The organism is Streptococcus jiangjianxini, assembly GCF_040225085.1.
Lineage (GTDB): Bacteria > Bacillota > Bacilli > Lactobacillales > Streptococcaceae > Streptococcus > Streptococcus jiangjianxini.
The window spans coordinates 1-45,281 of the sequence record NZ_JBEHGL010000020.1 but is presented as its reverse complement, the minus strand read 5'-3'; the positions used below and the strand labels follow the sequence as shown (position 1 = coordinate 45,281).

38 protein-coding genes and 1 pseudogene are annotated in these 45,281 nt (G+C 37.7%); 12 read left to right on the top strand and 27 right to left on the bottom strand.

Translation table 11 applies throughout. The annotated features are described in order from the left end of the window. Positions 1–583 precede the first annotated feature (583 nt). The 5 genes and pseudogenes from dprA to ABP870_RS08715 all read left to right on the top strand — a co-directional run bounded on the left by dprA (position 584) and on the right by ABP870_RS08715 (position 7,342). Complete coding sequence (gene dprA, locus ABP870_RS08735) at positions 584–1,426, top strand: DNA-processing protein DprA (protein ID WP_350015056.1); 843 nt, start codon at positions 584–586, stop codon at positions 1,424–1,426. A gap of 123 nt (positions 1,427–1,549) precedes the next feature. Beyond that, positions 1,550–3,685 (top strand): type I DNA topoisomerase, encoded by a 2,136-nt coding sequence (gene topA / locus ABP870_RS08730; RefSeq protein ID WP_350015055.1) that lies wholly within the window; start codon positions 1,550–1,552, stop codon positions 3,683–3,685. Between the two features lie 426 nt (positions 3,686–4,111). Then, positions 4,112–4,249, top strand: a pseudogene (locus ABP870_RS08725) (IS630 family transposase); the annotation flags it as partial. A 742-nt stretch (positions 4,250–4,991) separates the two neighbouring features. Further along, complete coding sequence (gene trmFO, locus ABP870_RS08720) at positions 4,992–6,335, top strand: methylenetetrahydrofolate--tRNA-(uracil(54)-C(5))-methyltransferase (FADH(2)-oxidizing) TrmFO (RefSeq protein ID WP_350015054.1); 1,344 nt, start codon at positions 4,992–4,994, stop codon at positions 6,333–6,335. Between the two features lie 155 nt (positions 6,336–6,490). Continuing rightward, entirely contained in the window at positions 6,491–7,342 is an 852-nt protein-coding gene (locus tag ABP870_RS08715; protein ID WP_405054649.1) for a MetQ/NlpA family ABC transporter substrate-binding protein, read from the top strand. A gap of 49 nt (positions 7,343–7,391) precedes the next feature. Here ABP870_RS08715 and ABP870_RS08710 read toward each other — a convergent pair whose 3' ends face one another. After that, positions 7,392–7,883: a PASTA domain-containing protein gene (locus tag ABP870_RS08710; protein ID WP_350015053.1), complete on the bottom strand. Its 492-nt coding sequence runs from the start codon at positions 7,881–7,883 to the stop codon at positions 7,392–7,394. 439 nt (positions 7,884–8,322) lie between these two features. On the opposite strand from ABP870_RS08710, the gene ABP870_RS08705 reads away from it, so the two are divergent. The 5 genes from ABP870_RS08705 to ABP870_RS08685 are packed head-to-tail and all read left to right on the top strand — an operon-like array spanning position 8,323 to position 13,237. Beyond that, positions 8,323–8,838: a S41 family peptidase gene (locus tag ABP870_RS08705; protein WP_350015059.1), complete on the top strand. Its 516-nt coding sequence runs from the start codon at positions 8,323–8,325 to the stop codon at positions 8,836–8,838. Between the two features lie 27 nt (positions 8,839–8,865). Further along, positions 8,866–9,633, top strand: coding sequence for an ABC transporter ATP-binding protein (locus ABP870_RS08700; protein ID WP_350015052.1), 768 nt, complete (start codon positions 8,866–8,868; stop codon positions 9,631–9,633). Then, the gene (locus ABP870_RS08695) at positions 9,620–11,584 is read left to right on the top strand and encodes an FtsX-like permease family protein (protein ID WP_350015051.1); all 1,965 of its coding nucleotides are present in this window, start codon (positions 9,620–9,622) and stop codon (positions 11,582–11,584) included. The genes ABP870_RS08700 and ABP870_RS08695 overlap by 14 nt, the downstream gene beginning before the upstream one ends. 43 nt (positions 11,585–11,627) lie before the next feature. Then, complete coding sequence (locus ABP870_RS08690; protein WP_350015050.1) at positions 11,628–12,296, top strand: response regulator transcription factor; 669 nt, start codon at positions 11,628–11,630, stop codon at positions 12,294–12,296. Further along, positions 12,293–13,237: a sensor histidine kinase gene (locus tag ABP870_RS08685; RefSeq protein WP_350015049.1), complete on the top strand. Its 945-nt coding sequence runs from the start codon at positions 12,293–12,295 to the stop codon at positions 13,235–13,237. Before ABP870_RS08690 ends, ABP870_RS08685 begins: the two co-directional genes overlap by 4 nt. A gap of 442 nt (positions 13,238–13,679) precedes the next feature. Here ABP870_RS08685 and xerS read toward each other — a convergent pair whose 3' ends face one another. From xerS to ABP870_RS08650, 7 genes are all read right to left on the bottom strand, one after another. Continuing rightward, positions 13,680–14,750, bottom strand: a complete 1,071-nt coding sequence (gene xerS, locus ABP870_RS08680) for a tyrosine recombinase XerS (protein ID WP_350015048.1) — start codon at positions 14,748–14,750, stop codon at positions 13,680–13,682. A 197-nt stretch (positions 14,751–14,947) separates the two neighbouring features. Next, on the bottom strand, positions 14,948–16,801 hold the full coding sequence (locus ABP870_RS08675; protein ID WP_350015047.1) for a hypothetical protein: 1,854 nt from the start codon (positions 16,799–16,801) through the stop codon (positions 14,948–14,950). Beyond that, a complete protein-coding gene (locus ABP870_RS08670; RefSeq protein ID WP_350015046.1) occupies positions 16,794–17,729 on the bottom strand; it encodes a glycosyltransferase family 2 protein in 936 nt (311 codons plus the stop codon). The genes ABP870_RS08675 and ABP870_RS08670 overlap by 8 nt, the downstream gene beginning before the upstream one ends. Positions 17,730–17,958: 229 nt before the next feature. Beyond that, complete coding sequence (locus tag ABP870_RS08665; RefSeq protein WP_350015045.1) at positions 17,959–18,888, bottom strand: 2-keto-3-deoxygluconate permease; 930 nt, start codon at positions 18,886–18,888, stop codon at positions 17,959–17,961. A 28-nt stretch (positions 18,889–18,916) separates the two neighbouring features. After that, entirely contained in the window at positions 18,917–19,360 is a 444-nt protein-coding gene (locus ABP870_RS08660) for a threonine/serine exporter family protein (protein WP_405054530.1), read from the bottom strand. Next, positions 19,357–20,133, bottom strand: a complete 777-nt coding sequence (locus ABP870_RS08655) for a threonine/serine exporter family protein (protein WP_350015044.1) — start codon at positions 20,131–20,133, stop codon at positions 19,357–19,359. The genes ABP870_RS08660 and ABP870_RS08655 overlap by 4 nt, the downstream gene beginning before the upstream one ends. 5 nt (positions 20,134–20,138) lie before the next feature. After that, positions 20,139–21,329, bottom strand: coding sequence for an amidohydrolase (locus tag ABP870_RS08650; protein ID WP_350015043.1), 1,191 nt, complete (start codon positions 21,327–21,329; stop codon positions 20,139–20,141). Between the two features lie 156 nt (positions 21,330–21,485). Here ABP870_RS08650 and ABP870_RS08645 point away from each other — a divergent pair, with 156 nt between their 5' ends. Beyond that, positions 21,486–21,938: a NusG domain II-containing protein gene (locus ABP870_RS08645; protein WP_350015042.1), complete on the top strand. Its 453-nt coding sequence runs from the start codon at positions 21,486–21,488 to the stop codon at positions 21,936–21,938. Between the two features lie 44 nt (positions 21,939–21,982). On the opposite strand, the gene ABP870_RS08640 is transcribed toward ABP870_RS08645, so the two are convergent. From ABP870_RS08640 to gyrA, 10 genes are all read right to left on the bottom strand, one after another. Then, positions 21,983–22,945 (bottom strand): 1,4-dihydroxy-2-naphthoate polyprenyltransferase, encoded by a 963-nt coding sequence (locus tag ABP870_RS08640; protein ID WP_350015041.1) that lies wholly within the window; start codon positions 22,943–22,945, stop codon positions 21,983–21,985. Next, positions 22,929–23,990, bottom strand: coding sequence for an FAD:protein FMN transferase (locus tag ABP870_RS08635; RefSeq protein WP_350015040.1), 1,062 nt, complete (start codon positions 23,988–23,990; stop codon positions 22,929–22,931). Before ABP870_RS08635 ends, ABP870_RS08640 begins: the two co-directional genes overlap by 17 nt. Before the next feature lie 114 nt (positions 23,991–24,104). Next, entirely contained in the window at positions 24,105–24,647 is a 543-nt protein-coding gene (locus tag ABP870_RS08630; RefSeq protein ID WP_350015039.1) for an FMN-binding protein, read from the bottom strand. 333 nt (positions 24,648–24,980) lie between these two features. Further along, positions 24,981–25,658 (bottom strand): ABC transporter ATP-binding protein, encoded by a 678-nt coding sequence (locus ABP870_RS08625; protein ID WP_350015038.1) that lies wholly within the window; start codon positions 25,656–25,658, stop codon positions 24,981–24,983. 11 nt (positions 25,659–25,669) lie between these two features. Continuing rightward, a complete protein-coding gene (locus ABP870_RS08620; RefSeq protein ID WP_350015037.1) occupies positions 25,670–26,737 on the bottom strand; it encodes an ABC transporter permease in 1,068 nt (355 codons plus the stop codon). Between the two features lie 145 nt (positions 26,738–26,882). After that, positions 26,883–27,674, bottom strand: a complete 792-nt coding sequence (locus ABP870_RS08615; protein WP_350015036.1) for a 2-keto-4-pentenoate hydratase — start codon at positions 27,672–27,674, stop codon at positions 26,883–26,885. A 30-nt stretch (positions 27,675–27,704) separates the two neighbouring features. Then, positions 27,705–28,952, bottom strand: a complete 1,248-nt coding sequence (locus tag ABP870_RS08610; protein ID WP_350015035.1) for an NRAMP family divalent metal transporter — start codon at positions 28,950–28,952, stop codon at positions 27,705–27,707. A 143-nt stretch (positions 28,953–29,095) separates the two neighbouring features. Then, complete coding sequence (locus tag ABP870_RS08605; RefSeq protein WP_350015034.1) at positions 29,096–30,049, bottom strand: DUF1002 domain-containing protein; 954 nt, start codon at positions 30,047–30,049, stop codon at positions 29,096–29,098. Positions 30,050–30,209: 160 nt separating this feature from the next. Beyond that, positions 30,210–30,950 carry a class A sortase gene (locus ABP870_RS08600; protein ID WP_350015033.1) on the bottom strand — a complete coding sequence of 247 codons (741 nt, stop codon included), beginning with the start codon at positions 30,948–30,950 and terminating at the stop codon, positions 30,210–30,212. Between the two features lies 1 nt (position 30,951). Further along, positions 30,952–33,414, bottom strand: coding sequence for a DNA gyrase subunit A (gyrA, locus tag ABP870_RS08595; protein ID WP_350015032.1), 2,463 nt, complete (start codon positions 33,412–33,414; stop codon positions 30,952–30,954). A 255-nt stretch (positions 33,415–33,669) separates the two neighbouring features. Here gyrA and ABP870_RS08590 point away from each other — a divergent pair, with 255 nt between their 5' ends. Then, the gene (locus tag ABP870_RS08590; RefSeq protein WP_018379334.1) at positions 33,670–34,659 is read left to right on the top strand and encodes an L-lactate dehydrogenase; all 990 of its coding nucleotides are present in this window, start codon (positions 33,670–33,672) and stop codon (positions 34,657–34,659) included. A 625-nt stretch (positions 34,660–35,284) separates the two neighbouring features. On the opposite strand, the gene dapA is transcribed toward ABP870_RS08590, so the two are convergent. From dapA to ABP870_RS08545, 9 genes are all read right to left on the bottom strand, one after another. Continuing rightward, positions 35,285–36,214, bottom strand: a complete 930-nt coding sequence (gene dapA / locus ABP870_RS08585) for a 4-hydroxy-tetrahydrodipicolinate synthase (RefSeq protein ID WP_350015031.1) — start codon at positions 36,212–36,214, stop codon at positions 35,285–35,287. Positions 36,215–36,336: 122 nt separating this feature from the next. Then, positions 36,337–37,413 carry an aspartate-semialdehyde dehydrogenase gene (locus ABP870_RS08580; RefSeq protein WP_350015030.1) on the bottom strand — a complete coding sequence of 359 codons (1,077 nt, stop codon included), beginning with the start codon at positions 37,411–37,413 and terminating at the stop codon, positions 36,337–36,339. Between the two features lie 275 nt (positions 37,414–37,688). Further along, positions 37,689–39,275: a cardiolipin synthase gene (gene cls / locus ABP870_RS08575; RefSeq protein ID WP_350015029.1), complete on the bottom strand. Its 1,587-nt coding sequence runs from the start codon at positions 39,273–39,275 to the stop codon at positions 37,689–37,691. Between the two features lie 199 nt (positions 39,276–39,474). Then, positions 39,475–41,043: a cardiolipin synthase gene (gene cls / locus ABP870_RS08570; RefSeq protein ID WP_350015057.1), complete on the bottom strand. Its 1,569-nt coding sequence runs from the start codon at positions 41,041–41,043 to the stop codon at positions 39,475–39,477. 135 nt (positions 41,044–41,178) lie between these two features. Beyond that, the gene (locus ABP870_RS08565; RefSeq protein WP_350015028.1) at positions 41,179–41,463 is read right to left on the bottom strand and encodes a DUF1905 domain-containing protein; all 285 of its coding nucleotides are present in this window, start codon (positions 41,461–41,463) and stop codon (positions 41,179–41,181) included. Between the two features lie 2 nt (positions 41,464–41,465). After that, positions 41,466–41,957: a GNAT family N-acetyltransferase gene (locus tag ABP870_RS08560; RefSeq protein ID WP_350015027.1), complete on the bottom strand. Its 492-nt coding sequence runs from the start codon at positions 41,955–41,957 to the stop codon at positions 41,466–41,468. Next, on the bottom strand, positions 41,947–42,504 hold the full coding sequence (locus ABP870_RS08555) for a GNAT family N-acetyltransferase (protein WP_350015026.1): 558 nt from the start codon (positions 42,502–42,504) through the stop codon (positions 41,947–41,949). The genes ABP870_RS08560 and ABP870_RS08555 overlap by 11 nt, the downstream gene beginning before the upstream one ends. A 423-nt stretch (positions 42,505–42,927) precedes the next feature. Continuing rightward, a complete protein-coding gene (locus ABP870_RS08550; RefSeq protein ID WP_350015025.1) occupies positions 42,928–44,598 on the bottom strand; it encodes a formate--tetrahydrofolate ligase in 1,671 nt (556 codons plus the stop codon). Between the two features lie 134 nt (positions 44,599–44,732). Continuing rightward, the gene (locus ABP870_RS08545) at positions 44,733–45,071 is read right to left on the bottom strand and encodes a glycine cleavage system protein H (RefSeq protein ID WP_350015024.1); all 339 of its coding nucleotides are present in this window, start codon (positions 45,069–45,071) and stop codon (positions 44,733–44,735) included. Positions 45,072–45,281 lie beyond the last annotated feature (210 nt).

Here is a 45,281-nt window from a genome sequence, read left to right as displayed (position 1 = left end):
TGTGAAGGTCAACGATTTGTTGCTTAAAGTCATCCGTAAAATGACGGCGTATTTTTCTAGACATATTGTTTCTCCTGTTTTCTTTAGTGTAGAACACTTTATAAATTCTGTCTAGTTTAGTGTAACCGATTCATTTAGCTATCTTGCTGTGTTATAATTTTATACTCAGTTAATTTCAAAACATAACTTATTTGATTTTTTCTTAAGTAGTGCGGACGCAAGCAACCTCCTTCGGAGTTTCATTCCTAATTTTTGAGCCTAGGTCCCAAATATTCTGTTATTAGAGACAGCATAATACCACTACAGTGAAAGCAACCTTTCAAGCTCACTACGTTCGCTCTAAACTGCGGAATCTTATTTTGCTATTCGATATATCATGTTATTTTTTTGATTTTGGATGAGTATTACTTGATGAGATTTTGAATAAATCGTATTGATTTTGGAGCAAGTAGCCTTTTGAGTAGTTCTTTTCTGAAAAAAGGTGTTCTAATAAAATCCTGAGAGGATGATTTAAATTAAGAAAAATTTGGTTTAGATAGAATTTTTTTCATGTTTTTTTCGAATTAGTAAGTGGAGGCTTAACATGAATAATTTCGAATTGTACAAACTAAAAAAAGCGGGCTTAAATAACCAGCACATTTTAAATATCTTAGACTATGAAGCCAAATACCAAAAATCCTTGTCTCTGAGAGATCGAGCAGTGGTTTCTAAATGTCAGAATCCTGTTGTTTTTATGGAGCATTACAAGGCATTAGATAGTAAAACACTACGACAAGAATTTTTAAAATTTCCTAGTATTTCTATATTAGATAACAACTACCCATTAGAACTCAAGGAAATCTATAATCCTCCAGTTCTTCTATTCTATAAAGGAAATATTGAATTACTGGAAAAAGCTAAGCTAGCAGTGGTAGGTGCTCGAAAATGTAGTGACATTGGAACAAAGTCTATTCATAAAATTATTACGGAGTTAGATAATCGTTTTGTGATTGTTAGTGGACTAGCGCGTGGCATTGATACAGCAGCTCATTTATCCGCTTTGAAAACGGGTGGTGCTAGCATCGCTGTGATAGGAACAGGTCTCGATGTTTATTATCCTAAAGAAAATCAACGCTTACAGGATTTTATGATGCAAAATCATTTAGTTCTTTCAGAGTATGGACCAGGTGAGCAGCCGCTGAAATATCACTTCCCAGAAAGAAATCGTATTATCGCAGGACTTTGTCAGGGCATTGTTGTAGCCGAGGCCAAATTGCGATCGGGAAGTCTGATTACTTGTGAGCGTGCATTAGAAGAAGGAAGAGATATTTTTGCCCTTCCTGGTAATATTTTAGATGGGAAATCATCCGGTTGCTTACACTTGATACAAGAGGGTGCCAAGTGCATTATATCAGGATTTGACATCATTAATGACTATCAAATTTAGAGGCCGTTTTCCTATAGGAAAAAGTTTTTTATTGACACATGGATAAAAGAGGGTTATCATGTTATAAGTTTCAAAGGGTTAGAAAATGTAACCTTTGATAATTCTTGTATAGGAAGTGTGTTTATGGCAACTGCTACAGCAACAAAAACAAAAAAGAAAACTGGTACTAAAAAAACTAGCAAAAAGAAGACAAGCCCAAAGAAAAATTTGGTTATTGTAGAATCGCCTGCTAAGGCGAAGACTATTGAGAAATACCTAGGTCGCAATTACAAGGTTGTGGCTTCTGTTGGTCATATTCGTGATCTTAAAAAGTCAAGTATGTCCATTGATTTTGATAATAATTATGAACCTGAGTATATCAACATCCGAGGTAAAGGACCTCTGATTAATTCACTAAAAAAAGAAGCTAAAAATGCGAAAGAAGTTTTCTTGGCAAGTGACCCGGACCGAGAAGGCGAAGCTATTTCTTGGCACTTGGCTCATATTCTTAATTTGGATCCAAAAGCTAAAAATCGTGTTGTCTTTAATGAAATTACCAAAGATGCTGTTAAAAATGCTTTTGTGGAGCCAAGAGAAATTGATATGGACTTGGTTGATTCCCAACAGGCCCGCCGTGTTCTCGACCGGATTGTGGGGTATTCAATTAGCCCTATTTTATGGAAAAAAGTCAAAAAAGGTTTGTCAGCAGGGCGTGTTCAGTCTGTCGCATTGAAGCTCATCATTGATCGTGAAAATGAAATTAAAGCCTTTAAACCAGAAGAATATTGGACCATTGATGGTGCTTTTAAAAAGGGAACCAAAAAATTTCAAGCTGCGTTTTATGGATTAGATGGCAAAAAGCTAAAATTATCAACCCAAGATGATGTTCAAGCTGTTCTAACTCGTATCAATGGGGATGATTTTAATGTTGATAAGGTGGAAAAAAAGAATCGTCGTCGTAATGCTCCTCTTCCTTATACAACCTCATCTATGCAACAAGATGCAGCCAACAAAATCAACTTTCGTACTCGTAAGACTATGATGGTTGCCCAACAGCTTTATGAGGGGATTAGCTTAGGTAAAGCAGGGCATCAGGGGCTGATTACCTACATGCGTACTGACTCCACGCGTATTAGTCCTGTAGCACAAAATGAGGCGGCTGGTTTTATCACGGAACGTTTTGGCAGTCAATACGCTAAGCACGGTGCCAAAGTGAAGAATGCTGCTGGTGCTCAAGACGCTCACGAAGCTATTCGGCCATCGTCTGTTCATCACACACCTGAAGCTATTGCCCAATACCTTGATAAGGATCAGCTTAAACTTTATACTTTGATTTGGAATCGTTTTGTAGCCTCGCAGATGACAGCAGCTGTCTTTGATACTGTGAAAGTTAATTTATCTCAAAATGGTGTCATGTTCACAGCCAATGGTAGCCAAGTGAAATTTGATGGTTACATGGCTGTCTATAATGACTCTGACAAGAACAAAATGTTGCCAGAAATGGAAGTGGGAGATACTGTTAAGAAAGTTCTGACGACCCCCGAACAACATTTCACACAGCCACCAGCGCGTTATTCAGAAGCGACCTTAATCAAAACACTAGAAGAAAATGGCGTTGGTCGTCCGTCAACCTATGCTCCAACACTTGAAACTATTCAAAAACGATATTATGTCAAACTAGCCGCCAAGCGTTTCGAGCCGACTGAGTTAGGTGAAATTGTCAATTCTTTGATTGTAGAATTCTTCCCAGATATTGTTGACGTTGCTTTTACAGCAGAAATGGAAGGCCGTCTGGATGAAGTTGAAATTGGTAAAGAACAATGGCAAAAAGTCATTGACCAATTCTACAAACCTTTTGAGAAAGAATTAACTAAAGCTGAAGACGAAATGGAGAAAATCCAAATTAAGGATGAACCTGCTGGATTTGACTGCGACGTCTGTGGCTCACCAATGGTGATTAAGTTAGGGCGTTATGGTAAATTCTACGCTTGTAGCAATTTCCCAGAATGTCGTAATACTAAGGCTATTACAAAAGAGATCGGTGTGACCTGTCCTGTTTGTGAAAAAGGCCAAGTGATTGAGCGTAAAACCAAACGCAACCGTATTTTCTATGGCTGTGATCGGTATCCAGAATGTGAGTTTACCTCTTGGGATATGCCAGTAGGACGTGATTGCCCTAAATCGGGTGATTTCTTAGTTGAGAAAAAAGTCCGTGGTGGAGGCAAACAGGTGATTTGTAGCAGTGATGACTGTGATTATCAAGAAGCAGTGGTTAAATAATAACCAAAAGCATTCATTTCAGCTAATGTCTCAGAAAGTATACCCCTCTTCTCAAGTATGAAAACATCGAGGAGTTGACCGTTACATCTTTAAAAAATAATAGCCCTCTTAGAAGTATTGATATGACAGTATTTCTAAGAGGGTATTTGTTTTCCGTAAAGAAAAAAGATTGAGGAGAATTGTTTAATATAGTCAAATGAATTAGTTTTCAGACAAGGAACGGAAGACGCAGTAAGTACTCGCCTACGGCAAGTCGAGAATGACGATGTATCAAAGTTAATTCAAAAGACTATACTTATCCAAAATCAAAAACTAACGTTCTGTAACCATTGTTTGTTGACGATGGTTTTTAAAATGGACTAATTTAAATCTTGAATCACTACTTGCAGCTTGTTCACCACGTTATCAAGTGCTTCAAACGTGGGTGGCTTTAAGAATAGGACATTTAGAACATTAAATGAGGTCAATAACAACCTTCAAGAAGTGATTCAAACTTTGTCACCCTGTCAACTAAAGTCGATTGTACATAGAGATTGGATATCCGCAATTTTTGATTTCGAATGAGTATAAGTTATTTTTTGATTTTAGTTGAGTATAAACTCAATTTTTTATTCCATCTGAAGTATTGATTTCCGTCAATGTTTTTGTGTTCCCACTTGCTGGCGATATATAACTATTAAAACGATAGAAGTACCGTTTATAACAAGTGACTTACGCTAGCCATTTAGAAGCCATTACACTTGTAAAAGGGATATTCTTACAAGGATTGACATCAAAAGTAAAAAACATGTTTTAACGTTAGCTTCAGAAGTCTTCTCAACGATTGAAATGGATGATTATGAATCTATGTGAGCAAAGAGACAGAAGCAACTTTCTAGACTACTACTAGCATCCTGTAACAATTAAGTTGTCAAAAATCTTATCGGAGAAGAATGTAACTAAAAAATTGTTACGGAATATGGATAATTAGTAGGGATATTAAATATTTTACATAATTAATATTACGTAAAATATTTAAATCTAGCCTTTAAGTAGTTTCGATCTTGGTCTATTCATCAAATTTGGTTTAATGGCAAACTCTTATAAAAGCATGGGTGCTGACACTGTCAGTGAAATGTTAGACTTTACTATCGTTATGCTACTTTCACTAGCCTAAAAAGTATCCAATAAGGTTTTTGATAATCCTAGTAGTTGTATTGACAAAAGAGTTTAGACAATGGGAAACTTATGTTATAATTATGTTTCATCATATATAGAAAGATTTGTGAGAATGATGTTTTGATTGTTCTCAAAGAGGTATTAGTTCTTGTCTCAATCTAAAGCAAATTACATCAATGTTATCGGGGCTGGCTTGGCTGGTTCGGAAGCAGCATATCAAATCGCCAAACGTGGCATTCCCGTGAAACTCTATGAAATGCGTGGTGTTAAGCCAACACCTCAACATAAAACGGACGGTTTTGCGGAATTAGTATGCTCTAATTCCTTTCGGGGGGATTCTTTAACCAATGCGGTAGGGCTTCTCAAGGAAGAAATGCGCCGCTTGGATTCTATCATCATGCGTAAGGGTGAAGCTAGCCGTGTACCAGCTGGAGGAGCTATGGCGGTTGACCGTGATGGCTTCTCCCAAGCAGTCACTGCTGAATTAGAGGCGCATCCTCTTATCGAAGTCATTCGAGGTGAAATCACTGATATTCCTGACGATGCTATTACTGTTATCGCAACAGGTCCTTTGACATCAGATATGCTAGCTGAGAAAATCCATAAACTCAATGGCGGTGATGGTTTTTACTTCTACGATGCTGCAGCACCCATCGTTGATAAATCAACTATTGACATGAGTAAGGTTTATCTAAAATCACGCTATGATAAAGGTGAAGCAGCTTATCTGAATTGTCCCATGACCAAGGAAGAATTTTTAGCCTTCCACGAAGCTTTGACAACAGCAGAAGAGGCACCACTTAATGCCTTTGAAAAAGAAAAATATTTTGAAGCTTGTATGCCCATTGAAGTTATGGCTAAACGTGGCATCAAAACGATGCTTTATGGACCGATGAAGCCTGTTGGTTTGGAATACCCTGATGACTACGAGGGACCACGAGATGGTGACTTTAAGACACCTTATGCTGTGGTTCAGTTGCGTCAAGATAATGCTGCAGGTAGCCTTTATAATATGGTTGGTTTTCAAACACACCTTAAATGGGGGGAGCAAAAGCGTGTTTTCCAAATGATTCCAGGCCTTGAAAATGCCAGCTTTGTGCGTTATGGGGTTATGCATCGCAATTCCTATATGGATTCTCCAAATTTGCTCAATCAAACCTTCCAATCTCGTAACAATCCAGACCTTTTCTTCGCTGGTCAGATGACAGGTGTTGAGGGTTATGTGGAATCAGCCGCTGCTGGTTTAGTAGCTGGCATCAATGCGGTGAAACGCTTTAAGGAAGAGGAAGAAGTCATTTTTCCACGCACAACAGCTATCGGTAGCTTACCATACTACATTACGCATACAGAGAGTAAGCATTTCCAACCAATGAATGTTAACTTTGGTATCATTAAAGAATTAGACGGGCCACGCATCCGCGATAAAAAAGCACGCTATGAAGCCATTGCTGAACGTGCGTTAACGGATATTGAAGCATTCTTGTCTATTTAAGATTCTTTGTAAAAACCATGGAGCGTTTTTGGGTTTTAATAGATGAAGAGGTTTTTGATATAGTTTTTAACTATATATTTGCTTAAATATTAAGAATTTTTCAGAAATCACTTCTCGTGTTAGACTAGATATATCTTAAATTTAGAGGAGATGAGATGATGAAATTGAAAAAATGGTTAAGCATTGGAACAATGGCACTAGCTTCAGTAGTCCTACTGGTAGGCTGCGGTTCAAAAGCCGCTGATGATACTGTTGTGGTTAAAGTAGGAACAATGGCAAAAAGTGATTCTGAAGAGGCTCGTTGGAACAAGGTTGAAGAATTACTTAAAGATAAGCATGTAACGATCAAATATACTGAATTTACGGATTACTCTCAACCTAATAAAGCGCTTGAAAATGGTGAAATTGACATTAATGCCTTCCAACATTATAATTTCTTAAATGAATGGAATAAGAAGCATAAGACAGATCTTGAAGGTATTGCTGAAACCTATATCACCGCTTTTCGTCTTTATTCTGGAACGCAAGGTGGTAAGAATAAATACACTGATGTCAAAGATATTCCCAATGAAGGGACAATTGTTATTCCTAACGACACTGTCAATGAAAGCCGCGCTCTTTACCTCTTACAATCAGCTGGCTTAATTACATTAGGAGTTTCAGGTGACACTTTTGCGACACTAGACGATGTGACTAAAAATGACAAGCATTTAGATATTGTAGAGGTTGATGCAGCGCAGACAGCACGTCAATTACAGTCTGCAGATGCAGCCGTAATCAACAATGACTTCGTTGTAGAAGCTGGTATTGACCCAAGTAAGGCTATTTTCATTGAACCTAAGGGTGATAATGCTAAACAGTGGTATAATCTAATTGCAGCTAAGAAAGACTGGAAAAAGGCGCAAAATGCTGATGCTATCCAAGCAGTTTTAGATGCTTATCAGACTGATGAAGTAAAGAAAGTTATCAAAGAAAGTTCAGAAGGTCTTGATGAACCAGTTTGGTAAGACAAAAAAGGTGATGAACCAAATGGATTCATCACCTTTTTCTTATCTGCTAATCTTTTGTACGATTAAAAGGTATCACATTTTTGACATTTTCAAATGTATCAGAGATTGCTTGATTTCGCTCAACAGTTCGCCGTGTTTCCTCATCAATCAATTCCTGACTAGCATTGATAATATCTAAATCAACGTAGTAGAGTTTAACCAAGTAACCCTTGGGCTGCTTGCCAGACTTTGGCGACATTTGCACAACTTCGTATTCACGCGCTCTGGCATATTTTTTAGCAGGTTTAGCTGGAATACTAGAAACCACAAATCCTTGATTTTTCAAGTGTTGACTTGCTTCATCAAGAGTTAAATTAACCACGTTATCAATCTTTACTAAAGACATTTGGCGTTGGTGACGCTGATCCATATGTTTTTCGATAATTGGGCGCCCATTTTCGATGGTTTTGTTGATGATTGCCGTTGTGTCAGGAATAATGGAAAATAAACGACCAACTGAACCTAACTTTCTGGGTATTTTTAGTTTTCTTTTTGACATATACATACTCCTAGAGGTCTAATATATCTTTATTATACCAAAAACTGGTAAGAACCTATCATTCCAGACTTACAAAATTGTAAGGTAGTAGGTTAAAAATGTAAGTGAGTCTATTAAGTAGGAGTGGTAAAATTGATATCAGAAAGTGAGGACAAACGATGAAAAAGATAATGAAATGACAGGAGCAGTGACCGTTATTCTATTATTAATTGGACAAAGAAGGGCAGTTCTTATGAGCAAGCAAGAGATGTACTGACTCCTATTTTAAAGTTAGCAGGAGGTAAACATTCTCAATTTATTCAAGAAGAGACTTCTAGTCGTGCAGCAAAACAGTCTATGCCTAACATTAAACGTATAGATAATGACATTATCTATATTAAACTACCACCGTTTACTTCGGTTGATAAAAAGCAATCGAAAAAATACGCTGATACCTTGAATCATTTCTTATCACAAAAAAGAATATCAAGGTGTCATTCTAGATTTATCAGATAATACAGGAGGAAATATGATACCGATGCTTATCGGTCTATCCTCAATCTTACCAAATGGTAGATTATTTTCGTCAGTTAATAAATATAATCAACGAACCTCCTTTGATTTGAGTAATAATAGAATTGATAATCAAGAAACCATTGCGCTAGCGGATCCGATTCATAAAAAGAAAGGCCCTGTTGCTGTCATTATGGGCAAACGAACGGCTTCTTCTGGTGAAGTCGTCGGACTCTCTTTCAAAGGATTGAATGATATTCGCCATTTTGGACAAGATTCAGCAGGTTATACGACAGGAAATGTAGTTTTTTGGCTTTATGACGGTGCACAAATTAACCTAACAACGTCAACCTTAATAGACCGACAAGGAAAACATTATGAAAATGATCCCTTACAGCCAGATACCTATTCTGAAAATCCACTTAGAGAATCAAAAAAATGGCTAAAATCGAAAATTAATTAAGCTATAATAGCAAAAGGAGTATAACAAATGTTACTAGAAATTAATCATCTAAAAAAAGTTTTTCGCACACGTTTTTCCAAAACAGAAACACGCGCTCTACAAGATATTGACTTCAAGGTCAATGAGGGTGAATTTATCGCTATTATGGGAGAATCTGGCTCAGGGAAAACGACGCTTTTGAATATCTTAGCCACTTTGGAAAAACCAAGTTCTGGCTCTGTCCACTTGAAAGGACAAGATATTACCAAAATCAAAGAAAATCAATTAGCTGATTTTCGACTCAAGCACTTAGGCTTTGTCTTTCAAGAATTTAATCTTTTAGATACCTTAACGATTAAAGATAATATCTTTCTGCCTCTAGTTCTAGACCGCAAACCCTATTCGCAAATGGAGAAAGCTCTTCTTCCGCTAGCGGAACAGCTACACATCAAAGACTTGTTAGACAAACGCCCTATGGAAATTTCTGGTGGGCAAAAGCAAAGAGTAGCAGTAGCTAGAAGTTTGATTAATAAGCCTGATATTCTCTTGGCTGATGAACCGACTGCTGCGCTTGATTTTCGAAATTCAGAAGACTTACTCTCTCTCTTCGAAGAAATCAACGCTTTTGGTCAGACAATCTTAATGGTAACCCATTCAGCTATGGCTGCTAGTCATGCCAAACGAGTTCTTTTCATTAAAGATGGCCGGATTTTCCACCAACTTTACAGAGGAAATAAGAATCCTCAAACATTTAGTAAAGATATTTCATTAGCTATGAATGCTCTTTTAGGAGGTGATAACCATGTTTTATCTTAAAATGGCTTGGAATAATTTGCTAAAAACCAAAAACATCTACGGCCCATTTCTACTTACCAGCACCGTTCTCTATGTCACCTTATGTTCAACCTTGTTGATACTCTTTAGCCCAATTTCTGATAACATGTCGTATGGGAAAACGATTTTAGGATTTGGAGTGGGTGTCTTAACGTTACTATCAACCATTTTGATTATTTATAGTTATCGTTTTGTTTTAAAACAACGTAGTAAAGAGTTTGGTCTTTATAATGTACTAGGGATGAGTAAGAAAAAAGTATCTTTAATATCGAGTATCGAAATACTAATGATATTCTTAGGTTTAATTTTTCTTGGGAGCAGTCTTTCAATCATCTTCTCCAACCTGCTTTATCTCATTTTTGTCAATCTCATCCATTATGATAAATTGCTATTAACCTTTACACCAATATCATTTCTCTTAGCTGGTGTTATCTTTTCTGGTATTTTTATACTATTGTTGATAATTAACTTACTTGCTATCAGTAAATCATCACCACTAGATTTATTTAAAACATCAGCCAAGGCAGAACAAGAACCTAAGGGAAATGTTGTTATGGCTATCCTGTCTGTGGTTTTACTGGGAATTGGTTACGCTTTATCTTTTACATCGACTAAGATAGCAGCCTTGGCCTTGATTTATCGTTTTTTGATTGCAGTAGTTTTGGTTATTCTAGGAACTTATTTATTCTATGTATCCTTTACAACTTGGTACTTGAAACGAAGACGTCAAAATAAGGCATATTACTATCAAACGGAGCATTTCATTACCGTTTCTCAAATGCTGTTTCGAATGAAGCAAAATGCTGTGGGATTAGCTAATATCACCATTTTGGCGGTCATGAGTTTCGTTACGATTGCGACGACGTCATCAATCTTTGGAAATACCGAAACTATGGTTAATCAACTCTTTCCAAAAAATACTGAGTTACAGGTTCATCAAGTTGAAGGGAAAACGAGTTATGAAGAATTCGCTAAGAAAACCATTATTCCAGAATTACATAAAGACGATAAAGCCCTTATTGCTTATCAGACGGGTATGATTTCTATGCCATTGACGCGTGATAAAGAAATCACCGTTAATCAAAAGACAATTAATCACCCCAAAATAAGTCAATTAGGATTTGTTTATGTCATCGAACAGGATGAGTTTAGAAAGCTTGGTAACGACTTACCCAAGTTAAAAGCCAATCAGACTGCTTTTTTCAAGCAAAAAGGCGATAGCCAGTTGAAGAAACTCACTATTTTTGGTAAAGACTATGACAATATTAAAAACTTTAAGTCTGTTAAGATGCCTGATGCCGTTAATACCTATAATCCTGGTGTTTTAGTTGTCAGCAGTCTAAATGAGATGACAGCTATCAAAAAACAGTTTGAAAACATTGATGGATTTGGCTTCATTGAAACTTATAAGATATTTGCAGATTTAACAGCCAAAGACTATCAAAGGTTAGCTAATAAAAAAGGTATCTGGACTAATGATAAGGGTGAAGAAGCAGTTGTTGAGTTAACACGAGAAGTTCATTTTAAAAATGAAGCCTATGCCCTTACCGGCGGTTTTCTCTTCACCGGTCTATTGTTAGGAACAGCTTTTCTTTTAGCGGCAGCTTTAATTATTTACTACAAACGCTATTCAGAAGGTGTCGAAGATCAAAAATCTTATCATATCTTACAAGAAGTGGGGATGTCCAAGACTCAGGTCAAAAAAATCATTGGCTCTCAAACACTTATGGTCTTCTTTATGCCTCTGATCATGGCAATCTGTCATTTTCTTGTAGCTATGATCATGCTCAAGCAAATGCTCTTACTCTTTGGAGTTGTCAATGATCTCCTTATCTATCAAATTTCTGGGGGAGTTATTCTGACAATTATCATCATTTACTATCTCATTTATCGATTGACAGGACGAACTTATTATCACTTAATTGAAAGGTAGGCAAAGTGGCGATTTTTCGCCGCTTTTTTGCTAAAATAATCCTATGAACAAGCAAGATAAACTTTATATTATTGAGGATGATATGACCATTGTTACACTCCTCAAACAGCATTTTTCAAATGATTATCAAGTCTATGCAGTCACTAATTTTCGAGACATCAAGCAGGAAGTTGAGAGCATACAGCCGGATGTGATTCTTATGGACATCACTTTGCCATTTTTTAATGGATTTTACTGGACAAGTGAAATCCGTAAAAGCATGACGGTACCTATTATTTTTATTTCTTCCAGTAATGATGATATGGACGCTGTTATGGCGCTTAATATGGGAGGTGATGATTTTATTTCAAAACCCTTCTCATTAAATATCTTAGAGGCAAAAATCTCAGCTTTTTTACGAAGAAGCAAACAATTTAACCAAGAAGAACTCTCTTTTGCTGGCTATGAGCTATTAGCAGATGGCACTGTTTTGTCAGAACAACATGAAAGCATTGATCTTTCTCCCACAGAAGCTAAAATTTTACGAATCCTGATGACCCATAATCAGCAAGTGATTGCTAAGGAAGATTTTCTAGAAAGACTCTGGCAAGATGACAGTTTTATTGATCACAATACCTTAAATGTTAATATGACTCGCCTTCGTAAAAAGCTAAAGAGTATTGGTTTTGATCATATTCATACGGCTAGAGGTGTGGGGTATTTTCTTAAATGATGTTCAGCTATTTTAAAGAGTATAGACCGTGGTACGCCTTGTATTTACTAACAACTTTGACTTACCACCTCATGTTTTACCTTTATCATCTACCCCAAACTTACTTCCTTGTTAGTTTAGCCATTAATTTAGTGTTTCTAGTGTCTTGGATAATTCTGAGCTACCAGTCTTTCAAGCGCAAATTATTGACTTTAGAAAACTTAAAAGCTGTTGGGGATTTACCAAAAGCCCACTTACCATCAGAAGCAGCTTATCAAGTTCTGATAAACCGATTAGTAGCAGCAGAAGCGCAGCAAGTCCTGGACATTAAAAGAGAACAAGATGATTTAGAAGGCTTGATTAAGATGTGGTCTCATCAAATGAAAATCCCTATATCAGCAATGTCTTTGATGTTTCAAACCAATCAAATGAACAGGCAAGAACTTCAAGGGCAAGTTTTTCGTTTAGAAAATGATCTCAATAATCTCTTATCATATCTCAAATATAAGCGAGACAATGATGATTATCGTTTTACCAAAGTATCATTAAAATCCTGTGTTAGTTCTGTTATTAAGACATTTAGTAGTCAATGTATTGCCAAAAAAATACAGGTTAGTCTGATTGGTGATTCAGAAGTTATCACTGATAGCAAGTGGTTAAGCTTCTGCTTATCTCAAGTGATCGATAATGCCATAAAGTATAGCACACCTGAATCTGAAATAAGAATCACTATAAACGATAAAAGTATTTCAATCCAAGATTTTGGTATAGGGATACTACAAGAAGATGTGCCGCGTTTATTCGAACAGGGGTTTACAGGCTTTAATGGTCATGAACATGAGAAAGCTACTGGGCTAGGTCTGTACATGACCAAGCAGATTTTAGACAAATTAAGTTTTGATATTGATATAAGCAGTCAGATTGACCAAGGCACCACAGTTTTGCTAACAAAGAAAAAATAGTTTACATAAATATAATTATGTAAAACACCAAGTATGTTAGACTTAGTTCCTATCATGGTCTATGTGACTTCTTAAATTTTTGGAACAAATATAAATATACCTCAACAAACTATCGCAACAGCGCAATACTTTTCTGAGGTATTTTACGACAATCTAGTGAATGAGGAATAGGTTTTAACCTTGCCCCAAACTGCTCTGATTATCAATAGGGACTAATATTATTAACACGGCTATTTGATGATGGACAGGAGCAGGAGCAGTTGGTGAAAAATTGACTTGCTGTGGTGTTTGGCAGGTGATCTTGCCTTAATGTGTGTTTCACAGCGCAGCGTTGATGGCTAGATATTATTTTACATAAATAAAATTACGTAAAATAATATCTATTTAAAAAAAACAAACTGACATGATGGTAAAAATAGAATGTCAGTTTGTTTTTTTGTCACTATAATTTATCTAAAGCATTTTTTTGCTCATCATTAACGATATGTGTATAAAGATCGGTGACTTGGGTTGAGGCATGACCTAACTGATGACTAACCAGAACTTGTGATTTAGTAGTCTCGTATAGTCGTGTAGCGAGGGTATGACGCAGTTTATGAGGTGTCACCCTTATTTTAAAGTCTTGGGAATATTTGGCAACCATTTTTTCAATGCTTGAAGCATCGATTCGGTTAGGAATGCCTCGATATTCCGTCAGAAATAGGGCGACATCTTGTTTTTCAGCTTTATAGCGGTGTTTTCGAACGTTAAGATAAGCATCAAGATATGGCTTAGCAAATCCAGCGACATTGACTGAATCGCGTTTCCCCCCTTTTCGAGTCACTTCGATAACCATCATATTGAGGTTCAAATCCTTTAAATCAAGGTTAACAGCCTCAGATAGCCGGACGCCAGAAGCTAGAAGTAGTGCTATAATGGCTAAATCTCGTTCTTTATTTTTTCGGAAAGATGATTTGGCGCGGTTAGAAAGTTTGTTCTCGTATTCACAATCCACATATTCTAAAAATGCCATGGTTTCATCACCAAGAAAAAGTTTTTGCTTAATATTTTCAGCTCTGGAGGCCAAAGTTTCTTTTTTCTTCTTAGTGCTAACCTTTTTCATCACATTTCGATAAAAATATGGTTCCCCTTGATCGTTTTCAACTTCCTCAGTCAAGTATTTAAAAAGGCTGGATAAGGCTGACAAAGTACGGTTTATAGTGGTTTGTGAGACGCCTTGTTTTGTTGAATAGGTATTAAGAGAGGGACGTTCACGCAAATACAGAACAAAGGATTCCATATCTTTTTTGGTTAAATGCTCTAAAACAGACAAATCAATATTACCTATTTGATCAGCATCTGAAATACCAGATTCTATTAACCACTCGAAAAAACGACGGTATTCTTTGAGATATTCGTATAGAGTCGTAAAACTATAAGGCACCGCCAGTTTAGATTGGTAATATTCCAAGACAAACCAGGGCATGATATTTTTAAGTTCTTCAATTTTTTCTAGTAACAATTCACGTTTCATAAACAGCATTATTTCCTTTATTTCTATAAATAGGAGTATAACATATCTCTAGATATTTTTCAAGAAAATTATAGTTTTTCGGAAAGATGTTTGGGGAGAGTTTTTGTTGTGTATTGACAAATAATTAGCGAGTAAAAATAAAAAGGCTGATAAATCAACCTTAAGGACTTAATTTATAACAATGATTTGTGCTATCTTTATAAGTATAAGTCTTTTGTCTTCTTTGTAAAAAGTGAAATATATAGTAAAATACACCAGGTAGTCAATGATATCCCAATGGACAACTTATGTACCATTGTTTTGTGATAAGTAATTACCACTTTTGAACTATCAGGGTTATTGATTGCTAACCAGCCATTGCTATCTTTATAACTATCTAATCGATTTCCATTGGTATCTTCCACTTTAAAACCTTTTAGATACGTTATTGGTGTTCTGACAACTTTGGTACTTTTAGGTATATCTTTAATTGAGAACTCAAACTTATCCTGTTTAAATTTTTTAAATTTGCGCTGTCCATCAAAATAAACAGCATTCTCGATGAAATCGTTAGTAGATACAAGGTAGTCATCTCCAAAATTTATAATAGGTGCATACGAGTCTTTATTTTTTATTTTATAACTACCACTATCAATATTGAACTTATTTTTTTCGTCAGGACTAGGTATGCGTTTGATTTGTTGCTTTGTACGATAGTCCATAAAACCATTAACACGATAATATCCTTTTCCCGCATCAGCGTCAAAATAACCGAAATTGCTATTGGATAGTCCTTTCAGAACATTATCATTTGTTCCAAAATAACTTGTTTTATCAAAGTCAGAAATATCGCCACTTAAGATATTCTTTTCCTTGTTAAAGTTTTGACCACAAAATAGCAAATATAGACCCAATGCTAGAATGACTAGTTTTTTATAGTCAATCTCGTGATGAATAGATATATTTTGAAAAATTATAGCTATGAATAAGGCAATAAAAGTATAGAAAAAAATATCAAAACGATTCAGGAATTGAATCATATCAATGAAACTAAATTTTTGAATATAGTAATATGGAATTAGATTCGACTGTAAAATAGAAACACAAGCAATTCCCCATAATAAGAGCTTACTTTGAGAATCAATCAATTGATTATAGACTGCAAAAATCAAGACGACTATAAAAATTAAAATGATTATGTCTTCAAAATTTAGTGCTGATGTTAAACGACTAAAAAGAGTTACCTTACTAGCACTATTGCTAATAATACCATTTGAACCTAAATTCATAGCAGGCACATCTAACCAATCATTCGCGTTTTTCTGTTCAATTAGAGGGACGATAAACAATAATGTTAGTAGACTTATAGCGATTGTGCTAGTAATCCAATTAAAAGTTCTTTTTAAATTAAAAATTTGATATTTTAATAAACTAGTAAATAGTAATAATAGCAACGTATAAATTACCAAGAGATAAGTTGTTAAGAGATGGGTAAGCGTTATTATAGAGACACTTATAATAACGGATTTATTCCATCTTTTATAGTCTCCAGCAATCATTTCATAAATACCTATAATTGCTACAGGTAAAAATAATGAAGCAATTTGCTGATTGTAAGTTCCCATGTTTAATAATCGAACATTGAAGGAAGTCATTCCAAAAATATAAATGATTGAAAATATAAACGAAGTAATATCGTCGTTTCTTAGCTTATAAAATGTTTTGTAGGCTATCTCTAATCCTAATAAATGAAATAGTATATTAAAAATAAAAACTGATGTTACTGGCTTTCCTGTAATTATCCATAATAAAGCTATGGGATAATTGACGAAATAAGGATAGAAAAAATTAACAGCATAACCATGATTATTAAACGAAAAATAAGATACGTCAGGAATTAGCTTTCCATGTTGTATATCTTGAGCGATCTCATAAATTCTGGAGAAGTGAAACCAAGCATCCCAATCCATGTGGAAAACACCTTTTGAAACAAAAGGAAGCAATGGAATTAGAGACAATATACCAAAAACAGTTAACCTTAGTAATGGATTTGTAACGATTTTTTTAACCATCTATATTTGTTTCCTTAATGAAATAGCTCGGTCTTTTCTTCGTTTCAAGAAAAATCTTAGAAATATATTTTCCTAATATTCCTAAACAAAGTAGTTGAATCCCTCCAATAAATAACATCATTACAACCATACTAGCCCAACCGTTGACACTACCTCCGATAGTAAGCTTACGAACGATAATAAAAATGATACCTAAAATAGATGATGCAAAGGAAAGGAGACCGCTTGCTGTTGCTATATTTAAAAGTGCTTCTGAGAAGTTGATAAATCCTTCAAGAGAATATTTTAGTAATGACCAAAAATTCCATGATGTCTCTCCCGCTACACGTTCTCTATTTTCAAAACTAATATAGGTTGTATCATAACCAACCCAAGAAAATAGCCCTTTTGAAAAACGGTTGACTTCTTTGAGTTCCAAAACACTATCAACCACTTGTCTCGTCATTAAACGATAATCTCGTGCCCCCTCTACCATTTTGGTGTCTGATACACTATTGATAATCTTGTAAAACATTTTGCTAAAAAACGAGCGTATAGGTGGTTCGCCCTCTCTATCCTTACGATACGTGCCTACAATGTCATAACCCTCTTCAATTTTAGTAAACATTTCTGGAAGCAATTCTGGTGGGTCTTGTAAATCAACATCCATAACTGTTACATAATCACCTGTAGCCTTCTCTAACCCTGCCAGTAAAGCACTTTCCTTTCCAAAGTTTCTTGAAAAAGAGATGTAGTAGACATTCTCCTTCTTGTTTGCTATTTCCTTTAGTACATCTAGAGTACAGTCATTGCTACCATCATTAACAAATAGATATTCAAACAAAATCTGATTTGACATTGACTTTTCTATAGTAGCCATGACTTCTAGAAAGGTTTTTATTGTTTCTTCTTCGTTGTAACAAGGAATAACAATGCTTAATTTTTTCATTAAAAGATTTCCTACTTCTAAATATGAATATCACTGATTAAACTTTTTTCACCTATGGCTTTATAAATCAGTTTGTAAAGTTTATTTAACTACTATTTTAGCAAAAAAATATACAATATAGTAGCACTTATTTTATATTTTTTGTTAAGTATAATTTGTAGTTTGTTGAGCGTTAAAAACAAGTAAACTCCCCAGAAGTTTCTGAGGAGTTATGGTGATGGTTATTCTTCTATTTTTGTTTTGGGTTACCAGCAAGTTTTTGACACAAAATTGGTGCAATGATGGCTGTGCAGACCACGACCAAAGAGGTTATGGCGGCTGATTGTGAAGCATAAGCTTTCAATTCTGGATTGCTTGCTATCATCAGTAATGGGACAGATGCTGATAAGCCAGCAACGGTTGAGAGGGCGGCTGCTGATGCACCACTTCTTTTTAGAATATATTTTTCAATTAAAATGAGTGGCAAAGCGCCGATAAGATAATATAAGATGGCCATAAGAATTCCTGGCAATCCTGCTTTCATGGCTTCAAATAGGTTGATGTTTGCTCCTACTCCCCAACCTAACATGATGATGATGAAGCCCATAGCAGGCGCCATGTGTTGACTCAACTCATGATCAAGGTTACCGATGATGATACCAAGTACAAGTGGAATCAAGGTTGAAAGGATTGGCATAAAATCAAGTGGTGTTGGGCTAGTCAATCCATAAATGAACATTGGGATAATGGGTAAGGCCATGACAGCGACCAAACCAAAGGCAGCTTGATCACTTTCGTCGCCATAATCCTTCATTAAGGCTAGAAAGAGGGTTGGGTTCATTGAGGTTAGCGTACAGATAAAAGCGATGGCACTAAGACCCCAGACACCACCAAGTCCAAAGAGTTTAATGAAAACAAGACCGGCCACAGTGCTGATGATGAAACGAGCAGCTAATAGGACACCATAGCGCTTAAAGACTTGGGTTAAGGTTTTTAATTTCAGAGTACACCCTGATATAAAGACAGCAGCTCCTAGAATAAAATTGATAGCATCACCCGAAAACATGGCTTGGGTTAAACCACCAATATTGAAAAAGGTTGGTGAGAAGGTATGGATAATGGCTGAAATCAGCATGGGAATCAAAAGGGTTCCGCCTGGAATTGATTTCATAAGTTTCATAAAAATAGAGTTCCTCCGTGAGTTACAGTTATTGTTTAGGGTACTTGAGATGGTTGTAGATTTCTAAAAAAGAATCCACAATAAAAATCGATAACGCAATAGCGCCAGAAACAAGAATAGATTCCATTAAGTTCTCACCAGCTAATTGCGGATTATCTTGAATGTAATAATAAGCAATTCGATAGACACCAACACCGGGTACTAAGGGAAAGAAGCTGGGAATATAAAAAACGGTTACTGGGGAAGCTAATCTTCTTGCTGAAATCTGCGATAACAAAGCAATAACCATACCGCCTAGAAGAGTTGCTACTGCCTTGTCTGTTTTATCTAACAGGGAAAGATAAACGGCATAGCCAGATGCTCCAATAAATCCTGTATGATAAATCAAATGTTTAGGCGCTTCTAACAAGACCCCTGCTGTTACGGTAGCAACATAGGCTCCTAGAATTTGAAACAGAAAATTCAAGATCATGACAAGATTCCTTTCGCAATAAAGAGACCAACAGCAACCCCCACACCTAGGCTGATTGCTATGGTCAAGGCTTCTACAATTTTAGCGACTCCTGCCCCATAATCGCCTTTAAAGGAATCTCGAAAACCGTTGGTAAAGGCTGTCCCCGGGAAAAGCGGCATCAGAGCAGAGATGATAGTAATATCTAAGGTACGCTCAGATGCTCCAACAAACTGGGTTATCAAAGACATCAAGATGGCTACTACCATGGTTGCAAAGACACCGTAGATAAAGTCATTGAGATTTAGCCAGTCGCGGACAGGGTAAGTTGCTATTAGTAGTAAAGAAGCAATGGCAGATAGCAAAAAGGTATTCAGACTTCCTCCTAATAGTAGTGCGAAGGCCACAACCAACAACACAGTAGCAAAATAGGTACTTTTGGAAGAATAAGTTTTACGATTAACCTTCTTAAGTTTCTGATAGGCTTCCTCAAGGGGTAATCGGCCGTTAGTGACATCCCTTGAAATCTGGTTGACGTCATGGATTTTGGTCAGATGGGTTGAGCGCTGCGAAATTCGCTTGATGTAGGTAATAGGCTCAGGAAAATCAGGACCATCCAGTGTGATAAAAAGTCCCGTGGTATTAGCAAAAACATCAACAGTTGGTAGCTGACTAACAGAAAGGATACGTTCTACCGTTGTTTCCACACGATAGGACTCCGCATTAGATTCTAACATAATGATACCAGCTAAGGTTGCCACCTTAACTAGCAGTTTGTATTGATTCTCTTCCATATTAATTATTTATTTCCAAGATAACTTAAGACGGCTACTAAGGCAGCCTCTGTTCCTGTTTTCAAGGTTGGTTGAATGGCTGGCGCAAATTTTGGATTATGATTGGCGTAGGTATCTTGATCAGCAGTGAAACCACCAAATCCCCAGTATAAATAGGGAACGCCGAAAGCTCTAGGGATAGCGGAGAAATCTTCAGATGCTGTCATGGGTTTGTAATCAACCACTTTGTCGCCACTGAAGTGATCTTTAAAGGCCTTAGTAACATGTTGGGTAATCTCTGCATCATTGTCTGTTAAAGGGAAACTATCGTAAATGTCAATATCTGGCTCTTCGTCACAATTCCCTGCTTTACATTCTGCGATAACGATGCGTTTGATAGCTGAAATCAGCTGTTCTTTGACGGTCTCATCATAGGCTCGAATATTCAACCGTAAAGTTGCTGTTTCAGGGATAATATTGGCTTGATTTCCCGATTGGAAAGAGCCTACGGTGACAACAGCGAACTGGAAAGGATCCACCTCACGCGCCACAATGGTTTGGAGTTTTGAGACAATGGCTGAACCGATAACAATAGGATCAATACTAAGATTTGGCATGGAGCCATGCGCCCCACGGCCTTTGATGGTTATTTTTAGAGAGGCTGCCGTTGATAAAAATGGGCCTTCTTTGGTTCCAAGTTTGCCAGATTCAGGGGTTGTTAAGACGTGCTGAGCCAAGGCAATATCGGGCTTTGGTATTTTTTCAAGAAGACCATCTTTTAACATCGCTTTCGCTCCTGCTGCTATCTCTTCGCCTGGTTGAAAAAGGGCTACGTATGTTCCTGACCAAGCCTCCTTATTGTTGGCAAGCGCCCAGGCAGCACCTAGACTAGCAGTCATGTGCATATCATGACCACAAGCATGCATCACGCCGTCAATCTCTGAGGCATAGTCTAAATTGGTCTCTTCTTGGACTGGCAAAGCGTCCATATCAGCCCTAAAAAGAATGGTTGGACCTTGTCCATTTGCTAATACGCCAACAAGTCCTCCACCAATTTCTTGAACATCATAATCAAGTTTGATTAGTTCATCTTTAAGAAAGGCTACTGTTTTGGTTTCCTGCATTGATAATTCAGGGTTTCGATGCAGGAACTGATAAGTCTCTTCTTGCCAATGTTGGATGTTATCCAGTGATTTAATAACATTTTTATAGGACATGATTAACCTCCTGTACATTTCTATAACGCTACCATTAGTATATCATTTCTTACCCAACTCTTGTTGCCAAACAATTTTAGGCAAGAGCAATAATCTGATACTATTTTATCCTTTAAACAGTTTACAAAGCGATTATTTTCTTTTAGAATAATGATTGTGGAAACGAAAAAAACAAAAGCAAGACAGATTCTAGCTTACTTTAAGCCTTTTGATTACTTGCTGATAACACTCGCTATTATCATTTCTTTTATACCAACTATCTGGACAATCTATCAAAAAAGGACAGCACCGCCAACATCTGCTTTAGTTGCTGTGATAAAAATTCATGGTAAAGTTGTTGATCATTATGCTCTTAAAGAAAATGGGCCACATTTTGAAAAGACCTACCATCCCAATAAAGGGCAATATAATATTGTGGAAATTGATGGCGAGCGTATTCGTGTCAGAAAAGATAATAGTCCTGACCAGATTGCTGTTAAAACAGGTTGGATTGATCGAGAAGGTCAATTATCTGTCTGTCTCCCTCATAATTTGATCATTGAAATTCAATCGACCCGAGACTCGTCGGATCATGAGGAAACAGAAGACGATCTCATTCTTCCTTTATAGCATTAAAAAACACTGATTTTTTTGAAGTCAGTGTTTTTTTGTCTTTAAATATGGAAAATGAGAGCTATGAGTATCGTTAGAAGATACATCATTGAAAAGAGAACAAAGTTTTTAATGGACAGGACAAACGTCTGACGCTTGATTTGCTCTCTTTGAAAAGCTTTAAGGTGTTTAATGTATAGCGGCATAATGACTACTCCTGCTGCACCAAGCAGCGGAATTTGTCCTAGAACGATGCCTGAACACCAGACAGCCCATGGTATAAAGCTTAATAAGGTATAAAGTCTTATGCCGTTTTCTTTACCAATATAGTAAACGACTGTGCGACGTTCATTTTTTAGATCCTGTTCCAGATCACAGAGGTTATTTGCCAGCATGATATTAGCAATAAGACAGACAAATGGTAAACTCAGCCAGAATATCATAATAGTCTCAAGCCAATACCAATCAATACGCATCACAGCACCTATCCAATGGCTACTGAGCAACCTGTCAGGATTTTGCATAAAAACAGCTAAGAAGAAAATACCAAATCCCATAGTGATGCCGGAAAAAGGCTCTCCCAAGGGTAAGCGGGATAAGGGAAGGGGGCCGAAAGTGTAAAAAATTCCGATTAGAAAGCAAAGACCACCGATGGGAAGTAAGAGAATATCCGTTCGATAGACAAGTACTAGAGAGAAGAGTGAAGCGAACAGCAGTAGCCAAAAAATGATACGAACCATCTGCTTATCATCTAAGTGGTGCTTACCGATAACATTATCTTCATGTTGATAGGCCGTATCGATAGCTTTTTTATAGTCCATGGTGTTATTGATCGCCGTGGTACACATGTCGAAGCTAAGAACTGCTAGGACAAATAACAGGGTATTAATCAGATTAAACTGCTGATAATGGTAGATAGACCACAGGGTACCAATCATCATTGGAAAAACACTGGCTACTTTAGTCCGTAATTCGACAAATTCAAAAAAGATAGATAAGGTTAGTGGCTTATTTTTCGGTGACAAGATGGTAATCCTCATTTCTTAATGTCAATTTATCTTTTAGTCCGTTACTACTATGGATGCCATTTTCTTTGTCGATGAAGACTGCTTCAACACCATCCATACTATCGATTAGGTTAAGACCGTCTTTGATACCAAGAAGAAATAAGGAGGTAGATAATTCATCACCTTGAAGCGATGTTTTTGTAAACACCGTTACTCCGGAAATATCATTATCAACTGGGTAACCTGTTTTAGGATCCATGATATGGTGGTATTTATGACCGTCTTTTTCAATATAACGCTCATAAACGCCTGATGTCACAACGGAACTGTCTTTAACGTAAGCAGATCCGACAGTCTCTCCGCGAACTTCATCAGGATTTTGGACTCCAATATTCCACCCCTTGGAATTCTTAGGCGATTCTCCCATGGTTAAAACGTTGCCGCCTAGATTGATAATAGCTGTTGTGATGTGACGTTTTTCAAATAGTTTTTTGACACCATCTGCAATATAGCCTTTTGAAATAGCTCCCAATTCTAGAGTCATTCCTTTTTCAATATAGACTGTTTTCTTCTTGTTATCTAGCTGAATATCCTTATAGTTAATATACGGTAGTGCCTTTTTGATTTCGTCATCACTTGGAACTCTAGCGGCATCATCCCCAATACGCCAAAGATTAGTGACAGCGCCGATTGAGACATCAAATTTTCCTTTGCTCTTCTTGGACATATCCTGCGCTGCTTCGATGATTTCAAAAGTTCTGGGATCTACCTTGACTGCTTTTTTTCCGGCTGCTTGATTAATATTGTTAATATCGGAACCTTCTAGATTGGTTGACAATAGTTTTTCCATCTCTTTGATATAATCAATGGCTTCATCCATCGCTTTTTCTTGGTCTTCATGATAGATACTCAATTGAACCACCGTGTGTAACAGTGCCTCTGTTCGAGTTTCAGGATTCTTAACAATCGGTAAACTATGGTTATCATTTACAGCTTTCTGACATCCTGACAAGGTCAATACTGAGATAAAGAGAGTAAGAAATGACCAGATATGACGTTTCATAATGTCTATTTTCCTTTCTACATAGTAAGATATCACAAGAAAAAGAGTGAAACAAGGTCTTTCTTATCGAAATGAAGACTTGTCTCACTCTAACTGATATGGCTTCTGTGTCAATTACTCTGCCGGCAATTCGATTGTTACCGTTTCAGTATTCCCTTCTTCTGCTGCTTTAAGCAATTCTTTAGTTGATAGTTCGAAGTTACTTGAAGTGTGAGTTGCACCTGAAACAACTTCTACCTCATCAACATTTTGTTTTTCAACAAGTTCTTTGTTCAACTGCTCTGTAGCTTCTTTAGAAGAAACGCCAGATTTGGCTTTCATGTTTTTGTTGTATTCTTCATCATCAGCCTTTTTCATGCCATCTTTATTTTCATAACCAAAGTCTGATTCTGTAATTTTTCCATCTTTTACTGTGATTGTGTGAACAACTTTCCAACCGCGTGAATCATAGTCTGATTCAGCTGTGTAGGTACCATCTTTGAGATCAGCTGATGTAGCTTCGTTGACTGCTTTTTTAGTATCTTCAGCTTTTTTACTTACTTCAGATTTAGCAGTATCAGCTGTTTTTGAAGCTTCTTTTGCGGTATCACTTCCACAAGCAGCCAGTGTTAACAATGAACCAAACAGTAATGTTCCATAAATCAGTTTCTTTTTCATAAAAAATCCTCCAAAAGTTTTCTATGGCTAAATTATATCACAGGGCATGTGAATTGTCTAACTTTTTTTGAAAGCCTTTTCTATATGCTTTCTAATGTGATTAACACAGCATAAATCAGCTGATGGCTGTTGCCAAACAAACCTTGTGCTCCTTTGTACGTACTATTTTATCAGGGGAGGTTGACTTGATTATACTGATTGAAATCCTTGTTATTATTGATAAGCCTGCTTCGTATGGGTTTATCGATAATAAGATACATTGTTAAAGTCAATTGCTTTTACTCAAACTTACTATTTAAAATCGTTATAAAAAAAGTGGCGCTAGACCACTTTTTAATGCGCATCACTAACATCTCGTAAAACGCCATCTTGCATTTCATAAACCTTATCACATTCCGTAATCATACGCTTATCATGGGTTACCATAATAATAGCCTTATTTTTTTCTTTACTTTCTTTAGCTAATAACTTGACCACGTCATATGCTCGCTCTGTGTCTAGACTCGCGGTCGGCTCATCGGCTAAAATCAAGGCTGGGTCGTTGTATAGGGCGCGTGCAATAGCCACACGTTGGCGTTCTCCACCTGAGAGTTCTTCAGGCAATTTATCAGCTAACTGAGAAATCCCTAAGTCTTTTAAGAGATCCTCTGCTACTCCACGACGAGTTGACCTATTAATCTTATCAACCAATTGCAAGTGCTGTTTAACGGTTAAAAAGGGAACTAAATTAGAGGCTTGTAAAATAAAGCCAATATCTTGAAAGCGTCTTTTAGAACGTTTTTTCTCAGATAATCCTGAATAAGAATGGTTATTAATCAAGACATCACCACTACTTGGTGTTTGCAGACCGCCTGATATGGTTAAAAACGTTGATTTTCCGGATCCAGATGGCCCAATAATAGCAACAAATTCCCCAGCATCTACTTGAATGTTTGTTTCCTTTAATGCGGTTATGGTTTTAGATCCATCTTTGAAAGACTTAGTGACTCCTTTTAAGGTTAATACTGACATACTTTTCCTTTCTAACTAATGGCAACAAGGGGATCAATTTTCGATACAGATCTGACAGAGAATAAGGTTCCTAATAGCGCAAATAAGACCAAAGCTAGACCGATTGCACCATATAACATCCAATTACTCTGAAAAGGAACTGCTGCTGGTAAAATAAGAGAACTGAGCCATGTTCCAAGAAGACCCAATGCTGTCCCGATAATACTCAACAAGACAGTTTGGGACAGCACCGCTCTACCAATATAGCCGTTAGAAATCCCTTGAACCTTCATGACACCGAAAACAGGTGCTTTTTGAATGGTTAAAACATACATAAAGATTCCGATAACCACCGAAGCAATGATAATCAAGAAACCAATCATAAAACCGAAGGTTAGATTTTGAGCATGATAACCAGGTAATTTTTTGATAAAGTTGGCTATGGTTAATTTTTTTAAGTCTTTGGGATATTGGGCAACATCTCCTTTGACGACGAGCGCATTGATCGGAGCGTCAGAACTATCTTTACCAAACTTCACCTGATTAAAAGCTTTTTGATTTGTATAAAGTACCGGTGCCACACTGAACATGGCATTGTCAGTGTAACCTACAATTTTTAAAGTATGGTCAGTACTTGCCAAATGTAAGATTTGCCCAATCTTAAAATCCTCCTCTTGGGCTAGAGATTGATCAACGACTACTTCCTTATCATTTTTGAAGAGACGTCCTTTAGTAATATTTGGTGCCAAAAAGCTAGATCTTTCAATTCCGAAGAGAGAAACTTTTTCCTTGTCATCATCCTTGGGATTTTCCTTAGTCCATGCTGAACTAGCCATCTGACTTAGGGCTGCTAGATCGTCTGCTTTGACCTTATTAGCTGTGTCAGCTGGGATACTAGACGCGGACAACAGATCATTGGACTCCTTATTTAAAAATATGGTGTTAGCCTGCCATTTATCGACAGCAGAACGATTATCCTGCATCAATCCAAAGGCTAATCCTGTCAGAAAAAACATGAGATAGGCGATTAGAAATAGTAGGCCTAATATAAGGCCATACCTCAATTTAGCGTGTTTGATTTCATTTAAAGCTAGAAACATCGTGGACTCCCTTTACTAACTGAATTTCAAATAGTTCTCATAAAAACTATTTGAAAACTATTATAGTTCTCATGGGAACTAAAGTCAATTAAAAGCATTTATAAAAAGTAAAAGACCAGAACTTTTCTGATCTTTCTTTGAGCTACTAGTCAACTCTTAACTCCAAAGCGCCAACACCACTCCCATAATCAACACGATAAGTCCCTTTTTCTAAATGTGGTGGGATAATAAAGGTGCCACTTGATACTTGTTGCCCTTTCTTGAAAGTTTTCCCATGACTAGCTAATTTTTTGATCAACCAAGTAACCGAATTTAAGGGATTTCCTAATACTTCTGCCGAGGTAGCTTGATCCATTACTTGCCCGTCTTTGCTTAAAACACCTGAGATATTGGCTAACTCTTCAACAGTAAAGTTGCCTTTGACATCCTGTTCTTGTCCATAAATAATTCGGCCGCCTACGGCGCAATCAGAGACAACTAGATATTTATTGAGTTTAGGAAACCAGTTTTTAAAGCGTGCGTCTGGCACTTCAATACCTGGAGCAATGGTTAATTTTTCAAGAAGGTCTTCTAGCGAGTCATCAACAGATAAATCCTCTTTGGCGCGAAAAACCAATTCAATCTCAATCAAAGGTTCTAACAAATCTGATAGCGATAAACTTGCGGGACCTTGAATGAATTGCGTCACAGTTTCTTGTCCATAAAATGGCTCGTTGGAGTCAAACATTCGCTGTGTTTCTTCGCTAGTTAAGCTGATTTTATAGCCTTGGACCTTTTCTTGACGAAGGTCTACAAAAGCATCTTGAACCTGATAAGCTGTTTCATAATCATTGATCACGTCGTCTAAATCAGCCATTTCTAGAGGTTCCTTAAAGGTTAAGGCGTTAAACAATTGGTTTGCTAAATCAGCAACTAAGGGTTCTTTAGTATCAGTCATAGAGAGACTCCTTTCTGTAATAAAACGATTTTACCCAATCCATCCAAGGGTATTAGCTAGGAAGAATAATGCAAATCCTGTAAGGTAAGTCAGACCAAGAATAGAAAGAGTATTGAGCCGGTGTGATAGACGATTTTCTTTATTGTGAACAAGCGTGTAGTTAAGGTAGCCAAAAATTGGCGTCGTTAAGAACGAGGCAATCATAGCAAAGCGCATCAGTGTTGCCACATCACCTGCAAAGAAGTAAACAATCACAATTCCAACTAGTGCAGTTGTGATTATCCAAAAGTTCAAACTTTTAGCACTTGCTTCGGATTGATTAAGCAAGAGACGAAGTGTCTCATTGTTAGCGCGTGAGTAACCATCAATAACAGTGATCGTAGTCCCAAAGATACAAAGAAAGGCAATCAAAGCGATCAAGAGACGTGACCAGTTACCAAAGGCACTGGCGTACATATTTACAAACTGAGCGATGTATGCTGCACTTGCTCCTTCTACTGCTTGACCTGATCCATATTGAATTAAAGCCCCTAAAGCGAGGAAGACAAAGGCCAAGATAGCTGTTCCGATATAACCAGCATTGAAATCAAAGAGCCCATCATCATAAGATACCTTTTGCGTTTTACGCTTTTCAACCATCCACATCGAATTAATAGCTGAAATTTCAATTGGTGCTGGCATCCAGCCCATCAAAGAAACGATGAACGGAAGAGCAGACATTTGCCATGGAGACGGTGCCACGAAATCCGGTGCGAATTCTCTATTTTTAAAAACAGCAACGATAACAGCAAAAACAGTGGCTAGTGTTAAGGCAGTCATCATGTATTTAGAAAACTTATCAAGGAAACGATAACCACCGATCAAGAGCATGCCAACTGTTACAACAATCAAAATAGTTGTTAATTGGGCAATTGATAAACCAAATCCATTAGGAATAATATTATACAAAATAGCAGCTGAAAGAATACCAACAGCTGCGGTATTAACGACTGCTGAGAAGATATTCATCATGAAGAATGCTATTAAATACCCCTTTCCTTTTTTAGAGTAACCCTCAATCAAACTTTCATTATTTTGCAAGGTGTATTGTGAGCCAAAACGAAAGAATGGGTATTTGAATAAATTGACCAGTAAAATAACAACCGCCAGTTGCCAGCCGTAAATAGCACCTGCTTGGGTTGATGACACGATATGTGAACCGCCAACCGCAGCTGCAGCCAACAAAATACCAGGTCCCATTGCTTTAAAACGATTTTTCCAATTAACCTTTTCTGCCATAGGCAAGCTCCTTTCAATAATTATCAGATAATTCTGATAAGTGATAGTTGCTATTATATGACATTGAGAAACAGAAATCAAGGAAATTTTCAGAAAAAATAGAAAAATCAGGAAATTAGTTAATAATGTCCTGATTTTTTGGTTTATCCAATTAACTGTTTAAAGAAATCAACGATTTGTTGCCAAATTCCTTTTCCTTGTTCAATCGCTTTATTGGCATCAAAATTAACATCGATACCTTTAAAATTACCTTTCGCCTTGGAAATAATACTGTCTTTCAAATCCGATAAGGTTTTGACAAAATCACCGTTGCTGATGACACCACTATTAGATAAGTTAACTGCAAAATTAACAATTAAATTAATCTGATTCTCAGTCATGCTGGATTTAAGATTATAATTATCCAAAGTATCTTCAACGATCTTTTGAACATCTTCCTTGGTTAGATTTTTTCCTGATTGCGCAATAGCTGTCTTGATATCAGTAAGAGCAACATTAAGTTTATCAGCATCGAAGCCTTCTTTTCCTTGATTTTCCTGATTAATATCTGACAAGGCGTTTAATTCTTCTTGTGCCAAATCCTTACTTTCATCAGACACCTGTGCACCATTTTCTTCCAAGGAATAATAGATACCTGCCAAAGCTGACTCGCCCGTTACCGGTATTGGGGCTGCTATTTCAATATCCGCATGTTGGATGCCTAAGGTAACAGCAGCATTGCGATACATATCTTCAGTAACCTTAGTAATATTATCTGGTGTTACAATATTAACATTTAAGGTTTTAGAAGCTCCTAATTTCTTAATCTTAACAGACGAATAAAGTTGCAAACTAGGATCATCAGCAACATCCATGATTTTAGCGTAGCTGCTAGTGTTCAAGGTTTTTAAGTCGGTATCTTTTCCTTCTTGATAGTTCAACAAACGAAGTGTTTCTTGTTTTTGAGAGTCAGATAAAGAGTAACCTAGGACATAATCAGGTTGCACATAACTTTCGTCGATGACATTCTGAACCGGACTGTCAGCCAGAACACTACCTGAAAAAGAGAGTGAAGCAAGGATAATCCCAGCTCTTGTTAAGTGTTTTTTAATAGACATATTTTCCTCCATGGACTTCTTGGCTAGTAAATAGTTAAGAAGCTATTCCTAACACCATTATAGCATGTCAATCTTAAAATAAGATTTCAAAAAAATAGCATTAGCATCAATTGTATAACAAAAAGAACCTTGTCGTAACAAAGTTCTTTTCTGAATCACCTTAGAGTACAATCTGATTATAAGAAGTGTTAAAGGCCTTATGAATGTCATCAGAAGCATTCCCGTAGCTTGTTTCTCCTTCAAGAACAGCATTAACGATCGTGCGTTCTGTTGCTTCAGCATCTGTACAAGTTACAAGGGTTAGCTCACTTTGACCAGCATGGTCATCAATCACAGCCACTTCTGTAGGCGCTACAACATGTACATTAGTAATCTTGTAGGTGTAGACCTTTTCCTTATCTGTTAAGTAAATCTTCATGCCATTTTTAGCACGATCAAGTGGTGAAAAAAGCATATTAGATGAACCAGTCATCCCAAAGACGTGGTGACTAGCAAGCGCATAGTTATTCTTGCCCCCCATGACTTGGTTTTCCTTCATCGTTCCAGCACCATAAGTCAATTCGGTATTACCCAGACCTTTGAAGATGGGTAGGTTGATGCCCACCTCAGGAATGGCAATGCCTCCAATAACTGGTAGCTGTTGAGCATTCATTTGGGCAGATAAGACTGACTCGGTACTGATGGAGTCGACACCATCAAAATCATAGCTAGTTTCTGCCTTTTGATTCTTTTTAATCGTTTTTCGACTCACATGTTCAACTTGATACTTGTTAGTATTCCATGCAATAACCGTATTGCGAATTGATTTATTAAAAATCAAAGCAACTCCCACAACCACAAGCAAAACAATGATTAGATTTCTTAGGAAACCGCCCAATTTATTTTTCTTTTTTTGAGTCATTTTAATCCTCGGTCTCTATAGTTTCAGCTGTTTCTTCAACACCTTCGGCATCAACCAGCGCAAAGGTTACCAATTTTGATGTTTCATCAAGCCGCATGAGTCGAACTCCCATGGTTGAACGACCAGTTTGAGAAATATTTGAAACATTAGTCCGGATGACAACCCCTCTATTGGTAATCAACATGACATCCTCGTCACCAGAGACGGTAACAAGACCAGCTAAAGCCCCGTTTTTATCAGTGATATTGGCTGTTTTAATACCTTTACCACCACGCCCTTTGGTTGGATACTCTTCAGCAGATGTCCGTTTTCCGTACCCTTTTTCAGTAACAATCAGCACTTCTTGATCATTGGTAATAGTTGAAGCTCCTACAACATGGTCCTCATTGCGAAGTTTTACCCCACGAACACCGGCTGCAATACGTCCCATGCTACGAACAACTGATTCATTGAAGCGAACAGAATAGCCAGTTGTTGTCCCAATGATAATATCGTCATGACCAGTGGTTACCAGAACATTGATTAACTGGTCATTGTCTTTAAGTGTTATAGCCTTGAGACCATTTTGACGAATGTTATCAAATTCGGAGGCGGGAACACGTTTGACGATACCAGCATAGGTTGTAAAGAAGAAATAATGATCCTTAATATCATCCTTACGAGCATTGATCATGGTTTGAATAAACTCTCCATCGTCTAGCTTCAAGAGATTGACAACGGGTAAGCCCTTAGCTGTTCGACCATATTCTGGAATTTCATACCCTTTTAGCTTATAGACACGACCCAAGTTAGTAAAGAATAAGATCGTATCGTGGGTGTTAGTTGATACTAACTGACTAACGAAGTCGTCATCGTTAACCCCAGTTCCTTGAATGCCACGACCACCACGTTTTTGAGCACGGAATTCATCCTGAGCAAGGCGTTTAATATAGCCTTTATTAGAAAGTGTGATAAGCACATCTTCCTCTTCAATCAGGTCCTCATCTTCAAGAGACAGAACTTCTCCGACCATCAATTCTGTACGACGGTCATCGTTAAATTTACGTTTAACCTCATCTAACTCTTCCTTGATAATGGTAATAACGCGATCTGGTTTGGCTAAAATATCAGCCAAATCAGCAATAAGCTTCAAGAGTTCATCATATTCTGATTGGATTTTATCTCGTTCCAATCCTGTCAGGCGACGAAGACGCATGTCTAAAATAGCCTGGCTTTGACGTTCGCTTAATTCGAAACGAGACATCAATTCAGCTTGAGCTTCACTGTCGGTTTGACTATTACGGATAATAGCAATAACTTCATCCAAGTGATCAAGCGCAACCAACAACCCCTCTAAGATATGAGCACGACTTTCAGCTCTGGCCTTATCAAATTCAGTACGTCTAACAATTACTTCTTTTTGGTGAGCAATGTAGTTATCTAAGATTTGGCGGAGTGTCAAAATCTTAGGAACCCCTTTTTCAATAGCCAACATGTTAAAACTAAAATTAGTTTGTAAGCTAGTCATTTTAAAGAGGTTATTCAAGATAACATTGGCTGAAGCATCACGTTTCACTTCGATGATAAAACGAACCCCTTCACGGCTTGATTCGTCACGGACGGCTGTAATACCTTCGATACGCTTTTCTTGAGCTAGTTTAACAATATGTTCATGGACCTTGGTTTTATTGACCATGTATGGAAACTCAGTAACCACAATGCGTTCACGCCCAGTCTTAGTTACTTCAATCTCTGTTTTGGACCGAAGAACAATGGATCCTTTACCAGTATCGTAAGCACGATAAATACCTGATTTTCCCATAACCATAGCACCCGTTGGGAAGTCAGGGCCAGGAAGAACTTCCATAAGATCACGTGTTGTGACATCAGGATTATCCATAACCAATTTAACAGCATCAATCGTTTCCCCTAAATTATGAGGAGGAATATTAGTTGCCATACCAACGGCGATCCCCGTAGCTCCATTAACTAAGAGATTTGGGAAACGAGCTGGTAATACTAAAGGTTCGCGCTCACTACCATCATAGTTATCTTGAAAATCAACGGTATTTTTATTGATGTCCCTAAGCATCTCAAGAGCAATTTTGCTCATACGTGCTTCGGTGTAACGCTGAGCAGCTGCACCGTCACCATCCATGGAACCGAAGTTCCCGTGTCCATCAACAAGCATATAGCGGTATGACCACCACTGTGCCATGCGCACCATAGCATCATAAATAGAACTATCACCGTGAGGATGGTATTTACCCATGACATCACCAGTGATACGAGCTGATTTTTTATGCGGTTTATCTGGTGTAACACCTAGTTCATTCATTCCATAAAGGATACGACGATGAACAGGTTTTAAACCATCTCTAACATCTGGAAGGGCACGTGCCACGATAACACTCATGGCATAGTCAATGAAGCTAGTTTTCATCTCGCTAGTCAGATTGACACTAATAAGATTTTTATCTTCCATTTTCATCTCTTTCTATAAGTCTTTATCTCTACTATTATACCATAATTTTCGTGAATAATAGACACTTTACTTGTTATTAGAAAGTTTGTTAATTATAGTTTTCATCATATTTTCAGAAATATAAAAGAAATCATCAAGAAAATTTTCATCTATTTTCTTATATTTCTTAAGAAATACGTGACATCAATCATCTAAAATGATAAAATACAATTGTATGGGGAAACGCCCCAAAAAAATTAAGGAGATGTTTAGATAATGACTGCAACTAAACAACATAAAAAAGTTATCCTTGTCGGCGATGGTGCCGTAGGTTCATCATACGCCTTCTCACTTGTTAACCAAGGTATTGCACAAGAGCTTGGTATCATTGAGATCCCACAATTATTCGATAAAGCTGTTGGAGATGCGGAAGACCTCAGCCACGCTCTTGCCTTCACATCACCTAAAAAAATCTACGCCGCTCAATACTCAGACTGTGCTGATGCTGATCTCGTAGTTATCACTGCAGGTGCACCACAAAAACCAGGTGAAACTCGTCTTGACCTTGTTGGTAAAAACCTTGCAATCAACAAATCAATCGTTACTCAAGTTGTTGAGTCAGGATTTAACGGTATCTTCCTTGTAGCTGCTAACCCAGTTGATGTCTTAACCTACTCAACATGGAAATTCTCTGGTTTCCCTAAAGAACGTGTTATCGGATCAGGTACTTCACTTGACTCAGCTCGTTTCCGTCAAGCACTTGCTGAAAAACTTGACCTTGATGCTCGTTCAGTTCATGCTTATATCATGGGCGAACACGGTGACTCTGAATTTGCAGTTTGGTCACACGCTAACGTTGCTGGTGTTAACCTTGAAAACTTCCTTAAAGATGTTCGCAACGTTGATGAAGCTGAATTGGTCGAACTTTTTGAAGGTGTTCGTGACGCTGCTTACTCAATTATCAACAAAAAAGGTGCAACATTTTACGGTATCGCTGTAGCACTTGCTCGTATTACGAAAGCTATTCTTGATGATGAAAATGCAGTACTACCACTTTCAGTGTTCCAAGAAGGTCAATATCCAGGTGTTGAAGATGTCTTCATCGGTCAACCAGCCGTTATTGGTGCGCACGGTATTGTACGTCCAATCAACATTCCGTTGAATGACGCTGAACAACAAAAAATGAAAGCTTCTGCCGATGAGCTAAAAGCTATCATTGATGAAGCATGGAAAAACCCAGAATTCCAAGAAGCTTCAAAAAATTAAGCCTTAATAATTAGGTTGAAGAAACATCCATATTGGATAAGTTTCTTCAACCTTTTTAGTTTGGTTTGAAAAATAAAACTCCCAGAAAAGCGAGATAATCAAATTAAAATATTAATCCCTACCCCTCTGCCATTTAAAAAAGATGTGCCCAGTCTAAAATTTCTAGTTTAACAGAGGTAGATTTTGTGATGTCCCTAGCATAATGAACTGAAACAATATCTGAACAAAAAATGCCTCAAGAAAAGTATCGCTACTAAGCAATACTCTTCTTGAAGTATTTACGAAAATCTAGTGTATATGCTAGAATAATAGTTACATCATAATTGTACTATTTTTGTTTCATCATGCTATAAATAGTTAGCTATTTTTAAACATTATTAACATGGTAAGCCCTTTATTTATGATGAAGGGTATTTTTCCACGCGTTCTTCTTTCGAATAGTAGAAGCAAACATCCAGGTGACCTTTTATGGCATTGCTAAGAGGGGAGGAAGATTATAACCTAAACGTTTAGGACGTTCTTGTCTACTTGAGCGGTGGCCGACCGTTGAGTGTTGACCCTTCTCTACCACTTAACGAGTACCATCGCCACAGAGTTAAGACGCTCAATGCTAATCCTCTTAATCCTAGTACTCGGTTGGTCTCAAAACACCTCTAATAGGTTGTGAGGATTCTTGACTTAAAACAACTTGAATAATGTCGTTGGCTTGTTGGTTTGTACAAGAAACTAACGGCAAACGCAATGGCCCTACTTCAAACCCTTGATGATTTAGGACGGCTTTGACTGGTGCTGGACTGGAAACTGAGAACAAAGCATTGACTTTTGGAATAAAGTGACGTTGCATTTGAGCTGCTTTTTTAAGATTACCCTGATCAAGTGCCTCTAGCATATCATACATCTCATCGCCGTTGGTATGAGATGCGACAGAAATAACCCCATCTGCTCCTAGAGCCAAGGCATGGAAAGCCTCGCCATCTTCACCAGTATATATTAAGAAATCTTCTGGTGACTGCTCAACGAGATAGGCAATGTTTTCAAGGCTTGTACACTCTTTAACACCGATGATATTAGGATGTTGAGCAAGACGTAACATAGTTTCAGGTTCAAGCGTTACGACGACACGACCTGGGATATTGTAAATGATGATTGGCAAGTTACTGGCATCTGCAATCGCTGTAAAATGTTGATAGAGTCCCTCTTGGGTAGGCTTATTGTAGTATGGAACAATCGCTAAACCTGCAGCGAAACCACCAAATTCTGCCACTTCTTTAGCAAATTCAACAGAGTCACGGGTATCATTGGTTCCAATACCAGCAATCAAGGGGACACGTCCATTTACAATTTTTTGAACAGCTGCGAATAATTCTAATTCTTCTTCATGTGTTAGGGTTGGACTTTCAGCTGTTGTTCCGGCTAATAAAAGACCTTCTGTGTGATGTTCAAGTAAATGTTCTATTAATTTTGGTAGAGCATCATAGTTAATCGAGCCATCTTCTTTGAATGGTGTCACCATTGCGGTGATGATTTTGGCGTTTCGCAATTGTTCAATCGACATATTTTCCCTCTCTTTAATATAGGAAGCTTAACAAGACCTTATTTAAATAGTTGCTAAGTGGGTGAGTATTTGGATAAGGTCTTATCGCTAAATAACTAAGTTCCCCAAATGACAACTGGCACTTATTTTAATTCAAATGTAAGGTCATTAGTTGCACGCACAAGTCCTTCTTTGTGAAGTGTTTCAGCGATTTGGACAGAATTCCAAGCAGCGCCTTTGAGAAGATTATCGGAAACAACCCACATATGAATACCATTTTCTTGGTCTAAATCTTTACGAATACGCCCGACAAAGGTATCACGACTGCCAACAGCATTGACAGCTTGAGGATAAATTTGGTGAGCCACATCATCTTCTAAAACAGCACCAGGAAAGTCAGCGATAGCTTCTTTTACCTGATCAATGGCTGCTACTTCTTTTGTTTCGATATAGACTGACTCAGAATGGGCTGAAAGAACTGGGATACGGACACAAGTTGCTGAAACTGCAATCTTATCATCTTCCATGATTTTCTTGGTTTCCATTGTCATTTTCATTTCTTCGTAGGTGTAGTCATTATCTGTGAAAACATCAATTTGAGGAAGTGCATTAAAAGCAATGGGGTAATGTTTGTTATCCCCACCAGAAGGAAGGACCGTAGCTGTTACATCTTTAGGGTTAACACCATCGTTTAGAACTTGACGTAGTTGATTCTCAGTCTCATTGATAGCCGATTGCCCTGCACCAGAAACAGCCTGATAAGTTGAAACGATGATGCGATTTAGGCCCCACTTTTGACGGATAGGCTCAAGAGCAACCATCATTTGAATAGTTGAGCAATTGGGGCAAGCAATAATACCCTTGTGGTTCTTCATGGCATGGGCATTGACCTCAGGGACCACTAAAGGAACCTCTGGGTGTTGTCTAAAATACGACGTGTTATCAACTACCACAGCCCCTGCTTTAACAGCGTATGGCGCAAACTTAGCAGATGTTGAGCCTCCAGCAGAAAAGAGTGCAATATCTACGCCATCAAAAGACTCTTCAGTAGTCAATTCGACAGTTACATTTTGTCCCTTGAATGGTAGTATCGTACCTGCTGAGCGATTAGACGAGAGGTAACGAATCTTATCGATTGGCAGCGTTGATTCTTCTAACATCTTGATCATCTGTGTACCGACGGCACCTGTAGCACCGACAACTGCAACTGTATATCCCATAGTAAACCTCTTTTTCTCTTTTAGAAAACTATCGTCCTAATTTTCTAAAAATTTCTTAGTTTTCATTATACTATTTTTCAGCTAAATTGCAATGTTTGGAAAATGAAAAATCCCCTGTCTAAAGACAGAGGACTAGGGCACTTAATAGTGAGGTAAGAAGGTTCACACAACTTACCAAGGTCGGCTTCCTGCCTTAATGACCTCCCAGCGCAATAGTGGTTAAAACCACAATCGACTCATCGCATGCTATATATCATACCATGAAAGGTGTCATATTACAAGAGTGGTGCTATTGTTTTGAGTAAATAACCACTGATTTTTCGTAAAGGTGGTCTTGCTTTTAGACTAAGGTAAGTTACACGTTGGCACTTTGTTAAAGTTTCTTGGAAATCTTTTTCAACGTCCTTAACAGCTTCAGAACGATACATGTAGACACCACACTCAAAATGGTGGTACAAGCTCCGATAGTCTAGATTAATTGTTCCTACAGTGGCTTTAATATCATCGCTAACAAAGAGTTTAGAATGCACAAAACCAGGGGAATAACGGTAAATAGAAACGCCGGCATCAAGCAATTCTTTAAAATAGGTCTCACCCAAAATAAAGGCATAAGGCTTGTCGGGGATACCAGGCATGATAAGGGACACTTCTACTCCCCGTTCAGCGGCGAAGGTAAGAGCATGCATCATCTCGCTGTCAATTACAAGGTATGGCGTCATGATGTGGACGTAGTCTTTCGCATTATTTAAAATATCAATATAGACATTTTCAGCAATATGATGGTAATTCATTGGAGAATTTCCATAGGGAGCAACATAACCAGGAGCTTCAACACTCAGGGGGGAATCCAATAGAAAGTTTCCAAAATCATCTTCATCGCTCGTTGTCGACCACATGGTTAAAAAGAGTGCTTTAAAGGTTTGCACAGCCTGCCCTTCGATTTTAATGGCATTATCTTTCCATCGACCAAATCGATCAATTTGATTGATGTACTCATCGGCTAAGTTAACGCCTCCTGTAAAGGCCACTTGTCCATCAATAACAGTGATTTTACGATGGTCACGATAATTATAGTAAGTGGACAAAAATGGTCGTATTGGAGCGAAAGCACGCGCGTCAATCCCCAAGGATTTCATCCGATCTGCATAGTCATGGCTAAGTGTACTCAATTCAACCATACCATCATAGAGGACTCGTACCTCAACACCCTCGTTAACTTTTCGTTCTAGAATGGTCAGAATTTCTCCCCACATGACACCTTCTTCAATAATGAAATATTCTAAAAAAATATATGATTGGGCTTTTAACAGTGCTTCTTTAAAAGCTGGGAAAAAATCATCTCCTAAAGCATAATAGGTTATACGGCTACCTTCGTAGGTTGGAAAATGACCAGGACTTTTATTGAGATAAGTCACTAATTGATAGGTATGGGGATGATTGTCTTTAATGGTCGTTAACAGTTCAGGGTCTTGGTTGAGATGTTTAGCTGATTCGTCTGTATATTGGATTACCTTACGTTTTAAATCCCTAACGCCAATGTCTGCTTTAGTGTAAAGAAAAAAGAGAGACCCAAAGATAGGAAAAAGCATCATTAGCATAAGCCAAGTATTCTTAGAAACAGCATCCATCTTACTGTTAAACAGATAAATAACTACCAAAGCCCCGACAAGATGTTCTAGGTAAACAACTCTTAAAGACAATCGATTAAACCATAAAAATCCAAATCCTATGAAGATAAATTCTAATAAAATAGCCAAAAGAATAACGGCCCCTCGGCTAAATATAGCTCGACCGATACTTGTGTGGTTTTTAGGCAAGAGTCGCGTGACGGGGAATCTCTTACCAAAGCGACGTTTAGCCATGGCTTCTCCTTTAACAGATAAACTATCTTTTATTATATCAAAAAGAGAGCTATACAGAACTTTTTAAACTGCTTAAAGATCTGTATGGCTCTCAAGGCCTTTCACTAAGGTACGACAGTTAGTGTATTATGCTTGTAAGGCCTCTAGGTACCTTTGAGGGATATGACAGCACTCAACGTAAAAGTCAGATATTTTGAATCTACATCAATGGGGCTATTGTTTTAGCTAATGTACCGACAGCTTTTGTGATGAATGGTCGATTCTGAACCTCTTCCAAGCTAACCAGATGACTTTGAAGCAGTGTCGCTTGGAAATCATTCTCGATTTGAGGGATACATGATACTTGATACATATAGGTGGCACATTCAAAATGATGGTAAAGACTGCGATAGTCTAGATTGATCGTTCCTACAACGGCTTTATTGCGATCACTGACAAATACTTTAGCGTGGATAAAACCAGGAGTGTATTCGTAAATGTTGACGCCTGCTTTAATCAAAGAAGCGTAATAGGTTTTAGCAAGAGCATTGGCGATCTTCTTATCTGCAATACCTGGCATAATGATTTTCACATCAACACCACGTTGGGCAGCAAACTTTAGAGCATGAGCCAGTTCACCGTCAAGAATTAAGTAAGGGGTCATGATATGAACGTAGTCTCTAGCTTGGTTTAAAATATCAATGTAAACATTCTCACCAATTTTATCATCATCTAAAGGTGAATCTCCGTAAGGCACGATAAACCCATTATTATGACGGTATTCGTGTAAGGCAAGATAGGGTTCAACTTCAACGTCGTCTTGATCGATATTCCACATCTGTAAGAACAAGATAGTAAAGGTATCTACGGCACGTCCCTTTAACATGATTGCTGTGTCTTTCCAATGGCCAAAGCGTTCAACGTGATTGATGTATTCATCTGATAGATTGATTCCACCTGTGAAAGCTACCTTACCGTCGATGACTAAAATTTTACGATGATCACGGTAGTTATAATAAGTTGAAATAAATGGGGATAGCGGGGCAAATGATTTGGCTTTGATACCGATTTTTTCTAAACGTTTAGTATAATCAAAACTTAGTGTTGAAAATTCGATCATTCCATCATACATGACACGAACTTCAACTCCTTCTGCTGCTTTTTGTTCAAGAATGGCTAGTATTTCCCCCCACATCAGGCCCTCACCGATGATAAAGTACTCTAGGAAAATATATTTTTTAGCTTTGCGAAGTTCTTCTTTGAGAGCTGTAAACTTTTCCTCTCCAGAAGCAAAATAAGTCACATCGGTTTGGCGATAAACTGGAAAGTGACCACTCGAATTTTCTAAGTATGAAATGAGATTATAGTTGCTAGAGTGACGATTTTTTAACTCCATAACGGCTTCTGCGTCTTGGATAAGGTAGGGTTGGGTCGCATCAATCGTCCGTTGAATTCCCGATTTCATAGCTTTAAAGCCGAAATCCCGTTTAGTGTAAAGCAAGAATAAACTCCCGATCAGTGGGAAAGGCACCAAAATCAACAACCAAGTGATAACAGCCGTTGAATCCATATCGCTATTGATAAGATACAAAACTGTCACAATGGATAAAATGATTTCAAAAATCTCAAATTGAACCTTATAAGTTTGGAACCAACGATATGAAGCAACAAAAAAAAGAATCTGTAAAATTAGCAAGATAGCAATAACTGTTGTCCGACTAAAGATTCCTCGCAAAAAACCTCGTTTACCACGATCTAATAAGGTTATGATTTTTTCTTTTTCGTAAATGTTTCTTTCCTCTCAATCTAGAATTAATTATAAAATATTATAACAGAAAAATAGGTAAAAGAGATTTTAAATTGATGACTTTTTCACTTTTTCTAAAAGGGAATATTTCAAAAATCTAAAGACCTTAGTAACGAGTTAATCCCTTTCCTGAACGGTTATTGTCACCGTATCACCTACTGTTTTACCAATAGCTTTTTGAATATCCTTTCGAATACCAATAATATAAACAATCTCACCTTTGTCATCTTTGACACCCATATTGACAATAGACCCGTCATAAGGGTGTCCATCAAAAGTCACATGAACTTTCACACGTCCTTTACCGAATTCTGTGCGAATATTATAAGGAAAAATAGTATAAGCGCCACCTTTTTGTTCAGCTGAATCAATCTCTGATTGATACTCATAAATCTTTACCAATCTTAGTCCTCCAAACGTTTTTGCATCCAGACGATATCGTGCCACCGTTCAAATTTATAGCCCATTTTAGTAAAATGACCTACTTTTTCATAGCCACGATCTTGATGAAAACCGATGCTGGCTTCATTAGGATACGTGATACAAGCCAAAACGTTTTTCATTCCCATTTTTTCTAATTCATTTTCTAAAGCATCATACAACTTTGTTCCGATCTGCTTACCACGCGCTTTTTCTGCAACATAAATAGACACTTCACAAGACCAATCATAGGCTGCGCGATCCTTATAAGAACTGGCATAGGCATAACCTAAAATCTCTTCATTTTCTTGGTAGACCAGATACGGAAAATTAGTCAAAGTCTGGCGGATGCGATGTTTAAATTCGGATACACTTGGAACGGTGTACTCGAGGGTGATGGCTGTTTTCTCTACATAAGGAGCATAAAGGTTCAAGAGTTCTTCAGCATCAGAACTTTTAGCACTTCTAATAATCATCTGTCTTTTCCTTTAGATAATCTGATTTTAAAATAGCAAAGATGGCAATATCAACTAGGCCTCTGTTATTGATAGAGGCTTGGCGCAGTGTTCCTTCATATGACATGCCTGCCTTAGTCATAACTTTTCCAGAAGCTGGATTTTCCGTATCAAAAACAGCTTGAATACGATTGATAGCCGTTTTTTCAAACAGGCTGGCAATTACTGCTTTCAAGGCTTCTGTCATAAAGCCCTCATTCCAAAAGTCTTTGCCCAAAATATAACCAATCTCAGCAGTTTGAGTATCTTCTTTGTGATCAACAATAGCAATGTTTCTTATCAGTGTCTGATGACTTTTTTTAACAATGGAAAGATGATAACCAGCACGTTCCTCTTTTATCCAAGAAGATATTATCTTCCTAGTGACTTCTTGATTATCGTGTGCTTGCCAAGTAACATGTGTGACATTATCTTGACGACCCGCCCAGTGTTCAAACATGGCTGGCACATCTTCAAGCATAAAAGGTCTCAAAACCAGGCGTTTGGTTTCAATGGTTTTTATAGACATGGTTAACTCCGTCGTAATACATTAATGAAAATTTTCAAAAAGTATTATGTCATCTTATCGCAGACAGTAACAGACGTTCGTTTCTGTCAACTTCTCGTTACCAATAAGGCCGTGAAAAAAGAAAAATAGAGCCGCGTTCCTTTTAAGGATGTGATGACGACAATTCTCAAGTGTTGGTTCACCAATGGCAGACGTCTCTTAGATATCCCTTCCTTTAGCGTTTCTAGTGACTGTTTGTGATTTCAAGTCACTAGAGAGGGAGCATACTAATCTTTAGAGGATTTTACGGAGAAAAGACTCCCCCATCACAAAGATCAAGTGTTTCTTTCACTGGCATTTATGCCTTAGATCTTTAATGCCTCTATTTGGGGAGTACTTGGCAACATGTCATATCGGCCTTTTTAGATTGCTTTTTCTTTTTGATTAGAATAAACCGATTGCTGTCCCATCTTCTAAGACATCCATATTCAGCGCAGCGGGTTGTTTAGGTAAGCCAGGCATAGTCATGACATCACCGGTCAAAGCAACGATAAAGCCTGCCCCTGTTTTGGGAACGAATTCACGAATGGTAACGTCGAAGTTCTCTGGTGCGCCCAGCAAAGCGGGATTATCTGAGAAAGAGTATTGAGTTTTAGCCATGCAAATTGGTAATTTATCCCAGCCAAATTCAGCAAACTGTTTGAGCTGCGCTTTAGCTTTCGGTCCAAATTGTACTGATGTTCCACCGTAGACCTTAGTCACAATTTTTCGAGCTTTTTCTTCCAAGCTATCCTCATCATTGTAAAGACGTTGGTAATTGGCATTTCCTTTGTCAATTGTTTCAACAAGGGTTTTAGCCAGTTCAACGCCCCCATCGGCTCCATCAGCCCAAACACTAGCTAATTCAACTGGCACATCGAGTTCTTTGCAAAGCTCTTTCAATGCAGCGATTTCTGCTGGCGTATCTGCTACAAATGCGTTGATAGCTACAATCGCAGGGATACCGTATTGACGAATGTTTTCAACGTGTCGTTTTAGATTCTCAAAACCTGCACGGACAGCTTCAACATTTTCTTTAGACAAGTCAGACTTAGCAACTCCACCATGCATCTTTAGGGCACGAAGAGTGGCTACGATAACAACAGCATCTGGTGATTTAGGAAGATTTGGCGTCTTGATATCAAGGAATTTCTCAGCCCCTAAGTCTGCTCCAAAGCCAGCTTCCGTCACGGTGTAGTCTGCCAAATGTAAAGCTGCTGTTGTGGCTAAAACTGAGTTACAACCATGAGCAATATTGGCAAAAGGTCCCCCATGGACCAAGGCTGGTGTTCTATAAATGGTTTGTACTAGGTTTGGTTTAAGAGCATCTTTTAAAATGAGAGTCAAGGCCCCTTCGACGTTGAGGTCACGTACATAAACAGGTTTACGGTTAATATCATAAGCTACCACAATGTTAGAAAGGCGTTTTTTGAGGTCTTTGAGATCGGTTGCTAGGCAGAGAATAGCCATGATTTCTGAGGCAACAGTGATATCAAAACCATCTTCTCGAGGGATACCATTAACTGGACTACCCAATCCAACAATTACTTGACGGAGAGCACGGTCATTAAGGTCTACCACACGCTTCCAGATAATACGACGCTGGTCAATGTGAAGGGGATTACCTTGTTGGAGATGATTATCCAAAAGAGCAGCTAAGGCGTTATTAGCCGTTGTAATAGCATGCATATCACCTGTAAAATGAAGATTGATATCTTCCATAGGGAGAACTTGCGCATAACCGCCGCCAGCTGCACCGCCTTTAATCCCCATAACCGGACCAAGTGATGGCTCACGAAGGGCAATCATAGTTTGTTTACCAATCTTATTGAGAGCATCTGCAAGACCGATCGACATGGTCGACTTCCCTTCCCCTGCAGGTGTAGGGTTAATGGCCGTTACTAAAATCAGTTTCCCTGGTTCATTTGATTGGACTTCTTTAATCTTATCAAACGATAATTTAGCCTTGTATTTTCCATACAGTTCCATATCATCAGGGCTAATACCAACTTTTTCAGCAATTTCCGTAATTGGTTTTAGTTCAATACTTTGAGCAATTTCGATATCAGATTTCATGAGGCACCCTTTCTAGTTAATAATGGGATTATATCACAACAAATCAATAAAACGCATGTTGTTTATGTTTTGAACAAAAAATGTTCGCTTTTATCTTGGATTAAAAAAGGAAACAGATGGAAATCCCTGCTTCCTTAATTTTTAGGACCTTCTAAAGCCTTATAAGCAGCCTCATCAACATTTGATAAAATGACAATCCAATTTTTAGAGGCATCCGTTTGATTTAATAAATCAGGATCAGCACCTGCCGCTTCATTGCGAGAAACAATCGTCCCTGCTAGAGGACTTGCTAGTTCCATCACAGCTTTTGAACTTTCCAGATTTAACAGGCTATCATCAACTTCTACAACGTCTTCTTCTGTGAAGTCAATGTAGGCAATGTCTCCAAGAACCTCTTGTAATTCTGGAGTCATACTAATTCTGTAAAGATCTTCTTCTTTTGTAATGAGTAATGAATTCGCTACTTTTGCCATGAGTTCTCCTTGCATCTTTTTATTCTTTCAAATGATATTATTATAACAAGATTTAGGTTAAAAATCAGCTCAAAGTGCTTATGTTCACGACAAACGCATGAAAATCCCTAATCTATTTCTCTGGCTTCGAAGCTATGTTTGCCTTACAGTAATCGTTTTAAATACTGGTCAAAGGACAGACTAAGGACAAATTTTTTACGTCGCATGCTC

Coding starts and splice junctions, on each gene's coding strand:
- ABP870_RS08555 (WP_350015026.1), bottom strand. CDS start 42,504: ATGTCTATAAAAACCATTGAAACCAAACGCCTGGTTTTGAGACCTTTT.
- ABP870_RS08560 (WP_350015027.1), bottom strand. CDS start 41,957: ATGATTATTAGAAGTGCTAAAAGTTCTGATGCTGAAGAACTCTTGAAC.
- ABP870_RS08610 (WP_350015035.1), bottom strand. CDS start 28,952: ATGGCAGAAAAGGTTAATTGGAAAAATCGTTTTAAAGCAATGGGACCT.
- dapA (WP_350015031.1), bottom strand. CDS start 36,214: ATGTCGATTGAACAATTGCGAAACGCCAAAATCATCACCGCAATGGTG.
- ABP870_RS08715 (WP_405054649.1), top strand. CDS start 6,491: ATGATGAAATTGAAAAAATGGTTAAGCATTGGAACAATGGCACTAGCT.
- ABP870_RS08675 (WP_350015047.1), bottom strand. CDS start 16,801: ATGGTTAAAAAAATCGTTACAAATCCATTACTAAGGTTAACTGTTTTT.
- ABP870_RS08590 (WP_018379334.1), top strand. CDS start 33,670: ATGACTGCAACTAAACAACATAAAAAAGTTATCCTTGTCGGCGATGGT.
- ABP870_RS08605 (WP_350015034.1), bottom strand. CDS start 30,049: ATGTCTATTAAAAAACACTTAACAAGAGCTGGGATTATCCTTGCTTCA.
- dprA (WP_350015056.1), top strand. CDS start 584: ATGAATAATTTCGAATTGTACAAACTAAAAAAAGCGGGCTTAAATAAC.
- topA (WP_350015055.1), top strand. CDS start 1,550: ATGGCAACTGCTACAGCAACAAAAACAAAAAAGAAAACTGGTACTAAA.
- gyrA (WP_350015032.1), bottom strand. CDS start 33,414: ATGGAAGATAAAAATCTTATTAGTGTCAATCTGACTAGCGAGATGAAA.
- ABP870_RS08545 (WP_350015024.1), bottom strand. CDS start 45,071: ATGGCAAAAGTAGCGAATTCATTACTCATTACAAAAGAAGAAGATCTT.
- ABP870_RS08600 (WP_350015033.1), bottom strand. CDS start 30,950: ATGACTCAAAAAAAGAAAAATAAATTGGGCGGTTTCCTAAGAAATCTA.
- ABP870_RS08580 (WP_350015030.1), bottom strand. CDS start 37,413: ATGGGATATACAGTTGCAGTTGTCGGTGCTACAGGTGCCGTCGGTACA.
- ABP870_RS08655 (WP_350015044.1), bottom strand. CDS start 20,133: ATGGAAGAGAATCAATACAAACTGCTAGTTAAGGTGGCAACCTTAGCT.
- ABP870_RS08695 (WP_350015051.1), top strand. CDS start 9,620: ATGTTTTATCTTAAAATGGCTTGGAATAATTTGCTAAAAACCAAAAAC.
- ABP870_RS08670 (WP_350015046.1), bottom strand. CDS start 17,729: ATGAAAAAATTAAGCATTGTTATTCCTTGTTACAACGAAGAAGAAACA.
- xerS (WP_350015048.1), bottom strand. CDS start 14,750: ATGAAACGTGAATTGTTACTAGAAAAAATTGAAGAACTTAAAAATATC.
- ABP870_RS08625 (WP_350015038.1), bottom strand. CDS start 25,658: ATGTCAGTATTAACCTTAAAAGGAGTCACTAAGTCTTTCAAAGATGGA.
- ABP870_RS08665 (WP_350015045.1), bottom strand. CDS start 18,888: ATGAAACTTATGAAATCAATTCCAGGCGGAACCCTTTTGATTCCCATG.
- ABP870_RS08685 (WP_350015049.1), top strand. CDS start 12,293: ATGATGTTCAGCTATTTTAAAGAGTATAGACCGTGGTACGCCTTGTAT.
- ABP870_RS08660 (WP_405054530.1), bottom strand. CDS start 19,360: ATGATCTTGAATTTTCTGTTTCAAATTCTAGGAGCCTATGTTGCTACC.
- ABP870_RS08690 (WP_350015050.1), top strand. CDS start 11,628: ATGAACAAGCAAGATAAACTTTATATTATTGAGGATGATATGACCATT.
- ABP870_RS08700 (WP_350015052.1), top strand. CDS start 8,866: ATGTTACTAGAAATTAATCATCTAAAAAAAGTTTTTCGCACACGTTTT.
- ABP870_RS08550 (WP_350015025.1), bottom strand. CDS start 44,598: ATGAAATCTGATATCGAAATTGCTCAAAGTATTGAACTAAAACCAATT.
- ABP870_RS08650 (WP_350015043.1), bottom strand. CDS start 21,329: ATGTCCTATAAAAATGTTATTAAATCACTGGATAACATCCAACATTGG.
- ABP870_RS08635 (WP_350015040.1), bottom strand. CDS start 23,990: ATGAAACGTCATATCTGGTCATTTCTTACTCTCTTTATCTCAGTATTG.
- ABP870_RS08615 (WP_350015036.1), bottom strand. CDS start 27,674: ATGACTGATACTAAAGAACCCTTAGTTGCTGATTTAGCAAACCAATTG.
- ABP870_RS08620 (WP_350015037.1), bottom strand. CDS start 26,737: ATGTTTCTAGCTTTAAATGAAATCAAACACGCTAAATTGAGGTATGGC.
- ABP870_RS08630 (WP_350015039.1), bottom strand. CDS start 24,647: ATGAAAAAGAAACTGATTTATGGAACATTACTGTTTGGTTCATTGTTA.
- ABP870_RS08710 (WP_350015053.1), bottom strand. CDS start 7,883: ATGTCAAAAAGAAAACTAAAAATACCCAGAAAGTTAGGTTCAGTTGGT.
- cls (WP_350015029.1), bottom strand. CDS start 39,275: ATGGCTAAACGTCGCTTTGGTAAGAGATTCCCCGTCACGCGACTCTTG.